We start from the raw sequence: 56,505 nt of genomic DNA, 5'->3' as shown, positions 1-56,505 counted from the left end.
CGCCGTGATCGAGGGGATGAGCACGCTTGAACTGCGAGTCGACCGGGCCAGCACCACCGCGCTGCGACTCGCCGAACTGGCCCACGCACACGATGCGACGAACATGGTCAACTATCCAGGGCTCCCCAGCGCGCCGGCGCACGAGCTCGCTTGCCGGCTGACGGGCGGCCGCCGCTTCGGCGGGATGCTCTCGTTCGCACTGCGCAGGCCGGAGCGCAAAGCCGCGGTCTACGACACCTTCACGCAGTTCATCAGGGCCACCAGCCTCGGTGACGTCGTGAGCCTGGTGGACTCGGTGGACGAGCCCGATGTCCTGCGCCTGTCCGTCGGCATCGAGAGTGCCGACGACCTGCTCGTCGATCTGGAGAAGGCACTCGACGCGGCTCTGTGAAGCGAGGCCCGCGTGGGTAACCGATCCCGTTGCCCGAGGTGCTGCCCGCTCCTGGTGTCGTCCCGTGGTCATGTGACCGGAAGTCGGCCCTGAGGGGTGGGGCGGCACGGGGCCGAAGGAGCCGCGGACGTACGCGGCTGCTACCTTCCTTTCCCGTGATGGAGCACCATGGCGAGACCAGGGCGGCCTACGACGGGGTCGTCGAGCTGTACGCGTCGCTGTTCGCTGATCGGCTGGAGACGCATCCGTTCTCGCGGAACATGATCGGCACCTTCGCCGAGCTGGTGCGCGGGACGGGGAACCCGCGGGCGGCCGATGTCGGGTGCGGGCCCGGACATCTGACGGCCATGCTGCACGAGCTGGGGCTGGACGCCTTCGGGCTCGACCTCTCCCCGGCCATGGTCGACCACGCCCGGCGGGCCCATCCGGCGCTGCGGTTCGACGAGGCGCGGATGGAGGCCCTGCCGGTCGAGGACGGCGCGCTCGGCGGGGTGCTGGCCCACTATTCGATGATCCACACCCCGCCCGGGGAACTGCCCGCGCTGCTCGCGGAGCAGGTACGTGTCCTGGCACCAGGGGGCCTGCTCCTGGCCTCGTTCTTCGCGACCGAGGGGCCGGAACCGGTCCGCTTCGACCACAAGGTGACGCCCGCCTATAGCTGGCCGGTGGACCGGTTCGCCGAGTTGCTGGCCGGGGCCGGGCTCGTCCCGTTCGCCCGGCTGCTCCACGATCCGGCCTCCGAGCGGGGCTTCCTCGACGCCCATGTGCTGGCCCGCCTCCACTAGACGATCAGGTCCCGTACGGGAACATCGATGCCGGGTGCGCATGCGCGCACCGCACGGCGCCCATCCGGCCCCAAGGCCCCGTCACATGACCACGAGACAGACGGTCCCTAGCTCAGTTCTCTGGCGAGGCCCTGGATCCGCAGGTCCCTCATGCGTGTGAGGTGAGTTGTCATCGTCTCCTGCGCGCGAGCCCCGTCGCTTGCGTGCACCGCGTCCAGGATCGCGTCGTGTTCGACGACGGTCCGGTCGGCGTCGACAGGGGTCGCGGTCGCGGGCCGGTAGATGGCCAGGAGACTGTCGAGCCGGTCGAGGAAGCCGGAGACGATGTCGTTGCGGGCGGCGGCGCGCAACGCCCGGTGCCAGTCCTCGTTCATCGCCGTCAGCGTCGCCCGGTCCGCCGACTCCGGTGCGCTGCGGCGCTGTTCGGCCAGATGATCGAGCCGGGACAGGTCGAACGGAGTGCGCCGCTCCGCGGCGAGCCCGGCGGCCGTCGACTCCAGTGAGATCCGCGCTTCGTAGATCGCCAGGATCTCCTCGGGGGTGCGCCTCCGCACCACGAAACCGCGTGAGCCGCGGTCGATGAACCCGTCCTGTGCGAGCCTGCCCAGCGCCTCGCGTACGGGAGTGCGCGAGACCCCGTAGCGCTCGCCGAGCACCGTCTCCAGCAGGACGGTGCCAGGTGGGTACGAACCACGGACGAGGTCGTCCTTGATGCGGTTGTAGTGCGCGTCGCTCGGACTGCCGGAGGCGGCTCGCCCCCCGCTGACCCGCGATCCCGCATCGGCCATGTGCACTCCCTAAGTTCTTGACATCCTCCCCCTTCTGAAGGAGGGGGATTCCTATGGCTCGCGCCGCAGGGGGTTCCGCTTCATCGGCCGCCTGTACGCACCCATCACCATCTCCCTCGATGCCCCCCTTGCGAACACGCGCAACAAGTGTATACGCTACGTATACGTAATCGCCTGAGCATGTCAGCACGACAGGGGAAGTCATGGGAGTCGGCACAGTGGACGGGCGGCGCGTCATGGCGTCGGTCCCCGTCTCCGTGACGACCGACGCGGCCCTGACCCGGTGCGTATTGCACGGCGTGGCCCGTCGTTACGTCGACCAGATGGACATCAGCTCCAGCCTCTGTTGACCGGGCCTTCCCCGGTGCGCGCGGTCATCGCGTCACGCTCGGGTCCATCGCGGCTCTGGTCCGTCGGGCCGCTTCACTCCAGCGGCCCGGTCCAGCGCCTCGGCTCAGCGCCCCTGTCGGCACCGGCCACGCGCATCCCCCTCCGGCGGTCCCGCACACCGTGACGCCTCCGGGTGCCGTCCGCTTCCTTCGCTCTCTTCTCCACTTCAGCTCCGTCCTCGGTTCCACATGAGACATGTCGGGGTCGTGCGGTGTCGCACGCTCTCCCGACATATGCGATATGTGCTCACCCTCGGAAAGGCGATCGTCCATGGCTACGACAAGACGACGTATGCATCTGGGCTTCACCATCTGGCCGACCGGTTTCCTCCCCGGCGCCTGGCGGCTGCCGGGCTCGGCACCGGACGGCAACTCCAACCCGCGGCTCCTCCAGGCCGCCGCGCGCACCGCGGAGCGCGGCAAGTTCGACTTCTTCTTCATCGGCGACCGGGTCGTGGGCCTCACCACCTCGCAGTACGCGGCCCCCAACGAGGTACTGCGCCCCGAGGCCCTGACGTTCGCCGCCAACGTGGCCGCGGTGACCGAACGGATCGGGCTCATCACGACCGTCAACACCACCTACGCCGAGCCCTACAACGTGGCTCGGGCGCTCGCGACGATCGACCACCTCAGTGGTGGCCGGATCGGGCTGAACGTCGTCACGGGCAAGAACGAGGAGGCCGCCCGCAACTTCGGCCGCAACGAGCACTGGGACAACACCCGCCGCTATGACTGGGCCACGGAGTTCATCGAGGTGCTCCAGCGGCTGTGGGACAGCTGGGAGGACGACGCACGGATCTCCGACACGGAGACCGGCCGGTTCGTGGACGAGAACCGGGTCCACCGCATCGACTACAAGGGCGAGTTCTTCTCCGTCACCGGGCCGCTGAACGTCGAGCGGCCGGTTCAGGGGCAGATACCCCTCATCAACGCGGGCGCCTCGGAGCGCTCGCGGGAACTGGGCGCGCGCTACTCCGATCTGAGGTTCACCAACTCCTCGGTACTCGGGCTGGCCGGTGCGATCGAGTACTACAGCGACCTCAAGAGCCGGCTCGCCGCGGCCGGCCGTTCGCCCGAGGAGCAGTTGGTCATCCCCGGTATCGCCGTCTACACGGCGCCAACCAGCCAGGAGGCGCATGAGCTGTACGCGCGGCTGCACGGCCTGGCGCACCGAACCGTCGACCTGGAGAAGCTGTCCGGCGCGCTGGGACTCGACCTGGCGGGGGCGGACCCGGACGCCGTGCTCGGCGATGTCGCCGATCTCACGGCGGCGTCCGAGGAGGGCACGCTCATCGTGGCGGAGGCCCGCGGGCTGTGGGGCAAGGACGACATCACGCTCCGCGAGGTCAACTCCTCGTTCCAGCGCCGGGGTTGGTTCAAGGAGATCGTGGGGTCGCCGACCGGGATCGCGGATGTGCTCGAGGAGTGGTTCGACAAGCGGGCGGCGGACGGGTTCATGATCTTCCCGCCGCATATGCCCGGCGGTCTCGACGCCTTCGTCGACCTGGTGGTGCCCGAGCTCCAGCGCCGTGGGCTGTTCCGTACCGAGTACGAGGGCCATACGCTCCGCGACCACCTGGGGCTGGCCCGGCCCGAGAACCGTTTCGCGGCCGAGCGCGCGCGGCACGACGCCGTGGCCGAGCGGTGAGCGCGGTGCCGGAGACATCCCCCATCACCATCGGCGTCGCGGAGTTGGCCGACCGGTTGCGCGACGGCCGCCGCCCGGTGCTGCTGGATGTGCGCTACGACCCGCAGCGGGAGGGTTCGGGCCACGCGGCCTTCGCACAGGGGCACATCCCGGGCGCCGTCCATGTCGATCTGCCCGGCGAGCTGGCCCGCCCGGGACGTCCCGAGGAAGGCCGTCACCCGCTGCCCGAACCCGGCGATCTTCAGGCATCGGCACGCCGGTGGGGCATCAACGAGGACAGCGACATCGTCGTCTACGACACCCGGGCGGGGCTGAGCGCGGGACGTGCCTGGTGGCTGCTGCGCTGGGCGGGGCTGGAATCGGTGCGTATCCTCGACGGCGGCCTGGGAGCCTGGACCGCGGCGGGCCATCCACTGAGCCTGGAGCCATCCGCTCCGCTCCCGGGCGACGTCGTCCTCACACCGGGCCGCCTGCCCGTCATCGACGCCGACCAGGCAGCCGAGTACGCCCGGCGAGGGCTGCTGTTCGACGCCCGCGGCTGCGACGCGTACGAACGGGGCCACATACCCGGCGCGCTCAGCCTCCCGGCCGCGGCCAATCTCGGCGAGGCCGGGACCCTGCTCGCCCCGGAGGCGCTGCGCGCACGGTACGCGGCGCTGCTTCCCGGCGGACAGCCACAGCGACCGCCCGGTCCCGCGCCGTTCGCCGTCTACTGCGGCAGTGGAGTGGCCGCCGCCTTCCAGGTCTCGGTTCTGGCCGCGCTGGACATCCCCGTCGCGCTCTACCCGGGGTCCTGGTCCGCCTGGAGCGCGGACCCACGGCGGGAAACCGCTCTCGGTCCCGGCCCCGGCCCCGATCCGGCGGACCTCGAGAGCGGGGGATGAGCCATGCCGTCCTTCACTCGCGCCGCGCGCGGTCTCTCCGGCCGCCGCGAGGCGACGGGCCGAGCGCCGTCGCCCGCGGCACCCGGACCCGACGCGGCCGACCGGACGCCGTCCGCCACCGGCCCCGCGGCCACCGGGCACGGGCCGGACGACCGCACCGGTGTATCGGCGGACCGTGCCGATACGTCGGCGGACCGCGCCGATCTCCCGTACGACGAGGCCGACCGGCGCGCGGACCGGCGCCACCGCGTCATCCTGTACGGCGGCCGGGTCCTGGTGGGCCTCCTCACGCTGGCCCTGTGGCAGTTCGCGTCCGGGCGCTGGGTACGGGCCTTCTTCATCAGCTCACCCACCGCTGTTGGCGGCAGGCTGGTCGATCTGGTCACCACGGGCGAGCTCTGGCCCCATCTCACGGTGACCATGGAGGAGTTCGCGGTCGGCATCGCCGCCGGTACGGCGCTCGGCGTCGCGCTGGGCCTGGCCATCGTCTACTCCGGAATCGTCGGCCAGTGGTTCCACCCCTACGTCATGGCCCTCTACAGCCTGCCCCGGGTGGCCCTCGCGCCGCTGTTCATCGTCTGGTTCGGCATCGGGCTCGCCTCGAAGATCACCATGATCATCACGATGGTCGTGTTCGTGGTCTTCTACAACGTCCACGAGGGCGTGCGGAGCATCGATCCGGACCTGCTGGACATGGCGCGCGGCCACCGGGCCACACGCCGCCAGACCTTGCGCTGGGTGGTCTTCCCCGCGCTCACACCGTGGCTGCTGACCGGCCTGCGCCTGGCGGTCGGGCTGGCGCTGATCGGAGCGGTGATCGCCGAGATCGTCGGCTCCAGCGCCGGACTCGGCTACTACATCAAGACGTCGTCCAACCTGCTGGACATCACCGGTGTCTTCGCCGGGCTCGCCGTCATCACCACCATCGCCATGATCTTCGATTTCCTCGTCGGCCGTCTCGAACGCCGTCTGCTGCGCTACCGCTGAACCCACGAATGAGGACTCCATGCTCCATCGCGCACCACGGGTGCCCCGCGCATCCGCCACCTCCTCCCCTCGCCCCGCACGCCGTCGTCCGCTCGTCCCGATCGCCCTCGCCACCGCCTTGCTGACCCTCCTGACCGCGTGCTCCGCGGTCACCGGGGCGGGCGGCGACGCCACGACCGTCCGCGTCGGCAACGTCTGCGGCGGCATCAACCCCTCGACCATCGCCACCGACGCGAAGACCTTCCCCTCCGGGACCAAGGTCAAGAAGATCTGCTTCGACGGTGGCGCCGAGGCGCTCCAGGCGCTCATCGGCGGCAGCATCGACGTGTTCATCGGCTCGCCGGAGCACATCGTGTCGGCCCGCTCCAAGGACCTGCCGGTGCGCGGCTACGCGGCGCTGAGCCGACGGGTGCCGTACTCCCTGGTCACCAAGGCCGATTCCGGCATCCGCGGCGTCAAGGACCTGCGTGACAAGACCGTCGCCGTCACTTCCGTGGGCAGTCTGTCGGACACCGAGCTGCTCAAAGCCGCCGCCGACGCGGACATCCCGTACAAGGGCCTGAAGGTCATCAACGGCGGGGTCGGCGCGAGCATCGTCGCGGCCATCGACAAGGGCGCGGCGGCGGGCATGGTCAGCGATCCCCAGCTGACCCAGCTGGTCCACTCCGGCAAGTACCGCGTCGTATGGAAGCCGGACTTCGACTATGTGTCCCTGGTGGCGCTCGCCAACACCTCCTGGGTGGACAAACACCGTGCTCTGATGACCGACTACCTGCGCGGGCTCACCACGGCGGAGGACAAGTCGCGCGCCGACCGGTCCTTCGCGGTCAAGGCCCTCGCCAAGGAGAAGTTCGCGGTGAGCCCCGGTGTACTCGACGAAGCCACCGCCCAGGCCATCGCCAACACCCCCAAGGGGCTGAAGATCGACGGCGGCGTCTACCGGAAGACCATCGACGTGCTCGTCCAGACCGGCCGTATCCCGGCGGACCGCGTCCCGGACTTCGCGGACGCCTTCGACTTCTCCCTGCTGAAGAGCTCATGAGTACGGCGACGGGGACCACCGCTCCCCCGAAGCTCTCGGTGCGCGACCTGCGGCTGAGCTACCGCTCCGGCCGGCGGCGCAACCTCGCCCTGCGCGATGTGAACCTGGACGTCGCCGACGGTGAGTTCCTCGCCCTGGTCGGCCCGAGCGGATGCGGCAAGTCCACCCTGCTGAAGATCGTCTCGGGTCTGGTGGCGGCCACCGCCGGCACGGTCGCCATCGACGGACAGCCGACCCGGGGCACTCCTGAACACGTCGGACTGCTCTTCCAGAACGACGCCCTGCTGCCCTGGCGCACCGTCGAGGACAACATCCGCTTCCCCCTGGCCATCGGCGGCACACCGCTGCCCGAGCAGCGCGAGCGGGTGAAGCGGCTGATCTCGGCGGTGGGGCTCGACGGATTCGGCGCGTACTACCCCCGGCAGCTGTCCGGAGGCATGCGCAAACGGGTCGCGCTCGCCCGCATCCTGGCCGCGGACCCCGACGTCTTCCTGATGGACGAGCCGTTCGGACCGCTGGACGCCCAGACACGGGCCCGGATCAGCGCGGACTTCCTGGCCCTGTGGGAGCAGGTCGGCAAGACGGTCGTCTTCGTCACCCACGACGTGGACGAGGCGATCCTGCTCGCGGACCGGGTCGCGGTCATGACAGCGGGCCCCGGCCGCGTCAAGGAGGAGTTCCAGGTCGACATCCCACGCCCGCGGTCGATCGACGATGTGCGCTTCTCCGACCCGTTCCGCGAACTGCGGCACCGCATCTCGCAATCCCTCCGGGCCGAGTTCGAGCCGACGGATGCCGGAGATGGCCGGTGAAGCGGTGCGCCGAGGACGACGGCCCGCGCCCGCTCGCGGGTGCTCGAGGCGCTCCTGGCGGCTTACGCCGCGGGGTCGCTGGAGGCGCCCGTTCCGGCCGACAGCACGTTCGGCGGCCCTCGCGCTCAGGCGAAGATCACCTGGCCGATGAGATACAGGTTCAGGCCGATCACCAGGGCCGCCACGGCGGAGGCCGTGACCGTGGTCACGGGCCGGTTGGCCAGCGGCCCCATCAGGTCTCGTCGGCGGGTGAGCAGGATCAACGGGACGAGAGCGAACGGAATTCCGAACGACAGGACGACCTGCGACCACACGAGGGCGTCCGTAGGGCTGACGCCCGCCCACAGGATGATCAAAGCCGGGGTGAGGGTGAAAGCTCGTCGCAGGGTGAGCGGCAGGGATCTGCCGAGGAAGCCCGCCATGATCACCTGACCGGCATAGGTGCCGACCGACGAGGAGGCGAAGCCCGAGGCGAGCAGCGCGAGCGCGAAGGCGAGCGCCGCGTGAGCGCCCAGTATCTCGCCCAGTCCGGTGTGGACCTCGTCGATCGATTCCGTGGACAGGTCCGAAGCGTGGAAGACCTTGGCGGCGACGATGAGCATCGCCGCGTTCACGAGCCCGGCCAGGCCCAGGCCGAACAGGACATCGCGGCGTACGGAGCGCAGCAGCGCCTTGCGTGAACCGGCGGAGTCGGCGGGGTCGAGGCCCCGGACGTGTGCACTGGTCAGGCTGGAGTGCAGGTAGATCACATGGGGCATGACGGTGGCACCGAGGATCCCGGTCGCGAGCAGCACGCTCCGCGCACCCGAGAAGTCGGGAACGACTCCACCGGCTATGCCGGGCATGTCGACGCCGGCGAACGCGACGTCGGCGAAGAAGCCCAGGACGATGACCAGGAGCAGGCCAGCCACCGCCAGTTCGAAGCGACGGTGGCCTCGCGTCTCCAGGCCCAGCAGGGCGAACGCGACGATGCCGGTGATCAGCCCGCCCCCGGGCAGGGGGATGCCGAAGAGCAGGTTGAGCGCGATGGCCCCGCCGATCACCTCTGCCAAGTCCGTGGCGACGGCGACCAGTTCGGCCTGGAGCCACAGTCCCCACACCACCGGGCGGGGAAACCGGCGGCGGCACAGCTGTGGAAGGTCGCAGCCGGTGGCCAGGCCGAGTTTGGCGGAGAGCAGCTGCACCAGGACCGCCATGAGGTTGGCCGAGATGATCACCCACAGCAGGAGGTACCCGAACTGGGAACCGGCGGCGAAGTTGGTGGCGAAGTTCCCGGGGTCCACATAGGCGATGGCCGCCACGAACGCGGGGCCGTACATCGTCATATGCCGCCGGGTCGGACTTCTCCCGGGTGCGCTGGTCGTCGCCGTCATGGGCTTGTCACCTTCATCAGCTCCTACTCGGGCCTCGCGGCCGCGCGCGGCCCGGCATCCGCACGCCGCTCGCGCCGTGCGGTGCCGCTGCCGGACCGGCCCGTCACAACCCCAGATATCCGAAGAACCGGCCGTCGGGGTCGTACTGTTCGCGCAGTTCCTCAAGGCGTCGCTCGTTGTCCTCGGCGAGGTAGCGCCAGGGCCGGTTGACGAGGTTCTCGTCGCCGAGCTGGATGCCTTTGGAAAGGGGTTCGAGCCGCCGCATCTGGCCGGTCACCCAGCCGACGTACGCGGCGTCCTGCGCCGGGTCGTCCCAACCGGCGTACGCGGCGATGTAGGAGCGGCCCGTGTTGGAGAACGCGGCGTCGACCGGGTGGTCGCGCCATGGGTACCACAGGACGTGCGAGATGTCGTTCGGCACCGTGGTGAACAGCTCGCGCAGCTGCGGGACGAGCACATCGGCACCGGCGTCGGTCCACATGTTGTCGGCCAGCCAGCGGTGCCCGGACGGCTCCAGCGCGTCGACGGCGGCGTACATCTGGTCCATGGTGGCCGGGAACGTCGTGCGGGTGAGGGCGGTGTCGCACACCGGGTTGGTGTCGAGCGCCGACAGGATGTCCCGTGCCTCGGCCTCGGTGTCGGCCATGGCGCAGGCGATGATCTGAATGGCGGTCGGCCCGGGAGCGGCGCTGCCGTCCTCCAGTCGGGGGTTGGTCGCGACGAAGAGGATCTCCACCCGCGGATCGAGGTCGGGCCCCGTTTCGATCGCCCAGGTGAGCACCTCCTCGTACACCTCGAGCGGAAAGACCTGGACACTGGCCATGGTCACCGGCGGCCTGGGGTGGGTCCGCAGGTGGAAGCGCATGACGATGCCGAAGAAACCCGGCCCGGAGCCACGCGCGGCCCAGTACAGATCGCTGTTCTCGTGCTCGTCGGCGTGGATGATCTCGCCGTCCGCCGTCAGGACGTCGACCGCGAGGACGCTCGCGCACGCCGGGCCGAGCAGGCGCGACTGCCACCCCAGGCCGCCTTGCAGGAGGTACCCGCCGAGTCCGACGGTCGGGCAGTGCCCGCTCGGGAAGAAGCGGCCGTGCGGTTCGAGCGCCTTCAGCAGATCACCGCCGTAGGCTCCGGGCTGGGCCGTCGCCGTGCGGCTCCGCGGATCGTAGGTGATCTCCCGCAGCCGGGACATGTCGATCAGCATCCCGCCGTCGCGTATCCCGGAGGCGGTCCAACTGTGGCCGCCCGAACGGACCTTGACCCGTAGCCCCCGCTCGCGGGCGGATACCACGGCGTCGATGACGTCCTGTTCGGTCTCCGCCACGACGATGACGTCCGGGAACCGGTCGGGCTTGCGGTCGTTCCACACGGCGCTTTGCCGCGCCGCCTCGTACCCGTCGTCGCCGCGCCGGTACGTCTCGGTCATCGCCCGGCTCCGGCGGTCGTCGACTCGAAAGACATCCCCATGCTCAGCGTCTGGCCGCCGTCGATCACGATGGTGGTTCCCGTGATGTAGGAGGACTCGTCCGACGCGAGGAACAGCGCGAGGTTCGCGACGTCCTCCGGCGCCCCGACCCGTCCCAGCGGCGAGAGCCTGATCTGGTTGCGCACCAGCGGGTTGTCGGGATCGCTCAGCAGCCCCTCGGTCTGGCCGGTGCGGGTGATGCCGGGGCTGAGCGTATTGACGCGGATGCCGTACGGCCCGCCCTCGACGGCCAGGTGCGGGGTGAGCGCGGCCACCGCGCCCTTCGCCGCGCCGTGCGCGCTCATCGCCGCGGCCGTGGCCCGCGAGGCGATGATCGAGGCGGTGTTGATGATCACCCCGCCGCCGCCCTGGGCGCACATCGTGGGCCACACGGCGCGGGTCGTGAGGTACGTGGGGTCCAAGTCGTTCCGCATCGTCATGCGCCAGTCCTCTTCCGGCGCCGCGCCGAAGGGGCCCATCGCGTGACTGCCGGCGTTGTTGTAGAGCACGTCGACGCGGCCGAACCGCTGGACGACCTCGTCCACCCACGCCGTGACCGCGGCGGGCTCCCCCAGGTCCACGGGCGCGGCGCCGACGATGCTGCCACCGGCCTCGGTGACGAGCCGAACCGTCTCGTCCACGCCTTCGGGCTGCATGCCGCAGCCTGCGACCCGCGCCCCCTCGGCCGCGAAGAGCTGTGCCGCGGCCCTGCCGATGCCGGAGCCGATTCCGGTGATCAGGGCAACCTTGTCCGCCAGTCGTCCGGCCATGGGTCAGTTCCCCCCTCGGCTCGCGACGGCGGCCGGGCATCCGGCATCCCGGTGGCTCCTCCGACGGGGAAGTCCGGTCTTGGTGGTCATCGAGCCCTCCTGAGGCTTGTTAGCGGTGACTTGTTAGCGGTGACGCTGTTCATTCGTTAGCGATGCATAGACACGTGTACGTCACCTGGCGGACGTTGTCAACATGACCGATGCGTGAACCGACAGCCCCGCTCACCGCCGCGCTACAAGCGCTAACGGAGTCTGGTTAGCATTGCGGGGTGGCACCCAGGTCTCCCGCTCAAGCGGCGCAAACACGTCAGCGCATCATCGAGGCGACATCCGCCCTGCTCACCGAGGGTGGCCCGGAGGCGCTCTCCACGCGCGCGATCTGCGCGGCGGCAGGTGTGCAACCACCGACGATCTACCGTCTGTTCGGCGACAAACAGGGCCTCATCGACGCGGTCGCCGCGCACGGCATGGAGGTCTACCTCGCGGGCAGGCCCGAACCGGACGCGGAAGCCGACCCGATCGAAGCGCTCCGGCTCGGCTGGGACGAACACGTCGGCTTCGGCCTGGCCAACGCGGCGCTCTACGTGGTCGTCTTCGGCACGCCCCGCTCCCACCGCCCCTCCCCCACGGCCCGCGCCACCGTCGCGCCGCTCGCCGCGCGGATCCACAACATCGCCCAGGCGGGCAAGCTCCGGGTCAGCGAACACCTCGCCGTGGAGATGGTGTTCGCCTCGGGCTGCGGGACCGTACTGACCCTGCTCGCGACCCCGGAGGACGAACGCGACCTGACGCTCTCGGACGCCGCCCGGGAGGCGGTGCTCGCCGCGATCACCGTCGGCACACCACGGCCGATCCAGCCGGGCATCGCGAGCACCGCAATCGCGCTGCGCGCGATGCTCGACACAACAGACGCACTGACCAGCGAAGAGTCCGCGCTTCTGCGCACCTGGCTGACCCGGATCGCCCAGACCGGCTGAGCCGTCCCGCCGCGGGGCTCGTCACGCAAGGCGGGATCCCGCTCCGGCGGCCCGCCCACCTGTCCGCACGAGGACTCACCGCGGCCCCGCCCGCGATGGGGCCGCCGCCGCCCCGAGACACGGCTCCCGGCTCCCGGCTCCCGGCTCCCGGCTCCCGGCTCCCGGCTCCCGGCTCCCGGCTCCCGGCTCCCGGCTCCCGGCTCCCGGCACAGCCGACCATGTGCGCCTCGCGCGATCATCCGGAACCGGACCTCACCGGCGTCCCCGGTCACCCGAAGTCTTCAGCGGCGCACCTATCGACGTCAGTGCTAACGTTAATCTGTTAGCAATGCCGCGGCAACGAACGGGAGGTCTCACGTGCGCAGGCGCCTAGACCACTCCGCGGACATGGTCGAGCAGCGAGCCGGCATCCTCGGGCAGCTCATCGCCCCGCCAGGCGACCAGCTGATCCGGCCGGACCAGCACGTACCACGCGTCGAACAGGGCGACCGCGTCCGGGCGGTTGAGCGGGACCACGGTCAACGGCACGCCCCGCCGGTCCGCCTCGGCCTTCAGGCCGTCCGACGTGGCCGGGAGGCCGCACTCGATCAGGGTGAATCCCGGACCCAGGCGGTCGTAGAGCGACTCCCCCGGGCCGAGCCAGAGGTGCGGCAGCCGCATGCCGGGGCAGGCCGAGGGCTGGTACACGGAGCCGACCGAGAGCGGCGCGTGCCGGGTGTCCGGCAGGACGAGCGGCGAGTCGGGGCAGCCCGTGCCCAGCGTGAACCCCAGCGTGTACGTCTCGGCCGACTTGCTCCGGGCGATGGCCTCCGCGGCGTGCCGCCGGGCCTCCTCGCCCTTCTCCCCGCGGTCGGCGAGTTCCGGTGTGCTGAGTTCGGGGGTCAGCACGGCCATGTTGTGCGTGGCGGCGGCGATCGCGGACATGGCGAACGGGCGCCGCTCGGTCTCGAACGAGGCCAGCAGCGCCTCACCGCCCCAGCCGTCCAGCGTCGCCGCGATCTTCCAGCCCAGGTCGACAGCGTCGCCGATGCCCGTGTTGGCGCCGAAGCCGCCCCACGGCGGGTTGAGGTGCGCGGCGTCGCCGAGGAGGAAGCAGCGCCCTCGGCGGTAGTGGTCCGCGACCAGCATGCGGGCCGTCCACGGCGCCTGCGTGACGATCTCCAGCGGCACATCCGCGCCGATCATCGTCTGCACCGCTTGCCGCGTCGACGCGTGGGACGACCAGCTCGGGGCGTCGATGACGATCGCCCACCACATCCCGGTGGTGTCGAGCTGGCCCATCAGCCCGCTGATCTCGTCGTTGAGGATCCAGTACTGGAGTGCCGGCCCGTGCCGGTGCCGGGCGGCGAGCTCCGGCGCGTCAAAGATGACCTGCAAGTTCTCCACGCCGTCGCTGCTGCCGCTCAGTTCGATGCCGAGTCGCTGCCTGGTGGTGCTGCGTCCGCCGTCCGCGGCGGCGAGGTAGCGGGCGCGCAGCCGGTGGATACGGTCGCCACCGCCGCGCAGGGTGGCGGTCACCGAGTCGGCGTCCTGGTCGACGTCCACCAGTGTGTGGCCCCAGTGGGGTGTGACCGTGGGCCTGGTGGCGAGTTCGGCGCGCAGCGCGCGTTCGACGGAGAACTGGGCGGTCCACTGGGCCGGTTCGGGCAGCGTCGACCACGGGACGTCCGAGGTGGCGAAGACGCCGTCGAAGCGCTGGACGAGCGGGCCCATGAGGCTGGTGCAGAACACGGCGGAGTCGGACCAGCCGAAGGGCAGCAGCGAGGCGTCGCGGATCGCCCCGGCCAGGCCGAGCCTGCGGAAGTGCTCCATCGAGCGCGGGTTGAGCTGCTTGCAGCGGGGCGAGGTCTCGTCCGGCCGGTCGTTGGGGTCGACGAGCGCGACGCGGATCCCGCGGCTGCCGAGTTCATGTGCCAGGGTCAGTCCGACCGGTCCGGCGCCGACCACGAGGACGTCGGTGTCGAGTTCGGCATCGTCGTTCGCATACATATGTGCGGGTACAGGCATGTCCCAAGCCTCGGTCGCGGGCCCTGGCGACACCAGGGGGATTTCATTCAGCGATCCGGGCTGCTCCGGTGCGCGAACGGGAGCATCGCATGACCGATGTCGCGCCGAGTCCGGCTCGGGGACAGAAACCGGCCCAGGGCGAGCCCGTCATCGACCGCGGGCTGCGGCTGCTGGCCGCGTTCGGCCCGGGGCACGAGGCGCTGACGCTCGAGCAGTTGAGCGCGCGGGCGGATCTGCCGAAGGCGACGGCCTTGCGCCTGGCGCGCAGGCTCATCGACTGGGGTGCGCTGGAACGCCATGAGGACGGCCGGTTCGTGATCGGTCTGCGCCTGCTCGAAGTGGCCACGCTGTCACCGCGCGGGCATGGCATCCGCTCCGCGGCGCTCCCGGCCATGGGGGAACTCCACCGGTTGACGGGCCAGCACGTCCTGCTCGCGGTGCTCGACGGCAACGAGGCCGTCCTGGTGGAGCGGCTCTCCTCGCCGCAGGCGGGCAAGGTCCTGTTCCGTGTCGGTGGACGGCTTCCGCTGCACGCCACCAGTGTCGGACTGGTGCTGCTGGCCCACGCGCCGCACGACGTACGGCAGTCGGTGCTGGCCGGCGATCACCGACGCCCGGACGGCGGCCGTCCGCTCTCCGAGGCCGAACTGCGCGGGCGCCTGGCCAACGTCTACCGCGAGGGCGTCGCCATCGCCTCGCTCGACCGGCCCGAGCCGATGTCCTCGGTGGCCGTTCCCATCACCGGACGACAGCGCTCCGTCGTGGCCGCGCTGGCCGTGGTGGTGCCCACCGGCGCCATTTCCATGGCGGCGCTCAAGCAGCCCGTCATCGCCGCGGGCCGTGCCGTGTCCCGTGCGCTCTGACGCGTTTCAACCATTGAAATCACGGCTCCGGCCGCTTCGCATCACGTCAAGACTGAGCATCACCGCGCACGGCTGATCGAGAACACGCCGCGCGGACCCGCTTTGTTCATCATGCCCACGATGCGCACCGACTCGTCATCGGTGGAACAGGAGCAACAGTGCCTGACACGGTCACGGATCCTCGCTTCGCCGACTTCCCCGCCACGTTCAAAGGCCGGGTGCTGCGTGCGGGCGAGTCCGACTTCGCCTCCGCGCGGCTGATCTGGAACATGCTGCGCCGCGATGAGAACCCCGCGGTCATCGCCCAGGCGGCCGACCGCGAGGACGTCGCCATCGCCGTGGCGTACGCGAACGAGACGGGCGTGCCGCTCGCGATCCACTCCGGCGGCCATGGCATCGACGGCATGGCCATGCCGGGCGACGCGCTCGTGCTCGACCTGTCCAAGCTCAAGAACATCGACGTCGACCCCGAACGCCGGCTGGTCACCATCGAGCCGGGCGTCCTGCTCGGTGAGCTGGACTCGGCCAGTCAGGAACACGGCCTCGTCGTGCCCGCCGGAGTGGTCAGCGACACCGGTGCCACCGGGCTCGCCCTCGGCGGCGGGATCGGCCATCTGACACGGCGGTTCGGCGCGACCGTGGACAACATCGTCTCCATCGAGGGCATCACCGCGGACGGCGCGACGGTCACCGCCTCGGCCGAGTCCCATCCCGACCTGTTCTGGGGCCTGTGCGGCGCCGGCCACAACCTGGCGGTCGTCACGTCGATCACCTTCAGGGCGCACCCGGTGGGCCCGAGGGTGATGAGCGGGATGATGTACTACTCGGCGGACGACGCCCCGAAGCTCTTCGGGAACCTGGACGCGGTCATGGCCGAGGCCCCGCGCGAACTGTCCATCGCGTTGATCCTGCTGAACGCGCCGCCGATGCCGGGCCTTCCCGACTCCGTCGTGGGCACGCCCATCATCGCCGTGCTCGTCATCTACACCGGCGACCTCGCGCGGTACGAGGAGGCGACCGCGGGGCTGCGGTCGCTGGCCCGCCCTCTGGTCGACGAGGTCACCGAGACGACGTGGGCGCAGGCCAACAGCATCGCCGACCCCTTCGAACCCCCGGGCCGCGCCCAGTATCTGCGCGGCGGTTACATGTCCGGCATCGACGCCGATCTGGCGGCCGCCGCGCTCCACCAGCTGGCGTCCTGCCCGCGCACCGAACCGCCTTCCCCGAACTGCCTCGTCACCCTGCCGATCCTCGGCGGCGCGATCTTCGACCGCCCGGAGGACGCCACCGCGTTCTCCCGCACCGGCGCGGAGTGGCTGTACGAGGTGTCGGCCCACTGGGACGACCCTGCCGACGACACCGCCCATCTGGACTGGGTCCACGAGACCGACGCGCTGCTGCGCCGCTGGGCGACACCGAACGCCTACGTCAACCTCACCACGCACCGAGGGGCGGAGTGGCTGCGCCGGGCGTACGGCACCGATGAGAAGTGGCGCCGGCTCGTCGAGCTCAAGAAGGCATGGGACCCGGACAACCGCCTCGCCTACAACAAGAACATCCGCACGGCCGCGGAGGAACTCGGCGCATGACCACCCTGATCAGCGGCGGTCACGTCCTGTCGATGGACCCGGCCATCGGCGACCTGCCCCGCGGAGACGTCCTCGTGGAGGACGGGACCATCGCCGCGGTCGCCGAGCACGGCACCGTCGACGCCCCCGGCGCGGAGGTCATCGACGCCTCGGGCACGATCGTCGTCCCCGGTTTCGTCGACGGCCACCGGCACGTGTGGCAGAGCCTGCTGCGAGGCGTCGCGGCGGACTGGTCCCTGTCGGACTACATGCTCCAGGCCCGTGCGCTGTACGCCGGCTGCTACGACGAGGACAGCGCCTACCTCGGCAATCTGCTGGGCGGGCTGGAATCGCTCTCGGCGGGCATCACGACCGTCGTGGACCACTGCCATCTGCAAAGCGGTCCGCGCATCAGCGACGCGCTCGCCCGCGGCCTCCTGGACAGCGGTGTCGGCGGCGTCTTCTGCTACGCGCTACAGAACGTCCCCGTGTACGACGGCGGCGTCGACCCCGGTGAGAGCGAGGACATGCTCACCCGGATGCCGGACGCGTGGCACGACACCAACGCGGCGCGGATCAGGGACACCTACTTCGCCGACGACCGGGCGCGGCTCCGGTTCGGTGTGGCGCTGCCGGAGGCCACGCCGTATCTGCCGGGAAGCCTGGTACGCCAACTGCTGGCGCGCGCGGACGCCTTGTCGCCGTTCCTCGTGACGGGCCACTGGGTGGACTCCGGTCCGCACGGCGTCCTCGCCGAGCTGTGCGCGGAGGGCGCCTGGCCGGACCGCACATGTCTGTCGCACGGGAACCACATCGAGGCCGATGACCTCGCGCGGCTGGCCGAGGCGGGGGTCTCCCTGTGCACGACGCCGGACATCGAGTGCGGGATGGGCATCGGCCCGCTCGCGGCCCGGCGCTTCCGCGCGGCCGGCGGCGCGGCCGCGATCGGCACCGACCTGTCGAACTACGCCCGCGCCGACGTGCTACAGCAGGCCCGGCTCCTGCTCCAGGTCGAGCGGTTCACCCTCGCCCAGGGATCCCCGCGGCCACCCCGTTCGGTCGGGTACGGCGTGCGGGACGCGCTCGCCCTCGCCACGCTGGACGGCGCCGAGGCGCTCGGGCTCGCCGACACGATCGGCAGTCTGAGCGTCGGCAAACGGGCCGACGTCGTCCTCGTCAGGCCGGACCCGCTCGGCGCCCAGCCCTACACCGACCCCGCCGCGGCGGTCCTGTTCACCACCTCACCGGCGGAGATCGACACCGTGCTCGTGGCGGGTGAGGTCGTCAAGCGGGACGGGACCATGCGCCGCGGCGACCTCGGCGAACTCCAGCAGCGGATCGCGGCCGCGGCCGCGGGCGTGCGCGCCCGCCACGACCAGCTGCCCAGGCCCGAGATCGAACAGGTCTGGGCCGGGCTCTTCTCCTGACCTCATGGAGGTAACTCATGACACATCCCACCCACTCTGCGGTCAACGTATCGAAGGTCGGGTACGTCGGGTTCGAGACGCCGGATCTCGACCGGCTGGTCGACTACTACACCAACGTGCTCGACTTCGTGCTCGTCGAGAAGTCCGCCAACCAGGCGTACCTGACCACGACGTTCGACCACCACTCGGTCGTGCTCGAGCGTGCGGAGACCAAGCACGCGCGCAGCTTCGTCGGCTACCAGATCGAGGAGGACCTGGACTCGGCCGAGCGCAGGCTCAGGGACAGCGGCTACGAGGTGCGGCGCCGCTCCGACATCGCGCCGTCGACACCGGACGTCCTGATCGTGGCCGAGCCGATGAGCGGCACCCCCCTGCACCTGTACGACGCCCAGTCGGGCACCGGCGCCACCGGATACACCCCGCTGCGGCCGACGAAGCTGGGGCACGTCGCGGCCTTCACCCCGGACCTCAAGCGCCAGCAGAGCTTCTACCAGGATCTGCTGGGCTTCAAGTGGTCCGACACCGTCGCCGACTTCTTCGTCTTCCTGCGCTGCAACACCGATCACCACGCGGCGAACTTCATGGCGTCCACGAAGTACAGCGGCATGCACCACGTGGCCTACGAGACCCGTGACCTCGACCACCTCCAGAGCCTGCTCGACCACCTCGCCTCGCGCGACACCCGGCTCGAGTGGGGGCCGGGCCGGCACGGCCCCGGTCACAACGTCTTCACCTACCACCGGGACCCGGACGGCAACAACATCGAGCTGTTCACGCAGCTCGACCAGATGGCCGACGAGGCCCTCGGCTACTTCGAGCCGCGCCCGTGGCACCAGGACTTCCCCCAGCGCCCGAAGACCTGGGAGGCGGACATCGCGGCCATCAACAGCTGGGGCGGCCCCATCGTCCCGCAGCAGCTGGACCACTGAAAGGGGATCACCGTGCCACGCCCGGAAACCGTGCCCCGCTCGATGCGGGCCGTCGTCCTCGACGAGTTCGGCGCACCGGAGATGCTCCGCCTCCGCGACGTTCCCACGCCCGTGCCCGCGCCCGGCGAGGTCGTGGTCCGTGTGGCGGCGGTCGAGGTGTCCCGCACCCGCGACCTCGGCACCCGTAGCGGGAAACACCCCTTCTCCCAGGCCGTCCGGCTGCCGCATGTGCTGGGCGGACACTGCTCGGGAACCGTGGTCGGGACCGGGGACGGCGTGCCCCGGGACCTCGTCGGGCAACGGGTCGCCGTCATGGGGCACCACACCTGCGGACACTGCGACTCCTGCCGGTCGGGCGCCGACGAGGCGTGCGAAGGACTGCGGCTGCTGGGCATCCACCGCTGGGGCTCGTACGCGCAGTACACGTCGATGCCCCAGGAGTGCGTCCACCCGGTGCCCGACGACCTGGACCTGTACGACGCCGCGGCGATGGCCGCGACCGGCCCGGTGGGCCTGACCCAGCTGCGCCGGGCCCGGCTCCAGGCCGGGGACTCGATCGTGCTGCCGGGCGCGACCGGCGCGCTCGCGCGGACGATCATCGCGCTCACCCGGAAGCTGGACGTGCGTGTCATCGGCCTGAGCCGGAGCGTGACCGGCCGCGCGGAGAACCTCGTCGTGCTCGACGCCGGACGCGAGGACCTGGCCGACGCGATTCTCGCCGCCGCGGGCGGCCCGCCGGCCGCGGCCATCGACAACGTCTGCGCGCCGGACACGTTCGAACGCTACTTCCCCGTCCTGGCGGGCGGCGCGCGGATCGTGGTCTCCGGCGCGATCGGACACCTGGCCCTGCCGGTGCTGAACGTACCGGCTCGCGAGCTGTACAGCCGCAATCTGTCGCTGCTCGGCGTGCGCAGCCACTCGGCCGCCGTGGCCACCGAGTTCTGGCAGCTCGTGCGCGACGGGTTCCGGCTCGACGCCGAAGCGGTGCGCGCGCATCCGCTGTCCGACGCGGCCACCGTCCACACCAAGATCGCCGACGGCGTCCTGACCGGACACAACGTCCTCGTCCCGCCGACCGCCACAGACCGACAAGAGGTGCCCGAGTGAACGGCTACCGCCTGCTGACCATGGACGTGAACGGCGTCCCGACACCCGGGGTGCTCACCGGCGACCGTGTGCACGCCGTCGAGGACCTCCTGCCCGGCCACCGCGGGCCGGTCGTCGAGCTGCTCCAGGACTGGGACCGCACACACGAGGCGATCCGGTCCGTACTGCCCGTGTCCACGGGCGGCGTACCGCTCGCGGAGGTCAGGCTGCTCGCCCCGATCCTCCACCCCGGGGCCATCTTCTGCGCGGGCGCGAACTACTGGGACCACGTCGAGGAGATGGAGGGCTCGGCCGACCGCACCCGGCGACCGCGCGATCCGTGGTTCTTCGTGAAGACGTCGGCCCACTCGGTCGTCGAGGACCAGGCGACCGTCCACCGCCCCCGCGGCAGTGAGGCCCTGGACTACGAGGCCGAACTCGCGGTGGTGATCGGCCGCACGGCGCGGGATGTCCCGGCTCGGGAGGCGCTCGGCGTCATCGCCGGCTACACGATCGTCAACGACCTGTCCGCGCGCGACCTGATGAAGCGGCCGGACCGTCCGCCCGCGATGGCCTACGACTGGGTCGGGCAGAAGTGCTTCGACGGCGCCGCCCCGCTCGGCCCCTGGATCACCCCGGCCGCGTATGTGCCCGACTGCCACGACCTGGCGATCCGTCTGTCGGTGAACGGCACGGTCAAGCAGAGCTCGACCACCGCGAACCTCATCCACGACGTGTACGAGCAGATCGCCTGGCTCAGCCACCAGCTCACCCTCCGCCCCGGCGACGTCATCGCGACCGGCACGCCCGCGGGCGTCGGCTTGCCCAGGCAGGACTACCTCCGAAGCGGTGACGTCGTGCGCGCGGAGATCTCCGGGCTCGGCTCGCTCACCACGCACATCGCCTGAGTCGCACCCCTCCCCATCACCCGACCGCCCGTCACCACCGTCCAGGGACACACTCATGCGCATCGCAAGCATCCAGGGGCGCGCCGCCCTCGTGAGCGGCACACCGCACCGGGCCATCGACGTCGAGCACGCCAGCGACGGTTCGTTCAGCCCGGACCCCCAGGCGCTGTACGACCGCTGGGACGAGTTCGTCGCGTGGGCGAGGACGGTGTCCCCGCGGAACGGTCTGCCCTTCGACGTCCGGGACCTGCGGGCGCCGGTCCCCGCGCCCCGCCAGGTGTTCGCGATCGGCCTCAACTACCGCGACCACGCGTCCGAGTCCGGCTTCTCGGTGCCAAAGGCGCCGACGACGCTGTTCACCAAGTGGCCCAGCTGTCTGACCGGGCCGGTCACCGAGGTCGTCCTGCCCGCGGACGGCCACACCGACTGGGAGGTCGAACTGGTCGCGGTGATCGGCCGGACGGCGCGGAACATCACCGCGCCGGAGGCGTGGGACCACATCGCCGGCGTCACCGTGGGCCAGGACCTGTCCGAGCGGAAGCTGCAACGATCCGGCCCTGCACCGCAGTTCGGCCTGGGGAAGTCCCTTCCCGGCTTCGGGCCGACCGGCCCGTGGGTCGTCACCCCCGACGAGCTGCCCGACCGCGACGACGTGCGTCTTCAGTGCGTCCTCAACGGCGAGACGATGCAGGACGGCCGGACCCGGGACCTCGTGTTCCCGGTGGCCCGCCTGGTCGCCTCCCTGTCCGCCCTCCTCCCGCTGCTGCCGGGCGACCTGGTGTTCACCGGCACCCCCGCCGGGGTCGGGCTCGGCCGGACACCCGAGAGGTGGCTGCGGCCCGGCGACGAGTTGGTGAGCCGGATCGAAGGCATCGGCGAACTCCGGCAGACGTTCGTGCCGGCCCCGCACCCCTGACCCACCACCGCGCGAACGAGAGGAGACCGGCATGGCCCTGCACTCCCTGACATCCGTCACGATCGGCGTGCCCAACACCGACGAGACGGCCGCGTACTACGCGGACTTCGGCCTCGACCCACTGCCGGACGGCTGGTTCGCCACCCGCGACGGCGGAGCACAACTGCGGATCGTCCCGGCGCCGACCCGCCGTCTGCTGGACCTCTGCGTCGGCGCCGACGACATCGACGACCTCCGACGGATCGAAGCCGCCCTGCGCCGGATGGACATCGCGTCCGCGTGGGTCGACGGCGGGCTGACCGCCGTCGAACCGGCCACGGGCGTCCGCGTCACGGTGCGGACTGCCCCCCGGCTGGGCCAGGCGCCGGTCGCGCCCGCCGCCTCGAACGGGCCGGGCCGTTACGACCGCGTGGGCGCCCGCGCGCCCGGCGTCCTCCGCACGAACCCGGTGCGACCGCGCAAACTCGGCCACGCCGTCCTCGGCACGACCGATTTCGCGGCCACGACGTCCTTCTTCACCGACGGGCTGGGCTTCCTCCCGAGCGACTACATCCGTGACGAAGGCGCCTTCCTGCGCTGCTCGACCGACCACCACAACGTGCTGGTCCTGCGGGCGCCGGTCGCCTTCCTCCACCACACCTCGTGGCAGGTGGACGACATCGACGAGGTGGGCCGCGGGGCGAGCGCGATGCTCGAAGCCGATCCGGACCGGCACGTATGGGGCCTGGGACGGCATCACGCCGGCTCGAACTTCTTCTGGTACCTCAAGGACCCGGCCGGGAACTTCAGCGAGTACTACGCCGACATGGACTGCGTCGTCGAGGACCAGCTGTGGACGCCCGAGACCTTCCAGGGCGCGCAGGGGCTGTTCAACTGGGGGCCGCCGCCACCCGCGTCCTTCCTGCGTCCGGAGGACCTCGCCGCCCTCATGACCGGTTCCCATTCGAGCTGAGACGGACTCCGTGACACACCTCAACGAAACCGCCCAGGACACCGGCGGCGACACCGGCCTCCGTGTCATCGGGCTCGAAGAACACATCATGTTCCCCGAGGTCGTCGACGCCTGGCGCAAAGCGGGCACCGCGGAGGACGACCTGGCGTTCGTGGCCTCGACCACCGGCGAGACCGGGCGGCGCCTCGCCGAGGTCGGCGACGAACGCCAGGCGTCGATGCGGTCGACGGGGCTGGACACCCAGGTCCTCTCCCTGAGCACCCCCGGCCTCCAGAATCTCGGCGCCGCCGACGCGGCCGCGCTTCAGAGCGACTGCAACGACCGGATCGCCGCCCTGGCCGCCGACGCGACCCGCCAGGTCCAGGGGCTGGCGACCCTGGCGCTCCAACGGCCCGCACGGGCCGCCGCCGAGCTGGGCCGCTCGATCGGCGACCTGGGGCTCGACGGCGCGATGGTCTTCAGCCGGGTCGGTGGCCGCCCTCTCGACGACCAGTCCTTCTGGCCGGTCTTCGAGGCGGCGGAGGCGCTGGCCGTCCCGCTTCATCTGCACCCCATGACGCCACCGGCGGCCGTGCGACACGCCTACTACGACGGGTTCGCACCCGAGGTGAGCGCGGCACTGGCCTCCCACCGCCTCGGCTGGCACTACGACACCGGCGTGGCGTATCTGCGCCTGATCCTCGCCGGGGTGTTCGACCGCTTCCCCGGCCTGCGGCTCGTCCTCGGGCACTGGGGCGAGCTGGTCCTGTTCTACCTCGACCGCCTGGAACCGCTGGCCCGGATCGCCGGGCTGCCCCGCACGATCGGCGAGTATGTACGGGACCACCTCTATGTGACCCCCAGCGGCATGCTCAGCCATGCCTACCTTCAGGAGGCGGTCCGGATCGTGGGCGCCGAGCATGTGCTGTTCGCGACCGACTATCCCTTCGAGCCCGCGGCGCACGCGGGCGCCCGGACGTTCCTCCAGCAGGCTCGGCTCGCGGACGACGAGCGCCGCCTCATCGCCTCGGGCAACTGGGAGCGGCTGCGCGGCGACATCAAGCGCTGAGCGGGCGCGCCGCTGTACACGCGGCCCGACGGTTCATTCAGTGAAACCGACGGCCCGCGGCCCACCGGTCGCGTAGATCATGGACCTTTGTCCGCACTCACCACACCCCCGTGGCACCCCCGCGGAGAGGAACGCCGGCACCGGCCTCTCCTCATGGAAACAACTTCTCGAAACGGAAGGCGAGCGATGGGCGACAACGAACTTCGACTCGGAATCAACCGCTACGACCATGTGCAGCCGCTGCTGGACGGGCGGGTCGGCGTCAAGGGCTACACGATCCGGCACGAGGACGCGCCCATCGTGTCCGAGATCTTCGCGCGGACCTTCGCCGGTGACCGGTACGACGTCTCGGAACTGGGTCTTACCTTCTTCCTGCGCGCCCTCGACCGCGGCGACGACCGCTTCGTCGGCATCCCGGTCTTCCCCAACCGCCACTTCCGGCACTCCTCGATCTGGGTCAACGTCGACAGCGGCATCAAGGGCCCCGCCGACCTCGTCGGTAAGACCATCGGCGAACTGGCCGTCTACGGCCACGACGCCGGGATCTGGCCGAAGGGGATCCTCAGCGACGAACACGGTTTCCGGCCCGAGACGAACAGGTGGCTCATCGGCGGCCCGGACTGGCCGATGCACATGGAGTCCTGGGCGCCGCTCAAGACCCCGGAAAACGTCGACGCGCGCTACGCGCCCGAAGGCAAGTTCCTGGGCCCCATGCTCGAGTCCGGCGAGATCGACGCGCTCTTCTCCGCGGTCGTCCCGCGCTGCGCACTGGACAAGTCCCCGCGCGTCACCACCCTGTTCGCCGACCCCCAGGCGGCCGAGCGGGACTACTACCGGCGCACCGGGATCTTCCCGATCATGCACATGGTGGTGATCCGCCGGGAATTGCTGCGGCGGCACCCGGATGCCGCCCGAGCGGTGTTCGACGCGTTCACCGAGTCCGCCGACACCACGCTCGCGGGCTACGAGAACGGCCGCACCGATCACCACATGGACGTCATGGTGCCGTGGGTGAGTCCGCTGTACGAGGCCAATCGCGAACTCCTCCAGGCCGGTCACTGGAAGCACGGTATGAAGGCGAACCGGCGGACCATCGACACCTTCCTGCGCTACGCGTTCGAACAGGGCATCACCGACCGCAGGTACACGTGCGAGGACCTGTTCCTCGACGAGCTCCTCGATACATGAGCACCGCGGAAACACCGATACCGCACGCTCGGGCCGCGGCGATCGAGATCCGCGCGATCGCCGAAGCCTGGGCCGTCTTCCGCGACAGCGGGGCCTGGGACGAGTTCGGCGCGCTGTGGCACGAGGGCGCCTGGATCACCACCACATGGTTCCAGGGCTCGCACCTGGACTTCATCGAGGCCGGCCGGCGGGCATGGGCGGACGGCGCCCGGGTCAACCACTTCCTGGGAGGCCACACCAGCGCCGTCAACGGCGCCCGTGCCGTCGCACAGACCAAGATGAGGATCGAGCAGCGGATCCGGGCGCACGGTGTGGAGGTCGACGTCGTGTGCACCGGGCGGTTCTACGACTTCCTGGAGCGGCGTGACGGGCGATGGGGAATCGTCAGGCGTCAGCCGATCTACGAAAAGGACCGACTCGACGTCGTCGATCCATCGGCGTCGATCACGCTCGACGAGCGGCTGCTCGGCAGCCTGCCCATGGGCTACCGGCATCTCGGCTACGTGCAGACGCTGGCCGACCTGCGAGTCCTCGACGGACTTCCGGGCCTCCGGGGTGCGGCGGTGGACCACCTGTACACCAGCGGACGCCGGTGGCTGGCGGGCACGGAGGCCGCCGTACCGCGCCCTCTGTTCCGACCGCTCGGTCCGGAGTGAGCGGCTCTCGACCGGCTCCCGCCGGTCATCGCCGATAGAATGTCCGAGTCGGACATGCCCACCGGGTGTCGTTGCGGTGAGCCGTCCACCGGCGTCGGGCCGGGGCGGCCGATCCGGTCTGGAGGTGCCGTCGATGGCCAAGCAGATCACCTACCGGCGGGTCTACGAAGAGACCTCTCCCCAGGACGGCAAGCGGGTGCTCGTCGACCGTGTCTGGCCGCGTGGCATGCGCAAGGCGGACGCGCACCTGGACGAGTGGCTGCGCGATGTGGCCCCCTCCAGCGAACTGCGGAAGTGGTACGGCCACGAACCCGCCCGCTTCACCGAGTTCCGCCGCCGCTACCGCGCCGAACTGCGTGATGCCGGACACCAGCGGGCCGCGGAGCGCCTGAGGGACCTGGCCTCCCATGACAGGCTCACGCTGCTGACCGCCACCCAGGACGTGGACCACAGCCAGGCCGCCGTCCTCGCCGAGTGGCTGTCCGCGAAGCGGTGACCGGCGCCAGGGATGACCTCGGTGACGCTGCTGACGTTCGGGCACGGCACCGCGGGACACCAGCGGCTGGCCGCGCTGCTGCACGGCGCCGACGTCCTGGCCGTCGTCGACATACGGACCGCACCCGGCAGTCGGCACAACGCCGACGTGGGCCGGGAAGCGCTCCGGCGGTGGCTGCCGGAGGAGGGGATCGACTACCGGTGGGAGCAGCGGCTGGGAGGCTTTCGCAAGGCGTCCCCGGACTCCCCCGACGTCTTCTGGGAGAACGCCTCCTTCCGGGGATACGCCGGCTACACCCGCCATCCGGACTTCCTGGCGGCCATGGACGAATTGCTGCGGCAGGCAGCCGACCTCCGTACCGCCGTGATGTGCGGTGAGTCCGTGTGGTGGCGTTGCCACCGGCGGATCATCGCCGACTTCGCCGTTCTCGCCCGCCACGCGCAGGTGTTCCACCTGGCCCACGACGGGCGGCTCACCGAGCACCGTCCGACGGCGGGGGCCCGGCTGCGCGATGACGGGCTGCTCGTCTACGACCGCGGATGACCACCGCCTGTCTCGGAGTTCATCACCGCCACTCCGCCCGGTGGCCCGGTACGCGCAAGGCGAGCACGGCGACATCGTCATGGAACGTCTGGCAGCGCCCCGCGACGAGCTCGGCGCACAGATCCCGCAGCGGGGCGGTGGCCAGGCGGGCGGCCTGATCGGCCAACGCGGCCAGGTTCACGTCGATGTCCTGGCCGCGGCGCTCCACCAGTCCGTCGGTGAACAGCAGCAGGGTGCTCCCCGCGGCCAGCGGGTATGCGTGGTCGTACCGGGGGACGGCGGGGTCGATGCCGACCGGAATCCCGTGGTGGGCCGGGGCGAGGAAGCGGGATCCGCCGTCCGCGCCGATCAGCAGCGGCGGGGGGTGTCCGGCGTTGCTCCAGCGAAGGGTGTACCGCCCGTCGGCGTGCTCGATGCGGCCGAGCAGCAAGGTGGCCGTGGGAGGCTCCGCGAACATCGTCAAGGCGCGGTCCAGCTTCGAGACGACCAGGCTGGGTGGCCCACCGTGGTCGTAGACCAGGGCGCGCAGCATATAGCGGATCTGCCCCATGAGCGGGGCGGCCTCCACATCGTGACCGGTGACATCGCCGACCACGACACACGTGGCGCCATCCGGCAAGGTCAGGGCGTCGTACCAGTCCCCGCCGAGCCGCGGGAGCTCGGAGGCCGGCTCGTACCGGCCCTCCACGTCCAGGGGGCGGAGGTCCGGAAGGGTGGGCAGCATGCGCAGCTGGAAGTGCTCGGCCGCGTGTTTGAGGCTCTGGTACAGACGGGCGTTTTCGATGCTGACGCTCGCGGCGCTGGCCAGCGCGGTCAGCAGGGCCCCGTCACCGTCGGTGAACGGCGTGCCGTCGTGCTTGTCCGCCAGATAGAGATTGCCGTACACGGTGCCGCGCACCATCAGCGGCACACCCAGCAGCGTGGTCATCACCGGGTGGCCGGGCGGGAAGCCGACCGAACTGGGATCGGCCGCGACATCATCGACGTGCAGCGACTTTCGGTCCCTGATCAGCGTGATCAGCAGGCCGTGGCCCTGAGGGAGGCCCGAGGTGGCCATCAGCTGCTCGGCGTCCACACCGACGGTGATCAGGTCGACGAATTCCCCGCCCTCACCGAGGACGCCCAGGGCACCGTAGCGGGCACCGATCAGGTCGGCGGCCGCCTCCACGATGTGCTGGAGCACGGCATAGCTGTCCATGTCGGCGCTGATGGCCACCACCGCGTCCAACAGGCGTCGCAGGCGGCGCTGGCCGAGCGCCAGCTGCCGCACCTGGTCGCTCAGCTCCTCGAAGGACTCTCCCTCCGAGGGCCGGCCCATCGCCTCCAAAGCGGCGGCCACCCGGTCGGCCACTTCTTCCGGGCCCTGCGCATCCTCCGGCATATGAGAACCTCCCGATCCGTCGGGAGTCGATACCCCTCTTGCCACGTTGCCCGCCACGCCCACACTACCTACGCCGCCCCCGAGACGGCGAAGCCGCGGAGCATGATCAGAGAACGCCCGCACACCGTGTCGCCGCCCACCGGGTGATCACCGCCGATGCGACGCTGTCAGTCGGCGCGATCGCGCACGCCCCGCTGATCTACCAGGTCCATGCCACCGCCGCCTGGGCCATCCTCGCGGTGTGGCCCTTCGCCCGTCTGGTCCACGCCTGGAACATCCCCCTGTCGTACCCGTGGCGCCCGTACATCATCTACCGCGGCCGGGTGGCCACGCACCCCGCCGAGCCGGGCACCAGCGGGCGCCGCCGGCGCCGCATCGGCGCCCGCTACTGACACGGCGACGGCGGCGCGGCCGATCCGCGCGTCGCGGGACACGCACCTCAATTCACGGAAGCGGAGAACGAGTTCACCGCGAGGCCCGTCCCTCCCGACCACGGTTCGAAACCGGACTGGATGCTCGTCAGATACCAGGAGCGGGTGGCCAGACCGTGGTTTATCGCCTGATCGACGAAGTCCATGACGTTGAAGCTCCAGTTGGAGAGCGTGGACGACGACACGAACGAGATCACGTTGTTGGAGCCGTTCCAGCCGGTCCACACCTGCCAGGACCTGCCGCCCACGCTGGCGGTGCCGACCTGGGAACCCACGGGGGTGATCGGCCCGGCCTTGTTGTACCAGACCATGATCTCCGTCTGGTTCACTCCGTTGGTCTTCGGCGCCGGATCGAGCCATATGTCGTACGAGGCGTCGAAGACGGCGCCACTCACGTAGGTGAAGGATGTGCTGGTGGATGCGGTGCCGATCGAACTGAGCTGCTTGGGCAGGTTGGTTCCCGGCGAGCAGTTCGTGTAGTGGCAGCCGTAGAAGACCGATGGATAGGACTTCGGGGCCCCGTTCGTGGGCACGGAGCCGTCCGCCTGAGTGATGGCGAAGCCGCTGCTGGTGGCGTTGATACATTGGGTCGCGCTCGTGCCCCAGCGGTTGTTCTGCACCACGTAACGGCCCTGGATGGTGGTGGTGGCGTACTGATCGCACAGCACGGTGTCCGCGTGTGCGGGTAACGCCGCGGTCAGCAGGCCGCACAGGGATATCAGCGCGGTCAGCAGTGCCAGCCGCACCGACCTCATGGGAGTGATCACGACATTCCCTCCTCGATGACCGGGAGCAGTTTGGGAGCGCTCCCATGGATCGGAATGTAGGACCCCGGGCGCACTTGGACAAGACGTACGGCGGCATTCGCCCCGCGGCGCGCCCGAGGCGGTCTTCGCTCAGCGCCCGCTCCACATCGACCTCGCCGGACGCCGGCCGTCATGGCACCAACGCGATGCCCCCGTCGACGCGCAGATCGATTCCGTTGATATAGCCGGCCAGCGGGCTGACGAGAAACGCGACCGCCGCCGAGATATCCGCCGCGGTGCCGAGCCTGCCCGTCGGGTTCGGGGCGTACTCGGCCACCACCAGGGGTTCCAGCTCTGCCCACCGCCCCGGCCAGCCCCGTGCGGACGCCCCGTCCTCGAACATCTGCCGCATGCCGTCCGTCACGACCACACCAGGGCTCACCGTGTTCGCGGTGATGCCGGATCCGGCCAGATGCCGGGCCAGGCTGGTCGTCATGTTGACCACCGCCGCCTTCGCCGCCGAATACTCGACCATGTTCGGCAACGGAGTCGTCGCGGCCCGGCTGCCCACATTGACCACCCTCCCCCACCCGCGCTCGCGCATCCCGGGCACCAGGGCCCGGATCATCCGCACCGCGGACACGACGTTCCCGTTCACCGCGTCCAACCACACCGCCGGCTCCGCGGTGTCCCAGTCATGCTCGGCGAAGGGGCCGGCGTTGTTGACCAGTATCTCCACGCCCCACTCCAGGGCCCGCCCGGCCACCGTCCCGGCGGAGTCATCATCAGCGAGGTCCCCCAGCACGACGTCCACCGCCCCGCCCGCGGCACGGAGCCGCTCCGCGACGTCGCCGACACGCGCGGGGTCGCGGCCATGCACCAACACGGCGCACCCTTCATCGACCAGCCGCCGGGCCACCGCGGCACCGATACCGCCACTGCTCCCCGTCACCATCGCCCGTCGTCCCGCAAGCTCCAGGTCCATGTCCCGGCACACTAGACCGCGCCTATGACAGGGGCGCCCCCCGAGCATGGGAGCGCTCCCAAACACACCACCATAGCTGGCGCATGACGAGCCCGGAAGGCCGATCGCCGTCTTGGTGACCGACATTGACGCACCCGCAAGCGCTTGCTAATTTTTCCGACGCACATGACGCACCGTCATATATCGATGCCGCTCATCTCTGGGATTTGACGACAAGGAACGGTCAGCAATCGCTCTCATTCGCTGGCTGCCGTCCGCACGGCAGCTCCCTCGCATCAGGAGGTCTCAGCGCCATGAAGCACTCTCGGACATTCCCCCGCGCCCTTGCCGCCGCGACGGCGGCCGTGGTCGCCTCGGCGGGTCTGCTCGCCGCCCATCCGCCCGTCTCCCGGGCGCAGTCCGCGTCCTTCGACGCGGATGACTTATTCGTGTCGCCGAAAGGCAGTGCCGACGCCCCCGGGACGGAGTCCTCTCCCACCACACTCGCCTCGGCGATCACCCGCATCACCCCGGGCGCCACGATCTACGTGCGCGGCGGGGCCTACAGCCTCTCACAGACGGTCACCATCGCCCCGGGCAACGACGGCACGTCCAGCGCCCGCAAGGAGCTGGTGGCCTACCCCGGCGAGACCCCGGTGCTGAACTTCTCGGCCATGAGCGAGGATCCGGCGAACCGCGGGCTCGCCCTCAACGGGTCGTTCTGGCGCATCTCCGGCATCACCGTCGAACGCGCCGGTGACAACGGAATCTCCGTCGGTGGCAGCAACAACGTCATCGAGCACACGGTGACCCGCTTCAACCGTGACACCGGGCTCCAGATCTCCCGCATCGCCTCCAGCACCCCCCACGACCAGTGGCCGTCGAACAACCTCGTCGTGAGCTCGGAGTCGCATGACAACGCCGACTCCGACGGTGAGGACGCCGATGGATTCGCCGCGAAGCTCACGGTCGGCTCCGGGAACGTGTTCCGCTATGACGTGTCACACAACAACATCGACGACGGCTGGGACCTCTACACCAAGAAGGACACCGGCCCCATCGGCCCGGTGACCATCGAGGACTCCCTCGCCTACGGCAACGGCACCCTCTCGGACGGCACCCAGAACTCCAACGGCGACCGCAACGGCTACAAGCTCGGCGGCTCGGACATCGCCGTCGACCACGTCATCCGGCGGAGCATCGCCTACCACAACGGCAAGCACGGGTTCACGTACAACAGCAACCCCGGCCATATGTCGGTGTCGGGCAACGTCGGCATCGACAACGGGCAGCGCAACTTCTCGTTCGACGGCGGCACTTCGGTGTTTCGGGACAATGTGTCGTGCCGCGGCGGCAGCAGCGGGACCAAGGACCGCATCATCGGTGACGCGGACGGTTCGAACCAGTTCTGGTCCGGGACGAACGGATCCCGGTGCTCGTCCTACACCGGCGCGCTGAAGTGGTCCTTCGCCGCGGACGGCAGCCTCCGCGTGAGCTTCGGCGGCTAGCCGCAGCGGAGCCCCGGCACGCCCGGCAGGCAGCACCCGGCCGGGGGGCGCGGGCCGGTCGGGCGCGAGCGGTCGGCGGTTCTCGCCGGGTGTCAGGCGAGCTCGTCCCCGGCGACGCGCGCCAGGAGCGTGTGCAGCGTCTCCCGCTCGGCGGGGGCGAGCTGGGTGAGCAGTTCGTCGGACACGCGCCGGCCCGCCTGATCCGTGTCACGGAGGAACGCACGGCCATCCTCGGTGAGGACGACGACGCGGCTGCGGCGGTCGTCCGGGGCGGGGCGGCGCTCGGCGAAGCCCAGCTTCTCCAAGTCGTCCACCAGGCCGACGATCGCGCTCGGGTCATAGCCGAGCCGGGCGCTGAGCTCCCGCTGCAAGGCGCCCTCGCAGGTGGCGAGGTAGCGCAGCACGGCGTAGTGCCGCAGCCGGAGCCCCGACTCCTGGAGGAAGGTGTTGAACAGCTGACCGGAGCGCAGACCGAGGCGGTACAGCAGATAGCCCGTGTCCGCGTGCAGCGCCCGCATCCACGGTTCGTCCGCGTCGATGGAGAGCGGGGTGTCGGTGTGCCGGCGGGCGATGGCGGGCTCCCTGGGCTCGGCCCCGGGCGCCGGTGTCGGCTCGGCCCGGAGGGGTGGGTCTGGTGTGCGGAGTCCAGTATGACGCACCCGAGGTGGACAACAACTGTTGACGACACCAATTATTGCGCTTAGCTTCGATCTCGCTGTCACACCCCGCGCCGGGCCGGCGCACCCATGCGAAGGGACCCGCTCGTGCCCACCATCGATCTGACCGGAAAGGCCGCCGTCGTCACCGGAAGCGGCCGGGGCCTCGGCCTCGCCTACGCACACGCCCTCGCCGCCCGCGGCGCGTCCGTGGTCGTCAACGACATCGACGAAGCCGTGGCCGAACAGGCCGTCAAGTCCATCGCCGAGGCGGGTGGCACCGCCGTGGCCGAGGTGGTCCCGGTCGGCTCCGCCGAGGCCGCCGACCGGCTGGTGAGCCGTGCCGTCGAAGAGTTCGGCCGGCTCGACGTCCTGGTCACCAACGCGGGCATCCTGCGTGACAAGGTGCTGTGGAAGATGACCGACGAGGACTTCGACGCGGTCCTCACCACCCATCTCCGGGCCACCTTCACCTGCGCCCGAGCCGCCGCCGTGCGCATGCGCGAGCAGGGCGAGGGCGGCACACTCGTCCTCGTCGGCTCCCCGGCCGGGCAGCGCGGCAACTTCGGCCAGACCAACTACGCCGCCGCCAAGGCCGGAATCGCCGCCATGGCCCGCACCTGGTCCATGGAACTGGCCCGCACGGACATCACCGTCAACGCGATCGTGCCGGTGGCCGCCACCGCGATGACCGAGACCATTCCCGCCTTCGCCCCGTATGTGGAGGCCCTGAAGAACGGCGAACCGCTGCCGGACTTCCTGCGCAAGGGGGAAGGGTTCGGCACCCCGGAGGACTGCGCCGCCCTCGTGCCCTTCCTGGCCTCCGACGCCGCCCGCGGCATCACCGGCCAGTGCGTCGGCATCGGCGGCGACAAGGTGACGCTCTGGTCGCATCCGCAGGAGATCCGGGCCGCCTACGCCGACGGCGGCTGGACCTCCGAGGCCCTCGCCGATGCCTGGCCCACGTCGGTCGGCGCCGAGCCGCAGACGGTGGGCATCCCCGCGCCGAGGATTCCGGAGGCGTGATGGACGTCCGCGATCTGGTCGCCATCGACGTCCACACCCATGCGGAGGTGTCCGCCAAGGGCCACTCCTCCCTGGACGACGAGCTGCACACCGCCTCCTCCGCCTACTTCAAGGTCGAGGGCAACCGGAAGCCCACACTCCAGGAGATGGCCGCCTACTACCGCGAGCGGCGGATGGCCGCCGTCGTCTTCACCGTGGACGCCGAGTCCGCCACCGGCACCGAGCCCGTCCCGAACGAGGAGGTCGCCGAGGCCGCCGCCGCCAACGCGGACGTCCTCATCCCCTTCGCCTCCATCGACCCCTTCCGGGGGAAGGCGGGCGTGAAGCGGGCCCGGCGGCTGGTCGAGGAGTACGGCGTGAAGGGTTTCAAGTTCCACCCCGGCGTCCAGGGCTTCTTCCCCAATGACCGCTCGGTGGCGTACGGCCTGTACGAGGTGATCGAGGAGACCGGCACCATCGCTCTCTTCCACACCGGCCAGACCGGCATCGGCGCCGGTGTTCCCGGCGGGGGCGGCATCCGCCTCAAATACTCCAACCCGCTCCATGTGGACGACGTCGCCGCCGACTTCCCACAGCTGAGGATCATCCTGGCGCACCCGTCGTTTCCCTGGCAGGACGAGGCCCTGGCGGTGGCGACCCACAAGCCCGGTGTGCACATCGACCTCTCCGGCTGGTCGCCGAAGTACTTTCCGCCGCAGCTCGTGCAGTACGCCAACACGCTGCTGAAGGACAAGGTGCTCTTCGGTTCCGACTTCCCGGTGCTCACCCCCGACCGATGGCTGGCCGACTTCGAGCAGCTCCCCATCAAGGACGCGGTCAAGCCGAAGATCCTCAAGGAGAACGCGGCCCGCCTGCTCGGGCTGACCCAACCGTAAGGGGTGTCGGATGCGCAACGAGGGACTGGGGTCATGGCCCGCACGCCGGGCCCGCAAGACCCCGCACCGCACGGCCCTGATCCACGGCGAGCAGTCGACCGACTACCTCGCCCTGCACCTGCGCACCACCCGCCTCGCCCATGCCCTGCGCGCCCGGGGCATCAGGCGTGGCGACCGCGTCGCCCACCTCGGCCCCAACCACCCCGCCTATCTGGAGACCTTGTTCGCCGCCGGCCTGCTCGGTGCCGTCTTCGTCCCCCTCAACACCCGGCTCACCGGCCCCGAGATCGCCTACCAGCTCGCCGACTCCGGCGCCAAGGCCCTCATCCATGGCGCGGCACACGCCGGGCTCGTCGCCGGACTGCCGGCCGACAGCGATGTACGGATCCGGGTGGAGATCGGCGACGCATACGAACGGATCCTGGCAGCCGCACCGGCCGAGCCGATCGACGAACCGGTCGCCCCCGACGACGTCTGCCTCATCATGTACACCTCGGGGACGACCGGCCGCCCCAAAGGGGCGATGCTCACCCACGCCAACATCACCTGGAACGCCGTCAATGTGCTGGTCGACCACGACCTGTTCGCCGACGAACGCGCCCTGGTGTCCGCCCCGCTGTTCCACACCGCCGGTCTGAACATGATCACCTTGCCGGTGCTGCTGAAGGGCGGCGTCTGTGTCCTGGTGGAGGCTTTCGACCCGGGGACCACCCTCGACCTGCTCGAACGGCATCGCATCACCTTCATGTTCGGAGTGCCGACGATGTTCGACCAGGTGGCCCGGCATCCCCGGTGGGCGAACGCCGACCTGTCCTCGCTCCGCATCCTCACCTGCGGCGGATCACCGGTGCCGACCTCGCTGATCGCCGCCTACGAGAAGCGCGGGCTCACCTTCCTCCAGGGCTACGGCATGACCGAGGCCGCGCCCGGCGCGCTCTTCCTGGACGCCGAGCACGCCACCGACAAGGCGGGCTCGGCGGGCGTACCGCACTTCTTCAGCGACGTACGGGTCGTACGGCCCGGCCTCACCCCGGTCGGCCCCGGCGAGACCGGCGAAGTGGTGGTGCGCGGACCCCATGTGATGTCCGGCTACTGGGGGCTGCCGGAGGAGACGGAGACCGCCTTCGCGGACGGCTGGTTCCGCAGCGGGGACGCGGCCCGGGTCGACGAAGACGGTTATGTGTACATCGTCGACCGGCTCAAGGACATGATCATCTCCGGCGGCGAGAACATCTATCCCGCCGAGATCGAGGACCTCCTCCTCGCCCATCCCGGCATCGCCGAATGCGCGGTGATCGGAGTCCCGGACGACAGATGGGGCGAGGTGCCCCGCGCGGTGGTCGTCCCGGTGGCGGGCGCCGAACTCGACCCGGAGCAGGTGCTGGCATCGCTGTCCGGGCGGCTCGCCAAGTACAAGATCCCCAAGTCGGTGGTGGTCGCGGACGACCTTCCGCGCACCGCCTCCGGAAAACTCCTCAAGTCCCGGGTGCGCGACCGCTACGGCACCCCCGCCCCCGCCCCCGAACAGGAAGCCGATTCATGAGCATCACCGTCAACGGTCTGGACGAACTGAAGAAGCTCGCCGGCGGCGACCTCGGCACCAGCGAGTGGATCGAGGTCACACAGGACCGCGTCGACACCTTCGCCGATGCCACCGACGATCACCAGTGGATCCATACCGATCCCGAGCGGGCGGCTCAGGGCCCCTTCGGCGCGCCGATCGCGCACGGCTACCTCACGCTGTCCCTGTTCATCCCCCTCTTCAGCCAACTGCTCGAGGTACGGGGCGTGACCACCAAGGTCAACTACGGCCTGGACAAGGTGCGCTTCCCGGCACCGGTGAAGGCCGGATCCCGCATCCGGCTCGTGGCCCGGCTCACCGCGGTCGAGGACGTACCCGGCGGCGTCCAGATCACCGTCGACGGCACGATCGAGGTGGACGGCGGCACAAAGCCCGCGGCCGTGGTGCGGAGTCTGTCCCGCTTCTACGTCTGACCCGCGGCGGCGCGAAGACCGGTGAGCGCGGCGGCCGGGCGGGCCGGGCCCGTCCGGCCGCCGGGGTGGTCAGCCTGTGGTGTCCCATTTCCAGGCGCTGCAATTGTCCGGTTCGAGGGCGACCTTCACACAGACCCGGTACTTGATGCTCTGTCCGTTGGTGAAGCTGCGGTTGAAGTCGGCGTGGGTGTGACAGCCCTTGGTGTTGCGCAGGGTCTGCCGGCTCGCCCCGGCGCGCTGGTACTGCGCGTACACGGAGTTGCCATCGCATGCGATGTCGGAGAGCCGGAAGTCGTCCGTGCTGCTCCAGTAGTTCACCCGCGCCGCTTCATGGCCCATGTACCAGGCCGATGCCTTGCCGGTCGCGGAGGCGGTTCCGATCTCGAACAACGACAGGACGCCGACTGCCGTCACCGCGACGGCGGCACGGCAGAACGTACGGACGGACATATCTCTCTCCTGACAGTCGTGGGAACGGTGCGGGAATGGTCCGCGCCGTCCGTCTGGCACCATCGAGGCTGCCGGGCCGTGTCCGTCACCCGCCACGGCTGTCAGGGAGTTGAGCTGGTCATGGGACGTCCCACCGTCCGACCTGCGAAGACGAGGCACGGGACGCGGTACCGCTGGGATGCGCGCGAGGGTTTCCCGGGCGACTGCCCACCCGTCGGGGCGCGGGAAACGGCTCCCGCGCCGGGCGCCAGGGACCGGGGTCAGCCCTCCTCGTCGTCCACGAGCGCGAGCAGCGGCCCCCGCTCGCTCTCCGGGACGTAGCCGGCGTAGTACTCGTAAAGTTTGCGCCGCGAGATGCGTGCCGCCGCCCGGCCGTCCCCTGCCCGGATCGCCTCGAGCACCTCCTGATGGTGGCGGAGCGACTCCCGCATGAGCGCCGCGCTGTTGTGCGCATGGGCGACCTTGTCCGAGATCAGCGCGAGGACCGCGCCCCTGACCACCTGGTTGCAGACCTCGATGAGGGAGTTGCGGCCGGCGACGGCCACCGCCTCGTGGAACGCCACGTCGGCCTTGCCGAACTCCTCGTAACCCGCCTCGATCGCATCCGACATGACGGCGATCGTCCGTTCCATCACGGACAGTTCCTCCTCGGACCGCAGCCGGGCGGCCAGCGAGCTCGCCGACCCGTCGAGGATCATGCGGAACGAGATCAACTCGGCCATCGACACATTGTCGAACTGGACGAGCCGGGTCATCTGCTTGGTCAGGCCGGCCGACGAGAAGGGCAGGATCTCCGGGCCGTTCGGATCACCCGGGCGGGAGCGGACGAGGCCGTCGCTCTCCAGCACGCGCAACGCCTCGCGCACCGTGGGACGGCTGGCCCCGAACTGCGTCACCAACTCCCGCTCGCTGGGCAGCCGTTGACCGGGCTTGAGGTCACCGCGCACGATCGCCTGCTCGATCTGCTCGACGATGCGCTGGTAGAGCCGTACCGGCGAGACCTGCCGGAACTGTGCCCCGTCGCTCAAGGCTTCTCCCCTTCGGGCGTGGTCGATGTCGTCTTCTCTCCCGTGGGTGCCCCATGGGTGTTGTCCGGCCAGCGCGGGACCGCCTCGTCAGGCCGGCTCCGTTCGTACCACGCCGCCGCCCTCAAGACGCCGGGATCGTCGAAACGGCGGCCCGCGATCTGCACCCCGATGGGCCGGCGGTCCGCCGTGAAGCCGCAGTTGACGGTCGCGGCCGGCTGGCCCGACATGTTGTACGGCGCGGTGAAGCCGATGTGGGCCATGGTCCTCTCGTCCTCCGGGAAGGGCATCGGCCGCTCGGCGGGGAACGCCGCCACCGGCGCCACCGGCGAGAGCACCAGATCGTAGGGGAGCGTGGCCGCCACGGTCCGCGCCTGGATGCGCATGACCTGCTGGTAGCACTGGAGAACCCGGGTGCCCGGCACATCGGAGCCGCCCTGACACCATCGGATGATGTGGGGGTGGACGCGCGGCCGGGCCTCGGGCTCCAGCGCGCGGAAGTCGTTCCAGGACCGTACCCGCCAGAACAGATCCAGGTCGTCCAGGAGCTCTTGGGTCATAAACGGCCCGACCGGCTCCACGACGGCTCCCGCCGCCTCGAAGACCGCGGCGGCACGGTGCACCGCGGCGAGGATCTCGGCGTCGCACGACTCCCCGCAGCCGGCGTCCAGGTGCACTCCCACCCGCAGTCCGCGCACCTCGCCGTCCAGCGCCGACCAGTCGATGTCCTGCGGCGGCAGGCTCGTCCAGTCCCGGGGGTCCGGTCGGCTCAGGACGCCCATGAACAGGGCCGCGTCCGCCACGGTGCGGGTCATGGGCCCGGCGGCACGCCCCAGGTACGGGGTGTCCAGCGGGATCCTCCCGTAGCTGGGCTTGAGCGTGGCGAGGCCCAGCCAGGTGCCCGGCAGCCGGATCGATCCTCCGATGTCGGTGCCGACGTGGAGCGGACCGTATCCCCCCGCGGCCGCGGCCCCCGCGCCGGAGCTGGAGCCGCCCGTCGTCCAGGCAGGGTTCCAGGGGCTGCGCGAAATACCGTGCCGGCTGGAGACGCCCGAGGAGAGCATGCCCCAGTCCGGCATCACGGTCGATCCGAGTACCACCCCGCCGGATTCGAGGACCCGCGCGGTGATGGGCGCGTCCGCCTCGGGGACGACCGGTTCGGTCCCCGCGTTGCCCGAGGGCATCGGGACCCCCTTGCGGGCGACGTTCTCCTTGAGCGTCACGGGCACTCCGTCGATGGGCCCGAGCGGTTCCCCTGCCGCCCATCGTGCCTCGCTGGCCAGTGCCGCCCTGCGGGACTCGGCCGGATCCCGCGCCCAGAACGCGTTGAGCACGCTCTCGCGCGCCTCGATCACCGACTGGACGGCGTCGTGGACCTCGACCGGCGACAATGTGCGATCGGCGAATCCGGCCACCATCTCGACGGCCGACATCGCGGCCAGGCCCTGTTCCGTGAGCACGCGCACACTCCTTACTCCCCGGGACTCCCCGAGCTGCCGCTGGGCGGCGCCCCTCGCGAGACCCCGAGGGCGTTCGGACCCTTGACAAGTACAGCTTCAGTCGCGACGGTACCTGCCAAGTGAGCTTACTGGTCAGGCCAGTCATAACGGAAGGTGTCCACCATGACGCGGGGCCCAGGGTCGTGCGACTCGCCGTCCAGGGAAGGCCAGGGGTGGCACACATGAGACACATGTGGCCGGCGCGACGGGCCGGTGCGGTCGCGGCCGTGCTCGTATGCCTGCCGCTGACAGCCTGTTCGGCCGGGTCCTTGTCGGCCGGAAAGAGCACCGGCAACGGTCTGAACATCGGCCTCACCGCCGAGCCGGCCAACTTCGACTTCACCAGGACCGACGGTGCCGCCATTCCGCAGGCGCTGCTCGACAACGTCTACGAGACCCTGGTGAAGCTGGACCAGTCCGGGGCGATCCGGCCCGATCTGGCCACGTCGTGGAGGCTGTCCAAGGACCGCAGGACGTACACGTTCCACCTGGTGAAGGACGCCAGGTTCAGCAATGGCGCACGGTTCACGGCCGAGGACGCCAAGTTCTCCATCGAACGGGTCGGCTCCGCCTGGACGGTGGCGCAGAAGGCCCAGATGGACGTCGTCGACTCGGTGCGGGCGGTGTCGCCCACCGAACTCGAGGTCACCTTGAAGAAGCCGAGCAACGACTGGCTGTACCGGATGACCACCCGCGTCGGCGCGATGTTCAGCAGGACCGGGGTGCGCAAGCTGGCCACCGAGCCGGTGGGCACCGGCCCGTACGTGGTGAAGAACTGGAACCGCGGCGACTCCATCACGCTGGTACGCCGTGATGGCTACTGGGGGCGCACACCGCACTTCGCGTCGGTCACCCTGAAGTACTTCAAGGACCCGACGGCCATGAACAACGCGCTGCTCACCGGCACCATCAACGTGATCGGCCAGATGCAGTCCCCGGAGTCCCTGTACCGGTTCCAGAACAACTCGAAGTACAAGGTGATCGAGGGCACGACCAACGGCGAGGTGGTCCTCTCCCTCAACAACGGCTCGGGCCCGATGAGGAATCCGAAGGCCCGCCAGGCGGTCCGCTACGCCATCGACCACAAGGCCCTGATGGACACCTGCTGGGCGGGGCGCGGCAAGCTCATCGGCGGCATGGTCCCGCCGACCGACCCGTGGTACCAGAACCTCACCGACCTGTATCCGTACGACCGCGACAAGGCCAGGAAGCTCCTGGAGGAGTCCGGGGAGGCCGGGCATACGCTGCGGCTGCGGATTCCGACGCTGCCCTATGCCACCGCGTGCGGCACCGTGGTCAAGAGCCAGCTCGAACAGGCCGGGTTCAAGGTCGAGTTCGACCAGCTGGAGTTCCCCGCCGCCTGGCTGACCGCCGTGTTCAAGAACTCCGACTACGACATGTCCATCATCGGCCATGTGGAGCCCCGCGACATGCAGACGGTGTTCGGGGACAAGAGCTACTACACCCACTACGACAACCCCGAATTCCGCGCGTTGCTGAAGAAGGCGGACCAGGGCAGCCGGGAGCAGCAGATCACCTCGATGCGGGCGGCCGCCCGGCTGCTGTCCGAGGACGCCGCGGCCGACTGGCTGTTCCTGCTGCCCAATCTGATGGTGGCGGACGAGGACATCACCGGACTGCCGGTCAACTCCGTCTCCGAGTCACTGGACCTCACCGGCCTGGGCCGGTCATGAAAGGCGGCCTCAACCGATGATCGTCCGTCTGGTTCAGCGGATCGCGATCCTCCTGGCCGGCCTTGCCGTGAGCTCCGTGCTGGTGTTCGCGTTCATGGCGGTGCTGCCGGGAGATCCGGCCCGTGTCGCCCTCGGCACCAGCGCGTCGGACTCGGCGGTGGCGCAGCTGCGCCAGGAGTTCGGGCTCGACCGGCCGCTCGTGGCCCAGTACTTCAGCTGGGTGCACGGGCTGGTGACCTTCGACCCGGGGAACTCCTACATCTCCCACGCGCCGATCGGCCCGCAGCTCGCCGACCGCCTCCAGGTCACCCTGTGGCTCGTCGGCACCGGCATGGTGATCGCCTGTGTGCTGGCCCTCCCCCTGGGCACGCTCATGGCCGTGCGGCACCGCAAGCCGTCCGGGCTCCTTCTCTCGGCCCTGTCCCAGGTCGGCGTGGCCGTCCCGGCCTTTCTCGCCGGCATCCTCCTGATCACCGTGTTCGCGGTGGGGCTCGGGTGGCTGCCGGCGAACGGCTGGACACCTCCGGCACAGGATCCGGTCCTGTTCCTCGAACAACTGGTGATGCCCGCGCTGTCCCTCGGCATCGTGCAGGCGGCGGTGGTCACCCGCTATGTCCGCAGCGCCGTGCTGGACGTCCTCCGGGAGGACTATCTGCGCACCGCTCGCGCCAAGGGGCTTCGCCCGACGCGGGCACTGCTGCGGCACGGCCTGCGGAACGCCGCGGTGCCCGTGGTCACCGTCCTGGCGTTGCAGCTCGCCACGCTGCTGGTGGGCTCCGTCGTCATCGAACGGGTCTTCGTCATCCCCGGGCTCGGCAGCCTGCTGCTGGACAGCGTCGCCAACCGGGACCTCATCGTGGTGCAGGACGTGGTCATGATCATCGCGATGGCGGTGCTGCTTGTGAACTTCCTGGTGGACATGGTCTATCTGCTGATCGACCCGCGGCTGCGGGGAGGTGCGTCATGAGCGCTCAGGACATCGAGACCACCGGCGCGTCCGCGGCGCCCGCCGGCCGCCGTCGGCGCCGTCCGGTCACGGGCAGCCTCCTGGTGGGCGGTTTCATCGTCTCGGCCGTGATCGGCATGGCGCTGCTGTCCTTCGTATGGACCCCGCACGACCCGACCCTGGTGGATCCCTCGGTGCGGCTCCAGGAGCCGTCGGCCGAGTACTGGTTCGGCACGGACAAATTCGGCCGCGATGTGTTCAGCCAGATCCTGATGGGCTCGCGCACCACGCTGTTCGTCGGCTTCGTGGCGGTGGGAGTCGCCGCCCTGATCGGCGTGCCCCTCGGCATCGCCGCCGCGATGGCGCCGCGTTGGCTGGGCGAGCTGCTGATGCGCGGCAACGACCTGCTGCTCGCCTTCCCCGCGCTCCTGCTGGCCATCATGTTCGCGGCCGTGTACGGCGCGGGCACACTGGTCGCGATGGTCGCCATCGGCATCGCGTCCATCCCCCATTTCGCCCGGCTGATCCGCGGCGGCGCGTTGCAGGTCATGAGGACCGAGTACGTCATCGCCGCGCGCGCGGCGGGCCGTGGGCCGTTCGCGATCGCCCTGCGACATGTCCTGCCCAATGTCAGCGGTCTCGTCATCGTGCAGGCGTCGGTCGGTTTCGCCATCGCCGTACTCGCCGAAGCCGCGCTGTCCTTCCTGGGCTTCGGAACGCCGCCGCCCACACCGTCCTGGGGCCGGATGCTGCAAGAGAGCCAGGAGCTGCTGTCGATCGCCCCGCGGCTCGCCGTGTTCCCTGGCGTCGCGATCGCGGTGGCGGTGCTGGGATTCAATCTGCTCGGTGACGGTCTGCGCGACCGTTTCGACCCCAAGCTGGAGGACCGCCGATGACCCCGGCACCCGACAGGGCGTCCGCCGAGGCTCCGGCCTCGGGGCAGGGCTCCCCCGACTCCCCCGATGATGTACTGACCGTGCGCCACCTCGACGTCACGGCGAACGGCCGCAAGCTGGTCGAAGACGTCGGCTTCACCATCCGGGCGGGCGAGCGGGTCGGCCTGATCGGTGAGTCGGGGTCGGGCAAGTCGCTGACCGCGCTGAGCCTCATGGGCCTGCTCCCCGAGGGGCTCCGGGCCTCGGGCTCGGTACGGCTCGCCGGAGTCGGCCATGATCTGGTGGGTGCCGACGAGGCGCGGATGTCCCGGGTGCGGGGCAAGGAGATCGCCATGGTCTTCCAGGAGCCCATGACCGCGTTGAACCCCACGATGAGGGTCGGGCGGCAGATCGCCGAGGTGCTGCTGATCCACCGGACCAGGCCCGACCGCGCGTCCGCCCGGGCCGCCGCCGTGGAACTGCTCGCCCAGGTGGGCCTCCCCGATCCCGAGAACGCCGCGCACGCCTATCCGCATCAGTTCTCCGGGGGCCAGCGGCAGCGGGTGGTGCTGGCCATCGCCCTCGCGAACGACCCCGCGCTCCTGGTCTGCGACGAACCCACCACCGCGCTCGACGTCACGGTGCAGGCGCGGGTGCTCGACCTGGTCGTGCGGGGCGTCCGGGACCGCGGATCGGCCATGCTCTTCATCACCCACGACCTGGCCGTGGTGGCCACCGTCTGCGAGCGGGTGATGGTCATGTACGGCGGGCGGCTGGTCGAGTCCGGACCGGTCCGGGAGGTGTTCACACGCCCCCGGCACCGCTATACCCAGGGCCTGATCGGCGCGTCGGATCTGACCGTGGTCGACGACCGCGGCCGGCTGGCCACGATCCGCGGGTCCGTTCCGCCCGCCGGCCGGTTCCCCGCCGGATGCGTGTTCGGAAACAGGTGCGATCACGCGACGGACGTGTGCGCCACCGGACCTGAATGGGTCCGGACCGGGCCGGACTCCGGCTATGCCTGCTTCCATCCGGTGCCCGGCGGCGGCGCGCACGCGACCGGCGCCACCCCCACCAACCAGGAGGCCGGCCGTGGCTGAGCAGCCGACCGGCGCCCCGCTCGGGACCGGGCCGCGGACCGGGCCGGTGGACGCCATCAGCGTCCGCGACATCACACGCGTCTACGGGCGGCCTCGTACCTCACTGCGCCGCCCCGGCCCGCCGGTGCACGCCCTGCGCGGCGTCGGCTTCGACATCCCTCAGGGGCAGCGGTTCGGCATCGTGGGCGAGTCCGGGTGCGGGAAGTCGACCCTGCTGCGGATCCTGGCCGGGCTCGACCGCCCCACCAGCGGCAGTGTCGCGATCGACGGCCGGGAGATCACCGGACTCCGGGAGAGACAGCTGACGTTCGTCCGCGAGCGGCTCCAGCTCGTGTTCCAGGACCCGATGAGTTCGCTGGACCCCCGTATGCGCGTGGGTGACATCGTGGCCGAGCCGCTCGTGGCACAGGGGCACGGCAACCGCCGGGAGCGGGTGGCCGAGTTGCTCGAGGCCGTCGGTCTGCGAGCGGACGCGGCGGACCGGTATCCGCACCAGTTCTCCGGTGGCCAGCGGCAGCGCATCTCGATCGCGCGCGCACTCGCCCCCCGACCGAAGATCATCGTGGCCGACGAGCCGGTGAGCGCCCTGGACGTCTCCGTACGGGCCCAGGTGCTCAACCTCATCGCCGACCTCGTCGACGAACTGGCCCTCACGCTGGTCTTCGTCTCCCACGACCTGTCCGTGGTGCGCCATGTGTGCGACCGGGTCGCGGTCATGCACGCCGGGCGGATCGTGGAGACCGGGCCCACGGAGCAGGTGTACGAGGACCCCCGGCATCCCTACACACGCAGGCTGATCGCCGCCGTTCCGACACTGGGCAGGGCACTGTCCGGAGTGTCGGCGGCCGACCTCAACCGGGAGTAGCGACCGTGACCACCCACGTCCCATCCGCCGACGGTGAATCCCCCGTGGGGAAGGAGTTTCCCGAGGGTCTTCCCATCGGCGACCACTGGGTCGAGGCACCCGCCACCGAGGACATCCGCTTCCCCTACGACGGTACGGTCCTCGCCCGTGCCCCCGTCGGGGACACCGGCCTCGCACGACAGGCGCTGGACGCGGCCCTCGCGTCACGCGAGCAGGTCGGGCGGCTGCCCTCGCACATCCGCAGGGCCGCGCTGCTCGCCGCGCACGAGGCCCTCACCTCCCGGCGCGCGGACTTCGAGCGGCTCCTGGTCCTGGAGACCGGCAAACCGCTGGTCGACTGCCGTATCGAGGTGGACCGCACCCTGCTGACCCTGCTGACGGCGGCCGAGGAGGTGGCCCGGCTGCACGGGGAGACGGTGCCGCTGGACCTGCTGCCCTCGGGCGAGGGCCTGCTCGGGTTCTGGACCCGCAAGCCGATCGGCGTGGTGGTGGGCATCGCGGGCTTCAACTACCCGCTGCTGCTCGCCGCGCACAAGGTCGCGCCGTCCCTGGCCGCCGGCTGCCCGGTCATCGTCAAGCCCGCCCCGCAGACGCCCCTGGCCACCCTGTGGCTGGTGCACCTCCTCCGCGAGGCCCTCGGCGCCGCCGACGCGCCGCGAGCCGCGGTCCAGCTGGTGACCGGGGGTCCCGAGGTGGGTGTCGCGCTGACCACCGACCGAAGGATCGGTGCGGTGTCCTTCACCGGTTCCGCCGCCGTGGGCCACCGGATCGCCCGGGACGCGGCACCCACCAAGGTGCTGCTCGAACTCGGCTCCAACGCCGCCCTGGTGGTGGCCGCAGACGCCGACCTCGACGCCGCCGCCGACGCGGTGGTGCGCGGCGGGTACTACGCGTCGGGCCAGGCGTGCATCAGCGTGCAGCGGGTCATCGTGGTGGACGCCGTGCGCGAGGAGTTCATGGCCCGTCTGACGGAGCGCGTGGCCCAGGTGGCCGTGGGCGACCCCCGCGATCCGCGGACGCGCGTCTCGGCGCTCATCGACCGGCGGTCGACCGAGCGGGTGCGCGCATGGCTGGACGAGGCGGTGGCGGCGGGGGCCTCCCTCGTCGCCGGAGGCCGCGTCACCGACGGGGTGCTCGAGCCCACCGTGCTGCTCGACCCGGACCGGACCCTCCCCGTCTGGAACGAGGAGGTCTTCGCCCCCGTGGTCGCGGTACGGTCCGTCCCCGATCTGGACACGGCCTTCGACCTGGTCAACGACTCGCGCTACGGACTGCACGCGAGCGTCTACACCAGCGCCCTGGAGACGGCGTTCACCGCTCTGGACCGCCTGGAGGTGGGCGGAGTGGTCGTCAACGAGGTTCCCGGCTTCCGTTCCGACGTCATGCCGTACGGCGGCGTGAAGGACTCCGGGGCCGGACGGGAGGGCCCGAGGTTCGCCATCGAAGAGCTCACCGTCACCCGTATGGCAGTGATCCGCCCGACGACGAAGAAGACATGAGGACCACAGTGCGAGCAACGGACCACACCAACGCGGTGGACGCGTACGCCGGCCTGTTCAGGCTCGACGGCCGTAAGGCCGTCGTGGTGGGCGCGGGCAGTGGAATCGGCCGCGAGAGCGCCCTGGCGCTCGCCGCACACGGCGCCACGGTGGTGTGCGCCGACCGTGATCCGGCGGCGGCCGAGGAGTCGGCGTCGATGGGGCCCGGCCTTGCCGCGTACGCCCTCGATGTGCTCGACGGCGAGGCGGTCGCGCGGGCCGCCGAGGAGCTCGGGCCCGTCGATGTGCTCGTCTTCACCGCCGCGACCAACGTGCGCAAGTCCCTGCTGGACTACACGGCGGAGGAATTCGAGCGGGTCGTGGCGCTCAATCTGCGCGCCTCCTTCGACCTGGTGCGGGCGTTCGGCCGTGGTATGGCCGAACGCGGCGCGGGAAGCATCATCGGCTTCAGCTCGATCCGCGCGGTGGCCGTCGAGCCGGGCCAGGGAGTGTACGCGGCCACGAAGGCGGGCCTCGTCCAGCTGCTGCGGACCGCGGCGGCCGAGCTGGGCCCGTCGGGCGTGCGGGTGAACGCCATCGCCCCGGGCGTCGTGGAGACACCACTGACCGCGCAGATCAGGGCGGTGCCGGAGTGGTCGGATGCCTACGCCGACAAGAGCGCCCTGGGCCGCTGGTCCCGGGCGGAGGAGTTGGCCGGCGCCGTCGTCTACCTCGCGTCGGACGCGTCTTCCTTCGTCACGGGGAGCCAGCTCTTCGTGGACGGAGGCTGGACGGCGATCGACGGACGCTATACGCCGCCCAGCTGACCGGACCTCGCATACGCTCCGGATCGGGAGCCGCCTCGCCGGCCTTCGTCTCCGCGCCTCGATGATCGGATCAAGGACCTCCCACGGGCCGGTCCTTGATCACAACCACATACGCTTCCTAACCGCGGACGGCGATCGTGGCGTCGAGTTCCACCAGTGCGCCTTGCGGCAGCACATGGGCCGGCAAGGCGGTTCGAGCGTGACGGCCCGCGTCGCCCAGGACGTCGAGCAACAGCTGAGAAGCCCCGTCGATCACCGACGGCTGGTCCACGAAGGTGGGTGAACTCGTGGCCCACGCGTTGAGCTTCAGTATCCGCTCCACATTGTCGAGGCCGACCGCGTCGTCCACCCGCGCCAGGAGGTTGAGCGCGGCGGTTCTCGCGGCGGTCACTCCGTCGGCCACGGTGGCATCGGCTCCCAGGCAGCCCCGTAGGATCTCGCCCGAGGCGGTCCGTGAGATCTGGCCGGACACGAAGAGCAGATCGCCCCATCGGGCGGTCGCCTCGTACGCGTAGCGGGGCGCACCGAGCACCGGAAGCTCGATGGACAGCGCCGTGAGGCGCTCCTGCACATCAGTCATGTCGCATCCCAGTTCAACGAGTCGGACAGGTGGACAGCCGTCATCGCTTGCTCAGGATGTAGGTGCGGTCGCGTCCGATGTACCAGAGATCCTCGGTGCCGATCGCCGCGTTCTCGTAGCGCCAAGGGATCTCGGCGGCGCCGTACGAACCGACCCCGAGGACGTGCTTGTAGCCGGGCCGGAGCTCGTTGGCGAACGACTCCTGCTTGCCCATGAGGTGGCCGACGTTGCGCTTGCGGTACTCCGTGTTGAAGTCGACGTCCGTCCCGAGCATCCCGATCTGGACCATCCGGTCGAGGTGCGGCGCGAGGTAGCGCAGGGTCCCCTCATGCACGTCCTCGCACACCACACCGGGCTTGAGCTGCCCGATGATGCCCTCACGCACCACGTCGAAGAAGAAGGTGTACGCCTCCTTCGCGGCCGCGGTGCGGGGCAGTGAGCGGGCCATGTCGGAGGTGGCGACGTTGACCCCGTCGAACACGATGCGCACACCGGCGTCGAGCTGGATGCATGTCGTCTCGTCGTTGATCGGGTAGTCCACCGGCGGGCCGGGGAAGAGCATCCGGTTCGACGAGTGGAGGTTGGTGAAGTACGGCTCGATGCCGAAGGGGATCTCGTTCACCGTGCGGAACTCGGCGATCTTCTTGAGGTACACCGCGTTGATGTCGAGCTCGCTGAACGAGCGGCCGGCGTCGAGGCCCTCCTCCGCCCAGGCCAGCGCCTCCTCGATGGCGAACACGCTCGCCCGCGCGGCGACGACCTGGAAGGCGAGGTCCTCGTGGTCGCGGATGTCCCGCCAGTGGCCGAGGTCTGCCGAGACCGGAACCAGTTCCGCGCCCTCGTGCTCGAGCTCGCGGGCCAGGCCGACGCTGATCCACTCGTCCTCGACCCCGGTCCGTACGCCACCGGCCAGGGCCCGGACTGCGGCGCCGATGGACGGGAACCGGCCGATGGCCGCCCCGGAGACCCCGGAGGTTCCCTCGGGCGCCAGCACGATCAGCTTGTCCGAACCGGCCAGCCACAGGGCCACCGCGCCATCCGGCTGCGCGAACCCGGTCGCCTCGGTGAAGTTGGGGGGCGCGGCGAGGAGCAGCGCGTCGAGAGAGCGGTCCCCGACGAGCGTCTTCAGCGCCGAGAACCGGCTGTCCGCACCGGCGGTGAACTCCTCCGCCAGACCGGAGAGGTGTTCGACGTTCTCGATGAGCCGCCGCGCGGTGCGGACGCCCGTCTCGCGCCACCCCGCGAACCTCGCCATGACCTCCTCGAGGTCGAGCTCGTAGGCGGTGACGGCGGTGGGGTCCTGGTCGGCGACGACGAGCTCGACGGAGCCGGAGAGCGCGCGGTAGTGGCTGTAGACGACGTCGGCGGCGAGGCTCACCGCGGCGCCGCCGGAGAGTTCCTGCACCAGGCTCGTCAGGGACGCCGAGGCGGGAGTGTCGGCGACGATCCGGGGGTCGATCGTGACCCAGGGGGCGTAGAACTTGATCTGGTCCTTCGGGACCCCGGCGGAGAGGGCGTTGCCCTGCTCCTGCTGGCGCACGAGCAGGTACTGGCCCTTGTCGGTCTGTGCGATCAGCGGTGCGACGAACGGGTAGGAGTCGAGGCGGATCGCGGAGAACAGGAGGCTCTTGCGTGCGTTGAGTCCGTAGGTCGCTTCGACCTGCGAGGCGTCTGCGGTGAGGCTCAGCATGGGTGCGGTGCTCCTATGATGTCGAATTCGGTGTCGGCGTCCGGGCCTGCGGCGGTCAGCTGATTCCGGTCACGACTCCGATGTGGGATTCGATTTCCGTCGTGTAGTCGGAGAAGGCCGTGGAGAACCGGTGCTCCTTGCCCCGGGGCCGCGGGAAGTCGATCGCGATGTCGGCGACGATCCGGCCGGGGCGGTCGCCGACGACGACCACCCGGTCGCCGAGCCAGACCGCCTCGGAGATGCTGTGGGTCACGAACAGGACGCTGCACCCCGTGGTCTGCCAGATGCGCTGGATCTCGAAGTTCATCGAATCGCGGGTCATGGCGTCGAGCGCGCCGAAGGGTTCGTCCATGAGCAGCAGTTCGGGGCGGGATACCAGCGCGCGGCAGATGGCCACCCGCTGCTGCATCCCGCCGCTGAGCTCGTAGGAGTAGTTCTTGGCCTTGCCGCCAAGACCCACCATCTCGAGCAGTTCCTGGGCGTAGCGCCGTGACTCGTCGGTGCGGGTGCCGCGGAATTCCAGGGGCAGGAGCACATTGTCGATGTTGTTGCGCCACGGCAGGAGCACGGGGCTCTGGAACACCATCGCGATGTCCTCGATCCCGTCGCGGATCGGCCGCCCCTTGACCAGGATTTCGCCCTCGGTGGGCTCCTGGAGGCCGGAGATCGTCTTGAGCAGTGTGGTCTTCCCGCTGCCGGACTGTCCGACGATCGAGACGAACTGTCCCGGCTTCACATGGAAGTCCAGCCCCTTGAGCACCGTGTTGCCTTGGCCGTCCCGGGATCGGTAGGTCTTTCCCACGTTGTTGACCGAGATGGCGTACTCGTTGTTCATGTGACTCTCCGTCCGGCCGTCACGGCGCCTGAATGGTCTCGTTGGAGTGCAGCGGCTCGAGATAGGAGTTGCTGTACACGTCCTTGGGCGTGAGGTTGCTCCCCGGGTTCAGGCCGAGGAACCGGCGGGCGACGTCGATCGTCTTCTGGACGCCGGCGTCGTCCATGACACCGAACTGGTTCGCCGACTTACCGGTGCCCCAGTTGAGTCCGCACTGTGCGCGGATCGCGAGGGTGATGGTCTTGGCCTCGTAGCCCGAGACCTCTTTCTGGAAATCCTTCGCGGCGTCGGCCGGGTGCCGGCACGCCCACAGATAGCCCTTCTGCATCGCCCGGTTGAACCGCCGCACCTGCTCGGGATCGTTTTTGAGCTTCTCGTCGGAGACGACGATCCCGTTGCCGTAGAGGTTGATGCCCAGGTCGGACCACTTCAGCACGAATGCCTTCCGGCCGAGTGCGTCAATGGCCGGCTGGTCGGAGACGTACAGGGCGAGGTTGGCGTCCCACTGACCGGCCAGCAGGCCGGGGATCTTCGATGCGCTCGCGGCGGAGACGACATTGACATCGCCCTCCTTGAGCCCCAGCTTGTGCATCGCGAACGGCCACATCGCGGCCATCGCACCACCGCCCTCGGTGGCGACCGTCTTGCCCCGGAGGTCGGACCAATCCTTGATTCCGGTGCCCGCGAGCCCGACGACGGCGTAGGCGGACCTGGCCTGGAGGAGGTTGACCTGCTTGACCTTGGCGCCCCTGCCCTGGGCGGTGACCGTGGCGCCGAAGTCCGCCCAGCCGGCGTCGACCTTGCCGGTGACGACGGAGGTGACCGTGTTGGTCGAACCGGACCCCGGCATGACCGTGAGGTCGAGACCTTCCGCCTTGAAGAAGCCCCGCTCGACGGCCGAGATGAACAGAGCGTGCTTCGGCAGGTACCCCACGTCGAGCATGAGGGTCATCGAATTCTTGCCGCCGTTGCCCGCGCAGCCCGACACGGACATGAGGAGCACCGCCCCGGCGATCGCGGCGATCCTGCGGATCGAATTACGCATTCGAGTCTCCGATCCCCGCGGTCACTTTGCGTGGTTCTTCCACGGGACCAGCTTTCGTCCCGCGAAGTCGACGATGAAGAACAACGCCAGGGCGATGGCGGCGAGCACGATGAAGGCCGCGAACATCGACGGGAGGTCGACCTGGCTGTTGGCGAGGAGGATGACATATCCCAACCCCTTGGAGCCGGCGATGAACTCACCGACGACCGCCCCACCCACAGCGAGCGAGATGGAGATCTTCGCCCCGGAGAAGATCGACGGGATCGCGTAGATGAAATCGATCTTCGTCATCTTCTTCCACGGCGACGCCTTGTTGATCCGTGCGAGTTCTTGCAGTTCGTGGGGTACCGAACTCAGACCGTCATAGGTGTTGATCACCAGGGGGAAGAACGCGATGGCCATCGCGACGAACGCCTTCGACTCGAAGCCGAACCCGAACCACACGATGAACAGCGGCGCGAGCGCCACCTTGGGGATGGTGTCGATCGCGATGAGCGCGGGGTAGAGGAAACTGCGCACGGTCGGCGAGTAATGCAGCACCGCACCGCACAGAATTCCGAGCGCGGTGCCGAGCGCGAACCCGGCAAGCGCCTCCTGCAACGTGACCCAGGTGTTGCTCGCGAAGTAGTCGGGCCGCTTGATCAGCTCGTCGAAGGCCGAGATCGGCCCGACCGCCAGGTATTCCGGCGGGCTGAAGATGATCACCACCAGCTGCCATACGACGAAGAGGCCGACGATGCCCGCGACCGCCTTCGCACCAACCGCGATCGAGTCACGGCTGAACATTCTCGGCTTGGATCTCACCGGTCCGCCGAGGGCCGCCTCGGGCGGGGACTGACGCAGGCCGTCCGAGCCGACTTCACTGACTTCAGGAGAGGCCATGGCGGAACCCCCCGTCGAAGGGCGCGCCGTGCGCGGACAGGGCCGTGGCCACCGGGTGGGGATACGGGCGCCGACAGGAGCCTGTGGCGGGGAGCGGAGACGCGGCCGGTATCCGGCGCGGCGAGGGGGGCGGCGAGAGCCATCGCGGTGTCATTACGTCCTCACAACATTGGAAGGGTTGCCACTGGGCAGTCGCGGGCATGGCCGGCGGGGCCGGACCTTGGCCAGGTGGATATCGCCTCACCCGGCCGACCGGTCAATCGGCGCTGTCGACGGCGAGCGCGTCTCGACTGGGTTCACCGTCGAGTCGGCGCCACACACCAAGCGGATTTTCGTCACGAACCTCAGCAGGCAACAGCGCGGTCGGCACGTCCTGATAGGCTACGGGCCGCAGAAAACGCTCGATCGCGAGCGTTCCGACGGAAGTACTTCGAGGGTCTGTCGTGGCCGGGAACGGTCCACCGTGCACCATCGCGTGTCCGACCTCCACCCCGGTGGGCCAGCCGTCGAACAGGATCCGGCCCGCTCGCTCCTCCAGGAGCGGCAGCAGCTTCGCGGCGAGTGGATGATCGGCCTCATCGGCGTGCACGGTCCCGGTGAGCTGACCTTCCAACGTCTCCACCGCCGCGGTCAGCTCCGCGATGTCCGCGCAGCGGACGAGCAGCGATGTGGCGCCGAAGACCTCGGCCTGTAGCGCCGGATCGGCGGCGAACCGAGCACCGTCGACGGTCAGCAGCCGGGCGCGGCCACAAGCCACGCTGTCGGGCCGGCTGCCATGCGCGAACTCATCGACGCCGTCCCGGGCCGCGAGGGCGTCACCGGCGGCGGTGTAGTGGTCGGCGATGCCCGTGGTGAGCATGGTGGCTCCGGCGTCGGCCGCGACGGCGTCGGCCGCGGCCCTCATGAACGTGTCGAGGCCCGGTCCTTCGATGGCGAGCACCAGACCGGGGTTGGTGCAGAACTGCCCGGCGCCGAGCGTCAGCGATCCGGCGAACGCTGCGCCCAGCCCGGCGCCGCGGGATTCGAGCGCCGCGGGTAGCAGCAGCACGGGATTGATGCTGCTCATCTCCGCGTACACCGGGATCGGCACCGGCCGATCCGCCGCCATGGCCGCGATCGCCAGCCCGCCTTCGCGGGACCCGGTGAAACCCACGGCACGGATCCTCGGATCTCTGACGAGTCGGGCGCCCACCTCGGTCCCACCGCCGACGAGCTGGGAAAACACCCCCTCGGGCATACCCGTGTCAGCCGCCGCCTGGGCGATCGTCCGCGCCACCAGCTCCGCGGTGCCCAGATGCGCCTGATGCGCCTTGACGACCACCGGGCACCCGGCGGCCAGCGCCGATGCCGTGTCGCCCCCGGCGGTGGAGAAGGCCAGTGGGAAGTTGCTCGCGCCGAACACCGCGACCGGACCGAGCGCGATCCGGCGCTGCCGGATATCGGCGCGCGGGAGCGGTTCGCGGTTGAGCCGTGCCGGATCGATGCGGGCCCCCTGCCAGGTGCCGGCCCGTAGCTCCGCGGCGAACAGGCGCAGCTGACCGCTGGTGCGACCGACTTCGCCGGTGAGCCGCGGACGAGGCAGCGCGGTCTCGGTGTGGGCGCACTCGACCAGTGAATCCCGACGCTCGTCGAGCAGATCGGCGATGCGCTCGAGGAATGCGGCACGCCGCTCGGCAGCGGTCGCCCGAAAAGCCGTGAATGCCTGCTTTGCCAGGGCACATGCCCGCTCGATGTGCTCGACCGACGCCGCGCGGTAGCCAGGATCGAGAGCCTCGCCGGTACGGGGATCGACGGACCGGATCTCCTCACCCGTGCCGATGACGGGTTCGGCTCCGATGACCATGACACCGGCAGGGCTGGTCCGGGGGTGAGCGGACACGAGTGGCTCCTTGCGCTTCATCGGATCGGTGGCGTCAGACGACGGCGGTGCGCGATGCCTCGATGACATCGGCCAACAGTTCACGCTCGGGGTCGTCCAGATCGGTCAGCGGCGGCCGCACCGGACCGGCCGGATGTCCGGCCAGATCCATACCGGCCTTGACGATGCTCACCGCGTAGCCCGCCTTACGGTCACGAATCGTGGTGTACGGCAGCACGACCTCGTCGAGCAGCCGGCGCACCGTCGTCCGGTCCCCCGCCCGCACCGCGCCGTAGAAGGCCAGGGCGAACTCGGGCAGGAAGTTGAAGATCGCCGAACTGTAGGTCGTGACACCCAACTCCAGGTACGGCAGCGCGAACGTCTCCGCCGTCGGCAGCCCGCCGATGTAGACCAGGCGGTCACCGAGACGCGAGTGGATCCGGGTGATCTCCTCCAGATCACCTACACCGTCCTTGAATCCGATCAGATTCGGGCAGGTGTCGGCGACCGCGGCCACGGTGTCCGATGTGTACACGGCATTCGCACGGCTGTAGAGCACCACGCCCAGCGAAGTGGATTCGCAGACCGCGCGCACATGAGCGGTGAGGCCGTCCGCGGATGCCTCGGTGAGGTAGGGCGGGAACAGCAGCAGGCCGTCGGCGCCGGCCGCCTCGGCGTCGCGGGCCATCTCGACCGCCTGCGCGGTGCCGTGTCCGGCCGGGGCGAGGATCGGGGTGCCCTTGGGCGCGCTGCCGACGGCGGCTCGGACCACGGTGCCGACTTCCCGCGGGGTCAGGGAGAAGAACTCCCCCGTCCCGCCGGCGGCGAACAGACCGGCGATCTCGTACTTGCCCAGGCGGCCGATGTTCTCCCGGTAGGCGGCCTCGTCGAACGCCAGGTCACGGGTGAAGTGGGTGACGGGAAACGACAGCAGCCCGGAGCCGAGGCGCTCGGCAAGCTCGGTCGGGGTAAAGGCGCGCATTAACGTTTCCTCCCGGGAAGTACAGGACAGCGACTGCGAGAACCATAGGAACCAAAACGATGCACGTCCAACACTTCTTTGGGATCAACCAATACCTATAATGGATCGATGTTTACGCTGAGCCAGCTCGAGAGCTTCGTCGCCGTCGCCGAGACACTGCACTACGGCCGCGCGGCGGAACGGCTGTCGATGACCCAGCCCCCGCTGTCCCGGCGGATCCAGCTGCTGGAGCGCGAACTGGACGTCGAGCTGTTCGACCGGATCGGTCGCTCCGTCCGGCTCACCGCGGCCGGACGGGCGTTCCTGAGCGACGCCCGGCGCATTCTCGGGCTGTCCGAGCAGGCGGCGCTGTCGGTGCGCCGGGTGCCCGCGGGCGAGATCGGGACAGTGGCACTGGGTTTCACGGCGTCCTCGGCGCACTCGGTGCTCGACGCCATCGTCGGCGGCATTCACACCCGGCTGCCCGGCGTCGATCTGGTGCTGCGTGAGCGGGTGTCCGGACGGCAGATGGAGGAGCTGCACTCCGGGGAACTGGACCTTGGCCTGGTCCGTCCCCCGGTCCCCGGCACCGGGCTCGAGCACCGCCCGCTGCACCGGGAAGCCCTGCTGGCCGCGATCCCGGCCGGGCACCCGCTGGCCGCGCCGGACCGGGTGCCGCACGTGCGCGACCTCGACGGCGAGCCGTTCGTGATGTACTCACCGGCCGAGGCCCGCTACTTCTACGAGGTGCTGGTCGGCGTCTTCCGCGGTGCCGGGATCGCGCCCTGGTACGTACACCACCTCAGCCAGGTGCACACGATCCTGGCACTGGTGCGAGCCGGGTTGGGGCTCGCGCTGGTACCCCGGGCCGCCGAGGAGCTCGGGCTGGACGGCGTCGTGCTGCGCCCGGTGGTCGGCGTCGAGGGCGAGCCGGTCGAACTCGTCGCCGCCTGGCGGGCGAACGACGACAGCCCGGCCCTGCACGCCGTCCGGGACCTGGTGATCGACCTGGCCGGCCGAGGCTTCTCCTGACGGCCGCGTCCGGGCGGGCCGAGGCCAAGGGCGAACCGTTCCACGACCGGGCCACCGCCCGTCCGCCCGCCGTCGCCCACTCCGCCGACCGGGAAAGCTGCTTCATGCCCGACTCGGCGAAGCACAACGTGCCCGCCGCACCGCCCAACTCGTCCCCCGGTCGGTGAAGGTGGGTCAGTCGCCATGCGGCGGCCCGGGTGGGTCGAGTCGGTAGCCGTGTCCGCGCAGGGTGGTGAGGTCGGGCAGGGTCACCGGCTCGGGCATGGCGGAGGCCGCGGTCTGCAACCGGCGGCGTAGCGAGGAGATGGTGACGTCGAGGGTTTTGGTCGGTCCGTACCAGTTCTCGTCCCACACCTGTGCCATGAGGGATTCGCGGGAGACGG

At 70.2% G+C, this 56,505-nt stretch carries 55 protein-coding genes and 1 pseudogene (1 of these 56 only partly in view); 36 read left to right on the top strand and 20 right to left on the bottom strand.

The genetic code is table 11. The annotated features are described in order from the left end of the window. A protein-coding gene (locus AB0E24_RS33780; protein WP_359382778.1) for a trans-sulfuration enzyme family protein crosses the window boundary here: on the top strand, nt 1–391 show its final stretch. Its footprint begins 740 nt before the window's first position; the window shows 391 of its 1,131 coding nt (coding positions 741–1,131); its start codon lies beyond the left edge, outside the window; it ends in the stop codon at nt 389–391. 155 nt (nt 392–546) lie between these two features. After that, nucleotides 547–1,176 carry a class I SAM-dependent methyltransferase gene (locus tag AB0E24_RS33775; protein ID WP_093702375.1) on the top strand — a complete coding sequence of 210 codons (630 nt, stop codon included), beginning with the start codon at nt 547–549 and terminating at the stop codon, nt 1,174–1,176. A 107-nt stretch (nt 1,177–1,283) separates the two neighbouring features. Here the strand turns inward: AB0E24_RS33775 and AB0E24_RS33770 are convergent, their stop codons facing one another. Continuing rightward, on the bottom strand, nt 1,284–1,964 hold the full coding sequence (locus tag AB0E24_RS33770) for a GntR family transcriptional regulator (RefSeq protein ID WP_069868182.1): 681 nt from the start codon (nt 1,962–1,964) through the stop codon (nt 1,284–1,286). 203 nt (nt 1,965–2,167) lie between these two features. Between AB0E24_RS33770 and AB0E24_RS33765 the strand changes: the two genes are divergently transcribed. From AB0E24_RS33765 to AB0E24_RS33740, 6 genes are all read left to right on the top strand, one after another. Next, entirely contained in the window at nt 2,168–2,314 is a 147-nt protein-coding gene (locus AB0E24_RS33765; RefSeq protein WP_159398840.1) for a hypothetical protein, read from the top strand. 310 nt (nt 2,315–2,624) lie between these two features. Beyond that, nucleotides 2,625–4,001 (top strand): NtaA/DmoA family FMN-dependent monooxygenase, encoded by a 1,377-nt coding sequence (locus AB0E24_RS33760; protein WP_100804853.1) that lies wholly within the window; start codon nt 2,625–2,627, stop codon nt 3,999–4,001. A 5-nt stretch (nt 4,002–4,006) separates the two neighbouring features. Next, the gene (locus AB0E24_RS33755; RefSeq protein WP_359382774.1) at nt 4,007–4,885 is read left to right on the top strand and encodes a sulfurtransferase; all 879 of its coding nucleotides are present in this window, start codon (nt 4,007–4,009) and stop codon (nt 4,883–4,885) included. Nucleotides 4,886–4,888: 3 nt separating this feature from the next. Next, entirely contained in the window at nt 4,889–5,872 is a 984-nt protein-coding gene (locus AB0E24_RS33750) for an ABC transporter permease (RefSeq protein WP_359382771.1), read from the top strand. Nucleotides 5,873–5,891: 19 nt separating this feature from the next. Then, nucleotides 5,892–6,914 (top strand): ABC transporter substrate-binding protein, encoded by a 1,023-nt coding sequence (locus AB0E24_RS33745; protein ID WP_359382767.1) that lies wholly within the window; start codon nt 5,892–5,894, stop codon nt 6,912–6,914. Then, complete coding sequence (locus tag AB0E24_RS33740; RefSeq protein ID WP_359382765.1) at nt 6,911–7,726, top strand: ABC transporter ATP-binding protein; 816 nt, start codon at nt 6,911–6,913, stop codon at nt 7,724–7,726. The genes AB0E24_RS33745 and AB0E24_RS33740 overlap by 4 nt, the downstream gene beginning before the upstream one ends. 125 nt (nt 7,727–7,851) lie before the next feature. Here the strand turns inward: AB0E24_RS33740 and AB0E24_RS33735 are convergent, their stop codons facing one another. From AB0E24_RS33735 to AB0E24_RS33725, 3 genes are all read right to left on the bottom strand, one after another. Next, nucleotides 7,852–9,099 (bottom strand): Nramp family divalent metal transporter, encoded by a 1,248-nt coding sequence (locus AB0E24_RS33735; protein WP_359382762.1) that lies wholly within the window; start codon nt 9,097–9,099, stop codon nt 7,852–7,854. Between the two features lie 103 nt (nt 9,100–9,202). Continuing rightward, nucleotides 9,203–10,525 carry an FAD-binding oxidoreductase gene (locus AB0E24_RS33730; RefSeq protein ID WP_359382759.1) on the bottom strand — a complete coding sequence of 441 codons (1,323 nt, stop codon included), beginning with the start codon at nt 10,523–10,525 and terminating at the stop codon, nt 9,203–9,205. Continuing rightward, on the bottom strand, nt 10,522–11,334 hold the full coding sequence (locus AB0E24_RS33725; protein WP_359382757.1) for an SDR family NAD(P)-dependent oxidoreductase: 813 nt from the start codon (nt 11,332–11,334) through the stop codon (nt 10,522–10,524). The genes AB0E24_RS33730 and AB0E24_RS33725 overlap by 4 nt, the downstream gene beginning before the upstream one ends. Before the next feature lie 269 nt (nt 11,335–11,603). On the opposite strand from AB0E24_RS33725, the gene AB0E24_RS33720 reads away from it, so the two are divergent. Further along, entirely contained in the window at nt 11,604–12,311 is a 708-nt protein-coding gene (locus AB0E24_RS33720; RefSeq protein ID WP_100804859.1) for a TetR/AcrR family transcriptional regulator, read from the top strand. A gap of 369 nt (nt 12,312–12,680) precedes the next feature. Here AB0E24_RS33720 and AB0E24_RS33715 read toward each other — a convergent pair whose 3' ends face one another. Next, on the bottom strand, nt 12,681–14,318 hold the full coding sequence (locus AB0E24_RS33715; RefSeq protein WP_359382754.1) for an FAD-dependent oxidoreductase: 1,638 nt from the start codon (nt 14,316–14,318) through the stop codon (nt 12,681–12,683). 89 nt (nt 14,319–14,407) lie between these two features. Here AB0E24_RS33715 and AB0E24_RS33710 point away from each other — a divergent pair, with 89 nt between their 5' ends. The 13 genes from AB0E24_RS33710 to AB0E24_RS33650 all read left to right on the top strand — a co-directional run bounded on the left by AB0E24_RS33710 (nt 14,408) and on the right by AB0E24_RS33650 (nt 26,898). After that, nucleotides 14,408–15,181: an IclR family transcriptional regulator gene (locus tag AB0E24_RS33710; protein ID WP_359382751.1), complete on the top strand. Its 774-nt coding sequence runs from the start codon at nt 14,408–14,410 to the stop codon at nt 15,179–15,181. 158 nt (nt 15,182–15,339) lie between these two features. Beyond that, a complete protein-coding gene (locus tag AB0E24_RS33705) occupies nt 15,340–16,770 on the top strand; it encodes an FAD-binding oxidoreductase (RefSeq protein ID WP_359382749.1) in 1,431 nt (476 codons plus the stop codon). Beyond that, nucleotides 16,767–18,176, top strand: coding sequence for an amidohydrolase family protein (locus tag AB0E24_RS33700; RefSeq protein ID WP_359382746.1), 1,410 nt, complete (start codon nt 16,767–16,769; stop codon nt 18,174–18,176). Before AB0E24_RS33705 ends, AB0E24_RS33700 begins: the two co-directional genes overlap by 4 nt. A 17-nt stretch (nt 18,177–18,193) precedes the next feature. Then, nucleotides 18,194–19,105, top strand: coding sequence for a VOC family protein (locus tag AB0E24_RS33695; RefSeq protein WP_359382743.1), 912 nt, complete (start codon nt 18,194–18,196; stop codon nt 19,103–19,105). Between the two features lie 12 nt (nt 19,106–19,117). Beyond that, entirely contained in the window at nt 19,118–20,212 is a 1,095-nt protein-coding gene (locus AB0E24_RS33690) for an alcohol dehydrogenase catalytic domain-containing protein (RefSeq protein ID WP_359382740.1), read from the top strand. Next, nucleotides 20,209–21,099: a fumarylacetoacetate hydrolase family protein gene (locus tag AB0E24_RS33685; protein ID WP_359382737.1), complete on the top strand. Its 891-nt coding sequence runs from the start codon at nt 20,209–20,211 to the stop codon at nt 21,097–21,099. Before AB0E24_RS33690 ends, AB0E24_RS33685 begins: the two co-directional genes overlap by 4 nt. Before the next feature lie 55 nt (nt 21,100–21,154). Next, nucleotides 21,155–22,015 (top strand): fumarylacetoacetate hydrolase family protein, encoded by an 861-nt coding sequence (locus AB0E24_RS33680; protein WP_359382734.1) that lies wholly within the window; start codon nt 21,155–21,157, stop codon nt 22,013–22,015. A 31-nt stretch (nt 22,016–22,046) separates the two neighbouring features. Continuing rightward, on the top strand, nt 22,047–22,967 hold the full coding sequence (locus AB0E24_RS33675; protein ID WP_359382730.1) for a VOC family protein: 921 nt from the start codon (nt 22,047–22,049) through the stop codon (nt 22,965–22,967). A gap of 10 nt (nt 22,968–22,977) precedes the next feature. Then, entirely contained in the window at nt 22,978–24,015 is a 1,038-nt protein-coding gene (locus tag AB0E24_RS33670; RefSeq protein WP_359382727.1) for an amidohydrolase family protein, read from the top strand. A gap of 186 nt (nt 24,016–24,201) precedes the next feature. Next, on the top strand, nt 24,202–25,203 hold the full coding sequence (locus tag AB0E24_RS33665; RefSeq protein WP_359382724.1) for a substrate-binding domain-containing protein: 1,002 nt from the start codon (nt 24,202–24,204) through the stop codon (nt 25,201–25,203). Beyond that, nucleotides 25,200–25,859 (top strand): nuclear transport factor 2 family protein, encoded by a 660-nt coding sequence (locus AB0E24_RS33660; RefSeq protein WP_359382721.1) that lies wholly within the window; start codon nt 25,200–25,202, stop codon nt 25,857–25,859. Before AB0E24_RS33665 ends, AB0E24_RS33660 begins: the two co-directional genes overlap by 4 nt. 133 nt (nt 25,860–25,992) lie before the next feature. Continuing rightward, complete coding sequence (locus AB0E24_RS33655; RefSeq protein ID WP_093699851.1) at nt 25,993–26,355, top strand: DUF488 domain-containing protein; 363 nt, start codon at nt 25,993–25,995, stop codon at nt 26,353–26,355. 12 nt (nt 26,356–26,367) lie between these two features. After that, complete coding sequence (locus tag AB0E24_RS33650) at nt 26,368–26,898, top strand: DUF488 domain-containing protein (protein ID WP_359382718.1); 531 nt, start codon at nt 26,368–26,370, stop codon at nt 26,896–26,898. Between the two features lie 22 nt (nt 26,899–26,920). Here the strand turns inward: AB0E24_RS33650 and AB0E24_RS33645 are convergent, their stop codons facing one another. Next, nucleotides 26,921–28,279: a PP2C family protein-serine/threonine phosphatase gene (locus tag AB0E24_RS33645; protein WP_359382716.1), complete on the bottom strand. Its 1,359-nt coding sequence runs from the start codon at nt 28,277–28,279 to the stop codon at nt 26,921–26,923. Between the two features lie 143 nt (nt 28,280–28,422). Here AB0E24_RS33645 and AB0E24_RS33640 point away from each other — a divergent pair, with 143 nt between their 5' ends. Next, nucleotides 28,423–28,671 carry a respiratory nitrate reductase subunit gamma gene (locus AB0E24_RS33640; protein ID WP_359382713.1) on the top strand — a complete coding sequence of 83 codons (249 nt, stop codon included), beginning with the start codon at nt 28,423–28,425 and terminating at the stop codon, nt 28,669–28,671. 50 nt (nt 28,672–28,721) lie between these two features. Here the strand turns inward: AB0E24_RS33640 and AB0E24_RS33635 are convergent. Together AB0E24_RS33635 and AB0E24_RS33630 are read right to left on the bottom strand one after the other, a co-directional pair. Continuing rightward, nucleotides 28,722–29,465: pseudogene (locus AB0E24_RS33635) on the bottom strand (GH12 family glycosyl hydrolase domain-containing protein); the annotation flags it as partial. Between the two features lie 181 nt (nt 29,466–29,646). Continuing rightward, entirely contained in the window at nt 29,647–30,441 is a 795-nt protein-coding gene (locus tag AB0E24_RS33630; protein ID WP_069868202.1) for an SDR family NAD(P)-dependent oxidoreductase, read from the bottom strand. Between the two features lie 293 nt (nt 30,442–30,734). On the opposite strand from AB0E24_RS33630, the gene AB0E24_RS33625 reads away from it, so the two are divergent. Then, nucleotides 30,735–31,928 (top strand): right-handed parallel beta-helix repeat-containing protein, encoded by a 1,194-nt coding sequence (locus AB0E24_RS33625; protein WP_174883698.1) that lies wholly within the window; start codon nt 30,735–30,737, stop codon nt 31,926–31,928. A 92-nt stretch (nt 31,929–32,020) separates the two neighbouring features. On the opposite strand, the gene AB0E24_RS33620 is transcribed toward AB0E24_RS33625, so the two are convergent. Beyond that, the gene (locus tag AB0E24_RS33620; RefSeq protein WP_069868203.1) at nt 32,021–32,446 is read right to left on the bottom strand and encodes a MarR family winged helix-turn-helix transcriptional regulator; all 426 of its coding nucleotides are present in this window, start codon (nt 32,444–32,446) and stop codon (nt 32,021–32,023) included. A gap of 246 nt (nt 32,447–32,692) precedes the next feature. Here AB0E24_RS33620 and AB0E24_RS33615 point away from each other — a divergent pair, with 246 nt between their 5' ends. The 4 genes from AB0E24_RS33615 to AB0E24_RS33600 are packed head-to-tail and all read left to right on the top strand — an operon-like array spanning nt 32,693 to nt 36,480. Beyond that, on the top strand, nt 32,693–33,610 hold the full coding sequence (locus AB0E24_RS33615; RefSeq protein WP_359382710.1) for an SDR family NAD(P)-dependent oxidoreductase: 918 nt from the start codon (nt 32,693–32,695) through the stop codon (nt 33,608–33,610). After that, nucleotides 33,610–34,485, top strand: a complete 876-nt coding sequence (locus AB0E24_RS33610; RefSeq protein WP_099016418.1) for an amidohydrolase family protein — start codon at nt 33,610–33,612, stop codon at nt 34,483–34,485. Before AB0E24_RS33615 ends, AB0E24_RS33610 begins: the two co-directional genes overlap by 1 nt. Before the next feature lie 10 nt (nt 34,486–34,495). Continuing rightward, nucleotides 34,496–36,028: an acyl-CoA synthetase gene (locus AB0E24_RS33605; RefSeq protein ID WP_359382707.1), complete on the top strand. Its 1,533-nt coding sequence runs from the start codon at nt 34,496–34,498 to the stop codon at nt 36,026–36,028. After that, a complete protein-coding gene (locus AB0E24_RS33600) occupies nt 36,025–36,480 on the top strand; it encodes a MaoC family dehydratase (RefSeq protein ID WP_093699829.1) in 456 nt (151 codons plus the stop codon). Before AB0E24_RS33605 ends, AB0E24_RS33600 begins: the two co-directional genes overlap by 4 nt. 69 nt (nt 36,481–36,549) lie before the next feature. On the opposite strand, the gene AB0E24_RS33595 is transcribed toward AB0E24_RS33600, so the two are convergent. The 3 genes from AB0E24_RS33595 to AB0E24_RS33585 form a co-directional block, all read right to left on the bottom strand. Continuing rightward, complete coding sequence (locus tag AB0E24_RS33595; protein ID WP_069868208.1) at nt 36,550–36,930, bottom strand: hypothetical protein; 381 nt, start codon at nt 36,928–36,930, stop codon at nt 36,550–36,552. A gap of 260 nt (nt 36,931–37,190) precedes the next feature. Then, entirely contained in the window at nt 37,191–37,958 is a 768-nt protein-coding gene (locus tag AB0E24_RS33590; protein WP_359382704.1) for a FadR/GntR family transcriptional regulator, read from the bottom strand. Continuing rightward, nucleotides 37,955–39,415 carry an amidase gene (locus AB0E24_RS33585; RefSeq protein ID WP_359382701.1) on the bottom strand — a complete coding sequence of 487 codons (1,461 nt, stop codon included), beginning with the start codon at nt 39,413–39,415 and terminating at the stop codon, nt 37,955–37,957. The genes AB0E24_RS33590 and AB0E24_RS33585 overlap by 4 nt, the downstream gene beginning before the upstream one ends. Before the next feature lie 221 nt (nt 39,416–39,636). Between AB0E24_RS33585 and AB0E24_RS33580 the strand changes: the two genes are divergently transcribed. Genes AB0E24_RS33580 through AB0E24_RS33550 form a run of 7 tightly spaced genes read left to right on the top strand, consistent with a single transcriptional unit; the run spans nt 39,637 to nt 47,239 of the window. After that, nucleotides 39,637–41,148 carry an ABC transporter substrate-binding protein gene (locus AB0E24_RS33580; RefSeq protein WP_359382698.1) on the top strand — a complete coding sequence of 504 codons (1,512 nt, stop codon included), beginning with the start codon at nt 39,637–39,639 and terminating at the stop codon, nt 41,146–41,148. Nucleotides 41,149–41,164: 16 nt separating this feature from the next. After that, the gene (locus tag AB0E24_RS33575) at nt 41,165–42,115 is read left to right on the top strand and encodes an ABC transporter permease (RefSeq protein WP_359382695.1); all 951 of its coding nucleotides are present in this window, start codon (nt 41,165–41,167) and stop codon (nt 42,113–42,115) included. After that, entirely contained in the window at nt 42,112–42,990 is an 879-nt protein-coding gene (locus tag AB0E24_RS33570) for an ABC transporter permease (protein ID WP_351377728.1), read from the top strand. The genes AB0E24_RS33575 and AB0E24_RS33570 overlap by 4 nt, the downstream gene beginning before the upstream one ends. Beyond that, nucleotides 42,987–44,069 carry an ABC transporter ATP-binding protein gene (locus tag AB0E24_RS33565; RefSeq protein WP_359382691.1) on the top strand — a complete coding sequence of 361 codons (1,083 nt, stop codon included), beginning with the start codon at nt 42,987–42,989 and terminating at the stop codon, nt 44,067–44,069. The genes AB0E24_RS33570 and AB0E24_RS33565 overlap by 4 nt, the downstream gene beginning before the upstream one ends. Further along, complete coding sequence (locus tag AB0E24_RS33560; RefSeq protein WP_359382688.1) at nt 44,062–44,934, top strand: ATP-binding cassette domain-containing protein; 873 nt, start codon at nt 44,062–44,064, stop codon at nt 44,932–44,934. The genes AB0E24_RS33565 and AB0E24_RS33560 overlap by 8 nt, the downstream gene beginning before the upstream one ends. A 5-nt stretch (nt 44,935–44,939) precedes the next feature. After that, nucleotides 44,940–46,433, top strand: coding sequence for an aldehyde dehydrogenase family protein (locus AB0E24_RS33555; protein ID WP_359382686.1), 1,494 nt, complete (start codon nt 44,940–44,942; stop codon nt 46,431–46,433). Beyond that, a complete protein-coding gene (locus AB0E24_RS33550; protein WP_359382683.1) occupies nt 46,430–47,239 on the top strand; it encodes an SDR family NAD(P)-dependent oxidoreductase in 810 nt (269 codons plus the stop codon). Before AB0E24_RS33555 ends, AB0E24_RS33550 begins: the two co-directional genes overlap by 4 nt. A 118-nt stretch (nt 47,240–47,357) precedes the next feature. Here AB0E24_RS33550 and AB0E24_RS33545 read toward each other — a convergent pair whose 3' ends face one another. From AB0E24_RS33545 to kdgD, 7 genes are all read right to left on the bottom strand, one after another. Beyond that, complete coding sequence (locus AB0E24_RS33545) at nt 47,358–47,819, bottom strand: RidA family protein (protein ID WP_099016412.1); 462 nt, start codon at nt 47,817–47,819, stop codon at nt 47,358–47,360. Nucleotides 47,820–47,859: 40 nt separating this feature from the next. Beyond that, nucleotides 47,860–49,509, bottom strand: coding sequence for a M24 family metallopeptidase (locus AB0E24_RS33540; protein ID WP_359382678.1), 1,650 nt, complete (start codon nt 49,507–49,509; stop codon nt 47,860–47,862). Between the two features lie 55 nt (nt 49,510–49,564). Further along, nucleotides 49,565–50,344 (bottom strand): ABC transporter ATP-binding protein, encoded by a 780-nt coding sequence (locus tag AB0E24_RS33535; RefSeq protein WP_359382675.1) that lies wholly within the window; start codon nt 50,342–50,344, stop codon nt 49,565–49,567. A 19-nt stretch (nt 50,345–50,363) separates the two neighbouring features. Next, complete coding sequence (locus AB0E24_RS33530; protein WP_069868218.1) at nt 50,364–51,389, bottom strand: ABC transporter substrate-binding protein; 1,026 nt, start codon at nt 51,387–51,389, stop codon at nt 50,364–50,366. Between the two features lie 21 nt (nt 51,390–51,410). Continuing rightward, nucleotides 51,411–52,271: an ABC transporter permease gene (locus AB0E24_RS33525; RefSeq protein ID WP_231981110.1), complete on the bottom strand. Its 861-nt coding sequence runs from the start codon at nt 52,269–52,271 to the stop codon at nt 51,411–51,413. A gap of 256 nt (nt 52,272–52,527) precedes the next feature. Further along, on the bottom strand, nt 52,528–54,150 hold the full coding sequence (locus tag AB0E24_RS33520) for an aldehyde dehydrogenase (NADP(+)) (protein WP_359382671.1): 1,623 nt from the start codon (nt 54,148–54,150) through the stop codon (nt 52,528–52,530). A gap of 34 nt (nt 54,151–54,184) precedes the next feature. After that, on the bottom strand, nt 54,185–55,111 hold the full coding sequence (gene kdgD, locus AB0E24_RS33515) for a 5-dehydro-4-deoxyglucarate dehydratase (protein WP_069868220.1): 927 nt from the start codon (nt 55,109–55,111) through the stop codon (nt 54,185–54,187). A 108-nt stretch (nt 55,112–55,219) separates the two neighbouring features. On the opposite strand from kdgD, the gene AB0E24_RS33510 reads away from it, so the two are divergent. Then, entirely contained in the window at nt 55,220–56,122 is a 903-nt protein-coding gene (locus AB0E24_RS33510; protein ID WP_069868221.1) for a LysR family transcriptional regulator, read from the top strand. A 174-nt stretch (nt 56,123–56,296) separates the two neighbouring features. Here the strand turns inward: AB0E24_RS33510 and AB0E24_RS33505 are convergent. Next, nucleotides 56,297–56,505, bottom strand: a 209-nt coding sequence (locus tag AB0E24_RS33505; RefSeq protein ID WP_359382668.1) for a winged helix-turn-helix domain-containing protein, incomplete at its 5' end; no start/stop codon positions are given.

Source organism: Streptomyces malaysiensis subsp. malaysiensis (assembly GCF_040653035.1).
GTDB classification, from domain to species: domain Bacteria; phylum Actinomycetota; class Actinomycetes; order Streptomycetales; family Streptomycetaceae; genus Streptomyces; species Streptomyces malaysiensis.
Note: the sequence above shows the minus strand (reverse complement) of the source record. Positions and strands in the feature narration are given on the sequence as shown.

Bases quoted from the DNA above. Each gene is read 5' to 3' on its own strand.
- AB0E24_RS33770 (WP_069868182.1), bottom strand. From the start codon at position 1,964: ATGGCCGATGCGGGATCGCGGGTCAGCGGGGGGCGAGCCGCCTCCGGC.
- AB0E24_RS33765 (WP_159398840.1), top strand. From the start codon at position 2,168: ATGGGAGTCGGCACAGTGGACGGGCGGCGCGTCATGGCGTCGGTCCCC.
- AB0E24_RS33760 (WP_100804853.1), top strand. From the start codon at position 2,625: ATGGCTACGACAAGACGACGTATGCATCTGGGCTTCACCATCTGGCCG.
- AB0E24_RS33750 (WP_359382771.1), top strand. From the start codon at position 4,889: ATGCCGTCCTTCACTCGCGCCGCGCGCGGTCTCTCCGGCCGCCGCGAG.
- AB0E24_RS33745 (WP_359382767.1), top strand. From the start codon at position 5,892: ATGCTCCATCGCGCACCACGGGTGCCCCGCGCATCCGCCACCTCCTCC.
- AB0E24_RS33740 (WP_359382765.1), top strand. From the start codon at position 6,911: ATGAGTACGGCGACGGGGACCACCGCTCCCCCGAAGCTCTCGGTGCGC.
- AB0E24_RS33735 (WP_359382762.1), bottom strand. From the start codon at position 9,099: ATGACGGCGACGACCAGCGCACCCGGGAGAAGTCCGACCCGGCGGCAT.
- AB0E24_RS33730 (WP_359382759.1), bottom strand. From the start codon at position 10,525: ATGACCGAGACGTACCGGCGCGGCGACGACGGGTACGAGGCGGCGCGG.
- AB0E24_RS33725 (WP_359382757.1), bottom strand. From the start codon at position 11,334: ATGGCCGGACGACTGGCGGACAAGGTTGCCCTGATCACCGGAATCGGC.
- AB0E24_RS33715 (WP_359382754.1), bottom strand. From the start codon at position 14,318: ATGCCTGTACCCGCACATATGTATGCGAACGACGATGCCGAACTCGAC.
- AB0E24_RS33710 (WP_359382751.1), top strand. From the start codon at position 14,408: ATGACCGATGTCGCGCCGAGTCCGGCTCGGGGACAGAAACCGGCCCAG.
- AB0E24_RS33700 (WP_359382746.1), top strand. From the start codon at position 16,767: ATGACCACCCTGATCAGCGGCGGTCACGTCCTGTCGATGGACCCGGCC.
- AB0E24_RS33695 (WP_359382743.1), top strand. From the start codon at position 18,194: ATGACACATCCCACCCACTCTGCGGTCAACGTATCGAAGGTCGGGTAC.
- AB0E24_RS33680 (WP_359382734.1), top strand. From the start codon at position 21,155: ATGCGCATCGCAAGCATCCAGGGGCGCGCCGCCCTCGTGAGCGGCACA.
- AB0E24_RS33675 (WP_359382730.1), top strand. From the start codon at position 22,047: ATGGCCCTGCACTCCCTGACATCCGTCACGATCGGCGTGCCCAACACC.
- AB0E24_RS33665 (WP_359382724.1), top strand. From the start codon at position 24,202: ATGGGCGACAACGAACTTCGACTCGGAATCAACCGCTACGACCATGTG.
- AB0E24_RS33660 (WP_359382721.1), top strand. From the start codon at position 25,200: ATGAGCACCGCGGAAACACCGATACCGCACGCTCGGGCCGCGGCGATC.
- AB0E24_RS33655 (WP_093699851.1), top strand. From the start codon at position 25,993: ATGGCCAAGCAGATCACCTACCGGCGGGTCTACGAAGAGACCTCTCCC.
- AB0E24_RS33650 (WP_359382718.1), top strand. From the start codon at position 26,368: ATGACCTCGGTGACGCTGCTGACGTTCGGGCACGGCACCGCGGGACAC.
- AB0E24_RS33645 (WP_359382716.1), bottom strand. From the start codon at position 28,279: ATGCCGGAGGATGCGCAGGGCCCGGAAGAAGTGGCCGACCGGGTGGCC.
- AB0E24_RS33630 (WP_069868202.1), bottom strand. From the start codon at position 30,441: ATGGACCTGGAGCTTGCGGGACGACGGGCGATGGTGACGGGGAGCAGT.
- AB0E24_RS33625 (WP_174883698.1), top strand. From the start codon at position 30,735: ATGAAGCACTCTCGGACATTCCCCCGCGCCCTTGCCGCCGCGACGGCG.
- AB0E24_RS33620 (WP_069868203.1), bottom strand. From the start codon at position 32,446: ATGCGGGCGCTGCACGCGGACACGGGCTATCTGCTGTACCGCCTCGGT.
- AB0E24_RS33610 (WP_099016418.1), top strand. From the start codon at position 33,610: ATGGACGTCCGCGATCTGGTCGCCATCGACGTCCACACCCATGCGGAG.
- AB0E24_RS33605 (WP_359382707.1), top strand. From the start codon at position 34,496: ATGCGCAACGAGGGACTGGGGTCATGGCCCGCACGCCGGGCCCGCAAG.
- AB0E24_RS33600 (WP_093699829.1), top strand. From the start codon at position 36,025: ATGAGCATCACCGTCAACGGTCTGGACGAACTGAAGAAGCTCGCCGGC.
- AB0E24_RS33595 (WP_069868208.1), bottom strand. From the start codon at position 36,930: ATGTCCGTCCGTACGTTCTGCCGTGCCGCCGTCGCGGTGACGGCAGTC.
- AB0E24_RS33580 (WP_359382698.1), top strand. From the start codon at position 39,637: ATGAGACACATGTGGCCGGCGCGACGGGCCGGTGCGGTCGCGGCCGTG.
- AB0E24_RS33575 (WP_359382695.1), top strand. From the start codon at position 41,165: ATGATCGTCCGTCTGGTTCAGCGGATCGCGATCCTCCTGGCCGGCCTT.
- AB0E24_RS33570 (WP_351377728.1), top strand. From the start codon at position 42,112: ATGAGCGCTCAGGACATCGAGACCACCGGCGCGTCCGCGGCGCCCGCC.
- AB0E24_RS33565 (WP_359382691.1), top strand. From the start codon at position 42,987: ATGACCCCGGCACCCGACAGGGCGTCCGCCGAGGCTCCGGCCTCGGGG.
- AB0E24_RS33550 (WP_359382683.1), top strand. From the start codon at position 46,430: ATGAGGACCACAGTGCGAGCAACGGACCACACCAACGCGGTGGACGCG.
- AB0E24_RS33545 (WP_099016412.1), bottom strand. From the start codon at position 47,819: ATGACTGATGTGCAGGAGCGCCTCACGGCGCTGTCCATCGAGCTTCCG.
- AB0E24_RS33540 (WP_359382678.1), bottom strand. From the start codon at position 49,509: ATGCTGAGCCTCACCGCAGACGCCTCGCAGGTCGAAGCGACCTACGGA.
- AB0E24_RS33535 (WP_359382675.1), bottom strand. From the start codon at position 50,344: ATGAACAACGAGTACGCCATCTCGGTCAACAACGTGGGAAAGACCTAC.
- AB0E24_RS33530 (WP_069868218.1), bottom strand. From the start codon at position 51,389: ATGCGTAATTCGATCCGCAGGATCGCCGCGATCGCCGGGGCGGTGCTC.
- AB0E24_RS33525 (WP_231981110.1), bottom strand. From the start codon at position 52,271: ATGGCCTCTCCTGAAGTCAGTGAAGTCGGCTCGGACGGCCTGCGTCAG.
- kdgD (WP_069868220.1), bottom strand. From the start codon at position 55,111: ATGCGCGCCTTTACCCCGACCGAGCTTGCCGAGCGCCTCGGCTCCGGG.
- AB0E24_RS33510 (WP_069868221.1), top strand. From the start codon at position 55,220: ATGTTTACGCTGAGCCAGCTCGAGAGCTTCGTCGCCGTCGCCGAGACA.